At 63.0% G+C, this 57,671-nt stretch carries 47 protein-coding genes, 1 other RNA gene and 1 riboswitch (2 of these 49 cut by a window edge); of the genes, 14 read left to right on the top strand and 34 right to left on the bottom strand.

What is annotated here, in order from left to right:
* From ACIPV6_RS05200 to ACIPV6_RS05180, 5 genes are all read left to right on the top strand, one after another.
* Positions 1-395, top strand: partial view of a ribosome small subunit-dependent GTPase A gene (locus tag ACIPV6_RS05200; protein ID WP_400269834.1) — the 3' end only. 721 nt of this gene lie to the left of the window's left edge; only the last 395 of its 1,116 coding nucleotides appear in the window; its start codon lies beyond the left edge, outside the window; it ends in the stop codon at positions 393-395.
* Between the two features lie 54 nt (positions 396-449).
* The gene (gene hisN, locus ACIPV6_RS05195; RefSeq protein ID WP_397322351.1) at positions 450-1,262 is read left to right on the top strand and encodes a histidinol-phosphatase; all 813 of its coding nucleotides are present in this window, start codon (positions 450-452) and stop codon (positions 1,260-1,262) included.
* 146 nt (positions 1,263-1,408) lie between these two features.
* Positions 1,409-1,522, top strand: a riboswitch (SAM riboswitch).
* Between the two features lie 33 nt (positions 1,523-1,555).
* The gene (locus tag ACIPV6_RS05190; protein WP_400269833.1) at positions 1,556-2,950 is read left to right on the top strand and encodes an aminotransferase class V-fold PLP-dependent enzyme; all 1,395 of its coding nucleotides are present in this window, start codon (positions 1,556-1,558) and stop codon (positions 2,948-2,950) included.
* An 89-nt stretch (positions 2,951-3,039) separates the two neighbouring features.
* A complete protein-coding gene (locus ACIPV6_RS05185) occupies positions 3,040-3,828 on the top strand; it encodes a class I SAM-dependent methyltransferase (RefSeq protein ID WP_400269832.1) in 789 nt (262 codons plus the stop codon).
* Between the two features lie 27 nt (positions 3,829-3,855).
* Positions 3,856-4,569, top strand: a complete 714-nt coding sequence (locus ACIPV6_RS05180) for a metal-dependent transcriptional regulator (RefSeq protein ID WP_400269831.1) — start codon at positions 3,856-3,858, stop codon at positions 4,567-4,569.
* 18 nt (positions 4,570-4,587) lie between these two features.
* On the opposite strand, the gene ACIPV6_RS05175 is transcribed toward ACIPV6_RS05180, so the two are convergent.
* Positions 4,588-6,030: an MFS transporter gene (locus tag ACIPV6_RS05175; protein WP_400269830.1), complete on the bottom strand. Its 1,443-nt coding sequence runs from the start codon at positions 6,028-6,030 to the stop codon at positions 4,588-4,590.
* A gap of 75 nt (positions 6,031-6,105) precedes the next feature.
* Between ACIPV6_RS05175 and ACIPV6_RS05170 the strand changes: the two genes are divergently transcribed.
* On the top strand, positions 6,106-6,432 hold the full coding sequence (locus ACIPV6_RS05170) for a hypothetical protein (protein ID WP_400269868.1): 327 nt from the start codon (positions 6,106-6,108) through the stop codon (positions 6,430-6,432).
* On the opposite strand, the gene ACIPV6_RS05165 is transcribed toward ACIPV6_RS05170, so the two are convergent.
* The 14 genes from ACIPV6_RS05165 to ACIPV6_RS05100 all read right to left on the bottom strand — a co-directional run bounded on the left by ACIPV6_RS05165 (position 6,429) and on the right by ACIPV6_RS05100 (position 17,763).
* Positions 6,429-7,418: a S1C family serine protease gene (locus tag ACIPV6_RS05165; protein WP_400269829.1), complete on the bottom strand. Its 990-nt coding sequence runs from the start codon at positions 7,416-7,418 to the stop codon at positions 6,429-6,431. The two genes, ACIPV6_RS05170 and ACIPV6_RS05165, sit on opposite strands and share 4 nt — an antisense overlap.
* Before the next feature lie 156 nt (positions 7,419-7,574).
* Positions 7,575-7,943, bottom strand: a transfer-messenger RNA (tmRNA) gene (gene ssrA / locus ACIPV6_RS05160).
* Between the two features lie 99 nt (positions 7,944-8,042).
* Entirely contained in the window at positions 8,043-8,513 is a 471-nt protein-coding gene (smpB, locus tag ACIPV6_RS05155; RefSeq protein WP_364158310.1) for an SsrA-binding protein SmpB, read from the bottom strand.
* A gap of 99 nt (positions 8,514-8,612) precedes the next feature.
* Complete coding sequence (locus tag ACIPV6_RS05150; RefSeq protein ID WP_400269828.1) at positions 8,613-10,025, bottom strand: peptidoglycan DD-metalloendopeptidase family protein; 1,413 nt, start codon at positions 10,023-10,025, stop codon at positions 8,613-8,615.
* Positions 10,026-10,080: 55 nt separating this feature from the next.
* On the bottom strand, positions 10,081-10,995 hold the full coding sequence (gene ftsX, locus ACIPV6_RS05145; RefSeq protein ID WP_397322345.1) for a permease-like cell division protein FtsX: 915 nt from the start codon (positions 10,993-10,995) through the stop codon (positions 10,081-10,083).
* Positions 10,992-11,756 (bottom strand): cell division ATP-binding protein FtsE, encoded by a 765-nt coding sequence (ftsE, locus tag ACIPV6_RS05140; RefSeq protein ID WP_397322344.1) that lies wholly within the window; start codon positions 11,754-11,756, stop codon positions 10,992-10,994. Before ftsE ends, ftsX begins: the two co-directional genes overlap by 4 nt.
* Positions 11,757-11,929: 173 nt before the next feature.
* The gene (gene prfB, locus ACIPV6_RS05135) at positions 11,930-13,045 is read right to left on the bottom strand and encodes a peptide chain release factor 2 (protein WP_400269827.1); all 1,116 of its coding nucleotides are present in this window, start codon (positions 13,043-13,045) and stop codon (positions 11,930-11,932) included.
* A gap of 49 nt (positions 13,046-13,094) precedes the next feature.
* A complete protein-coding gene (locus ACIPV6_RS05130; protein ID WP_400269826.1) occupies positions 13,095-13,586 on the bottom strand; it encodes a pilus assembly protein TadG-related protein in 492 nt (163 codons plus the stop codon).
* A complete protein-coding gene (locus ACIPV6_RS05125) occupies positions 13,583-14,011 on the bottom strand; it encodes a pilus assembly protein TadG-related protein (protein ID WP_400269825.1) in 429 nt (142 codons plus the stop codon). Before ACIPV6_RS05125 ends, ACIPV6_RS05130 begins: the two co-directional genes overlap by 4 nt.
* A complete protein-coding gene (locus tag ACIPV6_RS05120; protein WP_400269867.1) occupies positions 13,995-14,309 on the bottom strand; it encodes a TadE/TadG family type IV pilus assembly protein in 315 nt (104 codons plus the stop codon). Before ACIPV6_RS05120 ends, ACIPV6_RS05125 begins: the two co-directional genes overlap by 17 nt.
* A 128-nt stretch (positions 14,310-14,437) precedes the next feature.
* Positions 14,438-14,677, bottom strand: a complete 240-nt coding sequence (locus ACIPV6_RS05115) for a hypothetical protein (RefSeq protein WP_400269871.1) — start codon at positions 14,675-14,677, stop codon at positions 14,438-14,440.
* A gap of 67 nt (positions 14,678-14,744) precedes the next feature.
* On the bottom strand, positions 14,745-15,686 hold the full coding sequence (locus ACIPV6_RS05110) for a type II secretion system F family protein (protein WP_400269824.1): 942 nt from the start codon (positions 15,684-15,686) through the stop codon (positions 14,745-14,747).
* Positions 15,683-16,540, bottom strand: coding sequence for a type II secretion system F family protein (locus ACIPV6_RS05105; RefSeq protein WP_400269823.1), 858 nt, complete (start codon positions 16,538-16,540; stop codon positions 15,683-15,685). Before ACIPV6_RS05105 ends, ACIPV6_RS05110 begins: the two co-directional genes overlap by 4 nt.
* A complete protein-coding gene (locus ACIPV6_RS05100) occupies positions 16,540-17,763 on the bottom strand; it encodes a CpaF family protein (RefSeq protein ID WP_400269822.1) in 1,224 nt (407 codons plus the stop codon). Before ACIPV6_RS05100 ends, ACIPV6_RS05105 begins: the two co-directional genes overlap by 1 nt.
* A gap of 290 nt (positions 17,764-18,053) precedes the next feature.
* On the opposite strand from ACIPV6_RS05100, the gene ACIPV6_RS05095 reads away from it, so the two are divergent.
* Entirely contained in the window at positions 18,054-20,777 is a 2,724-nt protein-coding gene (locus tag ACIPV6_RS05095; protein ID WP_400269821.1) for a GH25 family lysozyme, read from the top strand.
* Positions 20,778-21,026: 249 nt separating this feature from the next.
* Positions 21,027-22,373, top strand: a complete 1,347-nt coding sequence (locus tag ACIPV6_RS05090) for a hypothetical protein (protein ID WP_400269820.1) — start codon at positions 21,027-21,029, stop codon at positions 22,371-22,373.
* A 70-nt stretch (positions 22,374-22,443) separates the two neighbouring features.
* Here ACIPV6_RS05090 and ACIPV6_RS05085 read toward each other — a convergent pair whose 3' ends face one another.
* Together ACIPV6_RS05085 and ACIPV6_RS05080 are read right to left on the bottom strand one after the other, a co-directional pair.
* Positions 22,444-22,950 carry a hypothetical protein gene (locus tag ACIPV6_RS05085; RefSeq protein ID WP_400269819.1) on the bottom strand — a complete coding sequence of 169 codons (507 nt, stop codon included), beginning with the start codon at positions 22,948-22,950 and terminating at the stop codon, positions 22,444-22,446.
* Between the two features lie 116 nt (positions 22,951-23,066).
* Positions 23,067-23,861: a hypothetical protein gene (locus tag ACIPV6_RS05080; protein WP_400269818.1), complete on the bottom strand. Its 795-nt coding sequence runs from the start codon at positions 23,859-23,861 to the stop codon at positions 23,067-23,069.
* A gap of 223 nt (positions 23,862-24,084) precedes the next feature.
* On the opposite strand from ACIPV6_RS05080, the gene ACIPV6_RS05075 reads away from it, so the two are divergent.
* The gene (locus ACIPV6_RS05075; protein ID WP_400269817.1) at positions 24,085-27,528 is read left to right on the top strand and encodes a chitobiase/beta-hexosaminidase C-terminal domain-containing protein; all 3,444 of its coding nucleotides are present in this window, start codon (positions 24,085-24,087) and stop codon (positions 27,526-27,528) included.
* A 98-nt stretch (positions 27,529-27,626) separates the two neighbouring features.
* On the opposite strand, the gene ACIPV6_RS05070 is transcribed toward ACIPV6_RS05075, so the two are convergent.
* The 10 genes from ACIPV6_RS05070 to ACIPV6_RS05025 form a co-directional block, all read right to left on the bottom strand.
* Positions 27,627-28,583, bottom strand: coding sequence for a glycosyltransferase family 2 protein (locus tag ACIPV6_RS05070; protein ID WP_400269816.1), 957 nt, complete (start codon positions 28,581-28,583; stop codon positions 27,627-27,629).
* 3 nt (positions 28,584-28,586) lie between these two features.
* Positions 28,587-29,072, bottom strand: a complete 486-nt coding sequence (locus ACIPV6_RS05065) for a GtrA family protein (RefSeq protein ID WP_400269815.1) — start codon at positions 29,070-29,072, stop codon at positions 28,587-28,589.
* Between the two features lie 2 nt (positions 29,073-29,074).
* Entirely contained in the window at positions 29,075-31,189 is a 2,115-nt protein-coding gene (locus tag ACIPV6_RS05060) for a DUF6541 family protein (protein WP_400269814.1), read from the bottom strand.
* Positions 31,190-31,262: 73 nt separating this feature from the next.
* Positions 31,263-31,994 carry an ABC transporter ATP-binding protein gene (locus ACIPV6_RS05055; protein ID WP_400269813.1) on the bottom strand — a complete coding sequence of 244 codons (732 nt, stop codon included), beginning with the start codon at positions 31,992-31,994 and terminating at the stop codon, positions 31,263-31,265.
* Positions 31,995-32,852, bottom strand: coding sequence for an ABC transporter permease (locus tag ACIPV6_RS05050; protein ID WP_400269812.1), 858 nt, complete (start codon positions 32,850-32,852; stop codon positions 31,995-31,997). It lies immediately after the preceding gene.
* A 2-nt stretch (positions 32,853-32,854) separates the two neighbouring features.
* Complete coding sequence (locus tag ACIPV6_RS05045) at positions 32,855-34,855, bottom strand: glycosyltransferase (RefSeq protein WP_400269811.1); 2,001 nt, start codon at positions 34,853-34,855, stop codon at positions 32,855-32,857.
* On the bottom strand, positions 34,852-36,036 hold the full coding sequence (glf, locus tag ACIPV6_RS05040; RefSeq protein ID WP_400269810.1) for a UDP-galactopyranose mutase: 1,185 nt from the start codon (positions 36,034-36,036) through the stop codon (positions 34,852-34,854). Before glf ends, ACIPV6_RS05045 begins: the two co-directional genes overlap by 4 nt.
* Positions 36,037-36,220: 184 nt before the next feature.
* Positions 36,221-37,207 carry a Gfo/Idh/MocA family oxidoreductase gene (locus ACIPV6_RS05035; protein ID WP_400269809.1) on the bottom strand — a complete coding sequence of 329 codons (987 nt, stop codon included), beginning with the start codon at positions 37,205-37,207 and terminating at the stop codon, positions 36,221-36,223.
* On the bottom strand, positions 37,207-38,298 hold the full coding sequence (locus ACIPV6_RS05030) for a DegT/DnrJ/EryC1/StrS family aminotransferase (protein WP_400269808.1): 1,092 nt from the start codon (positions 38,296-38,298) through the stop codon (positions 37,207-37,209). Before ACIPV6_RS05030 ends, ACIPV6_RS05035 begins: the two co-directional genes overlap by 1 nt.
* Complete coding sequence (locus ACIPV6_RS05025) at positions 38,295-38,912, bottom strand: acyltransferase (protein ID WP_400269866.1); 618 nt, start codon at positions 38,910-38,912, stop codon at positions 38,295-38,297. The genes ACIPV6_RS05030 and ACIPV6_RS05025 overlap by 4 nt, the downstream gene beginning before the upstream one ends.
* Positions 38,913-39,095: 183 nt before the next feature.
* On the opposite strand from ACIPV6_RS05025, the gene ACIPV6_RS05020 reads away from it, so the two are divergent.
* Entirely contained in the window at positions 39,096-43,199 is a 4,104-nt protein-coding gene (locus ACIPV6_RS05020) for an FtsK/SpoIIIE domain-containing protein (protein ID WP_400269807.1), read from the top strand.
* On the opposite strand, the gene ACIPV6_RS05015 is transcribed toward ACIPV6_RS05020, so the two are convergent.
* On the bottom strand, positions 43,196-43,705 hold the full coding sequence (locus ACIPV6_RS05015) for a hypothetical protein (RefSeq protein ID WP_400269806.1): 510 nt from the start codon (positions 43,703-43,705) through the stop codon (positions 43,196-43,198). The genes ACIPV6_RS05020 and ACIPV6_RS05015 overlap by 4 nt on opposite strands.
* A gap of 242 nt (positions 43,706-43,947) precedes the next feature.
* Between ACIPV6_RS05015 and ACIPV6_RS05010 the strand changes: the two genes are divergently transcribed.
* Complete coding sequence (locus ACIPV6_RS05010; protein WP_003804966.1) at positions 43,948-44,196, top strand: WhiB family transcriptional regulator; 249 nt, start codon at positions 43,948-43,950, stop codon at positions 44,194-44,196.
* Positions 44,197-44,270: 74 nt separating this feature from the next.
* Here the strand turns inward: ACIPV6_RS05010 and ACIPV6_RS05005 are convergent, their stop codons facing one another.
* Genes ACIPV6_RS05005 through ACIPV6_RS04990 form a run of 4 tightly spaced genes read right to left on the bottom strand, consistent with a single transcriptional unit; the run spans position 44,271 to position 52,633 of the window.
* Positions 44,271-45,740, bottom strand: coding sequence for a sensor histidine kinase (locus tag ACIPV6_RS05005; RefSeq protein WP_400269805.1), 1,470 nt, complete (start codon positions 45,738-45,740; stop codon positions 44,271-44,273).
* Positions 45,741-45,770: 30 nt separating this feature from the next.
* Positions 45,771-50,627, bottom strand: a complete 4,857-nt coding sequence (locus ACIPV6_RS05000; protein ID WP_400269804.1) for an NAD-glutamate dehydrogenase — start codon at positions 50,625-50,627, stop codon at positions 45,771-45,773.
* Between the two features lie 57 nt (positions 50,628-50,684).
* Entirely contained in the window at positions 50,685-51,992 is a 1,308-nt protein-coding gene (locus ACIPV6_RS04995) for a CpaE family protein (RefSeq protein ID WP_400269803.1), read from the bottom strand.
* Positions 51,989-52,633: an SAF domain-containing protein gene (locus tag ACIPV6_RS04990; protein ID WP_400269802.1), complete on the bottom strand. Its 645-nt coding sequence runs from the start codon at positions 52,631-52,633 to the stop codon at positions 51,989-51,991. The genes ACIPV6_RS04995 and ACIPV6_RS04990 overlap by 4 nt, the downstream gene beginning before the upstream one ends.
* A 150-nt stretch (positions 52,634-52,783) precedes the next feature.
* On the opposite strand from ACIPV6_RS04990, the gene ACIPV6_RS04985 reads away from it, so the two are divergent.
* Positions 52,784-52,999, top strand: coding sequence for a helix-turn-helix domain-containing protein (locus ACIPV6_RS04985; protein ID WP_397322307.1), 216 nt, complete (start codon positions 52,784-52,786; stop codon positions 52,997-52,999).
* A gap of 41 nt (positions 53,000-53,040) precedes the next feature.
* Here ACIPV6_RS04985 and ACIPV6_RS04980 read toward each other — a convergent pair whose 3' ends face one another.
* Positions 53,041-53,583 carry a hypothetical protein gene (locus ACIPV6_RS04980; protein WP_400269801.1) on the bottom strand — a complete coding sequence of 181 codons (543 nt, stop codon included), beginning with the start codon at positions 53,581-53,583 and terminating at the stop codon, positions 53,041-53,043.
* A 171-nt stretch (positions 53,584-53,754) separates the two neighbouring features.
* On the opposite strand from ACIPV6_RS04980, the gene ACIPV6_RS04975 reads away from it, so the two are divergent.
* Together ACIPV6_RS04975 and ACIPV6_RS04970 are read left to right on the top strand one after the other, a co-directional pair.
* The gene (locus ACIPV6_RS04975) at positions 53,755-54,480 is read left to right on the top strand and encodes a LysM peptidoglycan-binding domain-containing protein (protein WP_400269800.1); all 726 of its coding nucleotides are present in this window, start codon (positions 53,755-53,757) and stop codon (positions 54,478-54,480) included.
* Between the two features lie 131 nt (positions 54,481-54,611).
* Entirely contained in the window at positions 54,612-55,034 is a 423-nt protein-coding gene (locus ACIPV6_RS04970; protein WP_400269799.1) for an Rv3235 family protein, read from the top strand.
* 89 nt (positions 55,035-55,123) lie between these two features.
* Here ACIPV6_RS04970 and secA read toward each other — a convergent pair whose 3' ends face one another.
* Positions 55,124-57,671 carry the 3' portion of a preprotein translocase subunit SecA gene (secA, locus tag ACIPV6_RS04965; RefSeq protein ID WP_400269798.1) on the bottom strand. It continues 194 nt past the right edge of the window, so only the last 2,548 of its 2,742 coding nucleotides appear in the window; its start codon lies off the right edge, out of view — the gene reads right to left on this strand; its stop codon occupies positions 55,124-55,126.

Genomic DNA, 57,671 nt, shown 5'->3' with positions numbered 1-57,671 from the left:
ATGCCCTCACAGGTGCCGAACGGGCAACCGGCGGGGTTAATGCCGTCACCGGGCGCGGACGCCACACCTCGTCCTCTGCCTTGGCCCTCAAACTGGCGGACGCTCCTTCCGGTAGTTGGATCATCGACACCCCGGGCATCCGTTCGTTCGGCCTTGCCCACGTGGATGCGGACCGCATCCTGCATTCCTTCCCCGACCTGGAGCCCGGCACGGAAGCCTGCGACCGCGGCTGCAAGCATGACGCAAGTGCAGTGAACTGTGGGCTGGACGAGTGGGTCAAGCAAGGCAACGCCGGCCCGTCCGGTGTTGCCCGGCTGGCTTCGCTCAGGCGACTGCTCGGTGCCGACCCCCGCCTGGAAGCCAAGGAAACCAAGGAATTGGGCACCGTCAACTGAGGGTCGGAGCCTCACCTCCCCCGGCGCGTGAACGATCCACGATAGTTTGGTGGCATGACCCAACCCGTTTCCAGCTACAACGATGACTTGCGATTGGCCCACGTCCTGGCCGATTCCGTGGACGCCCAGACCATGGACCGGTTCAAGGCCCTGGACCTGCAGATCGAAACCAAACCCGACCTGACGCCGGTCACGGATGCGGACAAGGCCGCAGAGGAAGCCATCCGCGGACAGTTGTCGCGTTCACGCCCCCGCGATGCCGTCCTCGGCGAGGAATTCGGGAGCAGCGGCCACGGTTCACGGCGCTGGGTCATCGACCCCATCGATGGCACCAAGAATTTTGTCAGGGGCGTCCCGGTGTGGGCAACCCTCATCGCCCTGATCGACGAAGGCGAACCCGTGGTTGGCGTGGTCAGCGCACCAGCCTTGGGCAAGCGCTGGTGGGCGGCCAAAAGCATGGGCGCCTACATGGGTCGCTCGTTGGCCTCGGCCACCCGACTGAAGGTTTCCAACGTTTCCACGCTCGCGGACGCGTCGATGTCCTACTCAAGCCTGTCCGGATGGAAGGAACGCGGCAACCTTGACGAGTTCCTCGGCCTCACCGAGGACATTTGGCGTACGCGCGCCTACGGGGACTTCTGGTCCTACTGCCTGGTGGCCGAAGGCGCCGTGGACATCGCCTGCGAACCCGAACTGAACCTCTATGACATGGCGGCGCTCGTGCCTATCGTCACGGAGGCCGGCGGCCGGTTCACCTCCCTGGAAGGCGAAGATGGCCCGTTCGGCGGCAACGCGCTGGCAACGAATTCGATCCTGCACTCCGAGGTCCTGAAACGCCTCAACCCGGGAATCGACGACCTCCTCTGAATTATCGACGGCGGAAGCCTCCCCTGGGAGGCGTCCGCCGCACTTTATTCGCCAAATCTGCCATTTCCGCATCCTGCGTAACAATGCGCTTAACAAAGTGGACGGCTTTGTGTCCGGCATGCAGGGTGCCTTAATGTCTTCTTACAGGTCACGAGTGCCAGCGCTAAACCCCGGTTTGCTGGCCGGCAACCCTCCATTCGCGGTGGGGTGCCCCGGGTGACGACCAGGCCGGTCCGGAACGGATACGGCAAGCGCGGATCCCCCGCAAGGGGGTCCCTCTTGAGTGAGGTCCCATGAGCACTGTTGCGTTCGATTCCACCGTCCTTCCCACAGTCACGCAGGAAGCCGCGGCCGGCAGGCCCCTTGCTGCCGTCACCGGCGCGGAACTGCAGGCACCACTGATCCAGGGCGGTCACGTCCGCTACGCCAACCTGGACTACGGCGCTTCCGCGCCGGCGTTGACCATCGTGTCCGCGTACCTGAATGAGGTCCTGCCGTACTACGCGAGCGTGCACCGCGGCGCCGGATTCGCTTCCCAAATCAGCACGTCGGTCTATGAAAACTCCCGCGACATCGTGCGCGACTTCGTAGGCGGCCGCCCGGATGACTCCGTCATCTTTACCCGTAACACCACCGACTCCCTGAACCTGCTGGCCGGCTGCCTTCCGCAGATCGACGGTACGCCAACCGGCGAAGTCCTGTACCTGGACATCGAACACCACGCCAACCTGCTGCCGTGGCAAGGCGTGCCCCACCGCAGCGTCGTCGCTGCCTCCACATTGGCGGCCACCGTCGCCAACCTGCGCCATGAGCTGAGCCAGGGCGGAGTTTCCCTGCTCGCCGTCACGGGGGCGTCCAACGTCACCGGTGAAATCCTTCCCATTGCGGAATTGGCTGCACTGGCCCACGAATTCGGTGCCCGCATCGTGGTGGACGCTGCCCAGCTCGCTCCGCACCGCCGGATCAACATCGCCGAAGCGGACGTGGACTACGTGGTCTTCTCCGGCCACAAGCTGTACGCTCCCTTTGGTGCCGGCGTAGTGGTAGGCCGCCCCGATTGGCTCGACGCCGGAACGCCGCACCTTGCCGGCGGTGGCGCAGTCCGTGAAGCCCGTCTGGACTCCGTCAGCTGGGCTACGGGTCCGGCCCGCCATGAAGGTGGATCCCCCAACGTCCTCGGTGCCGCCACCCTGGCCCGGGCCACGCAGGTCCTGGCCGGCCTTGACCAGCAGGCCTGGCACGACCACGAGGCCGCCATCCGCTCCTACCTTGTGGAGGGCCTGCAGTCCATCGACGGGGTCACCGTCCACCAGATCTTCAGCGATTCCACGGACACCATCGGCGTGGTCAACTTCTCGGTGGAGGGATTCGACGCCGGCCTCGTGGCCGCCTACCTGTCTGCGGAACACGGAGTGGGCCTTCGTGATGGCCGGTTCTGCGCACACCCGCTCCTCAAGCGCCTCGGACTGCCGTCCGGATCCCTGCGTGCCAGCTTCGGTGTGGGCTCCCGCCTGGAGGACGCTGCCCGGCTGCTCAAGGGCATCCAGGAGCTGAAGGGCACCGGGCTGGGCTGGGACTACGTGGTGGACGAGGGCCGCTGGGTTCCCGCGAACGACCACCGCAGCTATCCCGAATGGGCCCCCAACACTCCCGGTACCGCGGGCGCTGCTCCCTGCATCGTGGACTGACCGCACTTTGCCTGAACCGGCCAGCCCTGCCTTGCTGTAAATTCGTAGGGTATTTCCGGCGTTCGCGGTAAAGGAGTCTGTACAGAGCCATGCGGTCCCAAGGCCCTTCAAGCGGTTCGCATCCACCAGGCGGGCCCAAGCTGCACGCGGTCCGGCGCAATGAACTGGGGCAGAGCTTCCAGGATGGCGGCGAGCACTACCATTCGGTGCGTCCCGGCTACCCCGCAGACTCCGTGGATTGGCTTCTCCCTGCAGGCGCGCAGTCCGCAGCCGACATCGGCGCTGGTACGGGGAAATTCACGGCGCTGCTCGTAGACCGCGGCCTTGAGGTTGCCGCCGTCGATCCTTCCACGGACATGCTGGCGCAGCTGCGCCTGTCGTGCCCCCAAGTCCATGCGTTGGAGGGTACCGCCGAGGCGAGCGGACTGGCGGACTCAGCTTTCGACGTCGTCAGTGTTGCCCAAGCCTGGCATTGGTGCGATCCCGTCAAAGCCAGCACGGAACTCGCCCGGGTGCTCCGTCCGCATGGCGTCCTGGGCCTGATCTGGAACCAATTGGATACTTCCCTCCCATGGGTGCACCGCCTTTCACGCATCATGCATGCCGGCGACGTACACAAACCGGGTTTCCGGCCGGCCATCGGTGCGGAGTTCACCGGCTTGGAATGCCATGTCACCCGTTGGGAGGACCCCGTGTCCCCCGAGGACATCATGGAATTGACCAAGTCGCGCAGCTATTACCTTCGAGCCAACGAGGCTACCCGTGCCAAGGTCATGGGAAACCTGGAGTGGTACCTCTACGAACACCTCGGCCACGCCCCTGGCCAGACCCTGGCCCTGCCGTACGTGACGCAGACGTGGCGGGCCCGCAAGGCCTGAGGCGCCCACCCACGGTAGGCTTGGAGCGTGAAGACCAGTACGCCCTCCTCCTCGATCGAGGACTACGTCAAGGTCATCTACTCCTTCACTGAGTGGCAGGACAAGCCCATCACGTCCTCCCAGTTGGCCCAACGGCTGGGCGTAGCCAATTCCTCGGTGTCCGAAATGGTGCGCAAGCTCAAGGACCAGGGCTTGGTGGACCACCAGCCCTACAGCGCCATCCGCTTGACGCCCGACGGCATGCGCCTCGCCTTGGCCATGGTGCGGAGGCACCGGCTCATCGAGACGTACCTTGTGGAGGAACTCGGCTACCGTTGGGACGAAGTCCACGACGAAGCGGAAATGTTGGAGCACGCAGTCTCGGACACCTTCATTGAACGCATGTCCGCCAAGCTGGGCCACCCCGTCCGGGACCCGCACGGAGACCCCATTCCTTCATCCGATGGCTCCGTGGAGCTCCCGCACGCCTACCGCATGATTGAACTGGACCAGGGACACGCAGGCCGCATCACGCGCATCAGCGACGAAAACCCGGACCTGCTCCGCTACCTGGCCGCAGAGGACATTGCCCTGGACGCCCGGATCGAAGTCGTAGGCCGCAAGCCCTTCGGTGGTGCCTTGGTGGTACGGATCGGCAGCGGTGCCCAGCGCCGGGAGTACGACTTGGCGGACGAAATCACCTCGGCCCTGTGGGTGCAGAGCACCGACGTGCACGAAGGCTGCGTCCTCGCTGACCACTGAGCCGGCCACCGCCCAAGGTCAGGACGCCGCCCCCAGCGGACCGCCGTCGTCGGATGCTTGATCCGGAACCGCGGCAGCAGCGTCATTACGCACCGGGTTGCGTATCCCGACGACGGAAGCCACCGCCCCCAGCAGGAACAGGCCCGCGGTGACCAGCAAGGCGTTGTACAGGCCCTCCCGGGTGAAGGCCGGACCCACGATCAAGCCTGCGAAGGCGATGCAGATCAGGCCGGCAATACGGGCCACGGCGTTGTTGACCGCGGAACCGATCCCCGCCTCTTCAGGTGGAACGGCGCCCAGGATGGCAGCTGTCAGCGGGGCCACGAGCGTCGCCAGCCCCAGTCCAAACACCACTTGGCCGGGAAACACCTGCGTCCAGTAGTTGAGTGGCTCCTGGACGGACAACGACATCAGGAACCCTGTCCCACACAGCAGGGGCCCCGCGGTCATGAACCAGCGCGGACCGTACTTTCCGGCAAGACCGCCAAAGTAGGAAGCGGCGAGCATCAGGATCACAGTCCCGGGCAGCAGCGCGACTCCCGCCGCCGTAGCACCCATGCCGCCCACCTGCTGGAGATAGATCCCCAGGATAAAGAAGCCCAGGGAAATGCCTCCGTAGATGGCCAACGTGGCGAGATTGCCCCAACCAAAGTTCCGGATCGCGAAGAGCCGCAACGGAAGCATCGGCTCGGAGGTCCTGCCCTCGTGGAACAGGAAGAACCCCAAAGCCACGCCGCCCAGCAGCAACGGAACCCACACGAAGGGGCTGGTCCACCCCAGCCTGCCCTGTTCGATGAACGCAAAGACCGGACCGCCCAGGCCGATCATGGCCAGCAAGGCGCCCGGGTAGTCGATCCTCTTGCTCTTGTCCCGGGCCGCATCCGTTGCCCGCAGGCCAGCCAACATAGGCCAGATTGCGGCTGCCGGAATAACGTTGATGAAGAAGATCACCCGCCAGGACAAGAGGTCCACGGACACTCCGCCGATCAACGGTGCCACGATCGCCGCTGCGCTGGTCCACCCGGACCACTGGCCGATTGCCTTGGACTGTGCCGGACCGGAAAAGGACGTGACGATCATCGCCAGCGAGCTGGGCACCAGCAGCGCCCCGGCAATACCCTGCAAAGCCCGGGAAACCACCAGCACCTCGCCGTTCCAAGCCAGTCCACACATCACCGAGGTCAGCGCAAAACCAGCCAGGCCCCATTGGAGGATCCGGGCGCGGCCAAAATGGTCGGACAGGGAACCGGCCACCAGGATGAGGGCACCGAGGGTGAGGAGGTATGCATCCACCACCCACTGCTGGATCACCAGTCCGCCGCCCAGTTCGCGCCCGATGGCCGGCAAGGCGAGATTGACCACGAAACCGTCGAGGATGGCGATGAAGGAAGCCACGATAGCCACCAGCAGCACCTTCTTCTGCAAGGGCGTGCTCGGCTGTATGGCCTCCGGTTCAGTCATGAGCACAGCCTACGCTTGCCGTATCGTTGAGTGGTGATCAGCAGACGTGATGTGGCCGTGGCCCTCGATATCTCCATGGAAATGGCCCAGCGCCACGGCATCCCGTCTCGCTTGCCCGAGGCAGACCTCCGCGACCTCCAGGACAACCCGCCGCCGTGGCTGGTGCAGTCGCGTGCCAACCGAACCGGGAAGCGTCCTGTCTGGGTACAGCTCACGTGCGCTGTCTGCGGCTTTTCCGAGGCAGCCCGGCCCAAGAAGTGGTGGCCCGACTTCTCCTTCGTTTACTGCGGGCACCACAGGAACTCCGAACTTCCGGAACTGTTCCTGGGTGATGTCCGGAGCGAATACGAGGGCATCGGCACCCGCTTTGTAGGCGTCGTGGACGTCCGCGAGGACCGTTAGCCCAACTCCCCCATCTCGGACGGGATCGCGAGGAGCTGGACTACCCTGCCGTCGCGAAGCACCGTCAACGGGAAGGGCTGGCCGATCGCGTCGGCGAAGAGCAGTTTCTGGAGGCTCTCGGCGCTCGATACCGCCCGGCCTTGCGCTTGAAGCACCAGGTCACCCGGTTCCAGTCCGGACTGCTCGGCCGGAGAGCCTGCCATGACCTCCACCACGCGGAGGCCTTCCTTCTGGCCCGTGCGGACCACTGCGCTGGCATCGAGCGGAATCGGCGTACTGACCAATCCGAGGTAGGCGCGCCGCACGCGCCCGTCCTTTCGCAACGAGGCGACGATGCGTCGCGTCGTCGCATTGATGGGTACTGCGAGCCCCAGCCCCAATCCAGCAACCGCGGTGTTGATCCCCACGATCCGCCCCCGCGTGTCCGCCAAGGCACCTCCGGAATTGCCTGGGTTCAGGGCAGCGTCCGTCTGGATCACATCCTCGATCACCCGCCGGTGCTCTCCCGCACGGACAGGGATTGAACGCCCAAGGCCGCTCACTACGCCCGCAGTCACCGAGCCCGCCAGGCCCAGGGGGTTGCCAACCGCAACCACCAACTGGCCCACCCTCAGGGAGTCTGCGTTGCCCAGCACCGCTGGCGGCGGCGTTGCCTTCAGCCCACGCACCACGGCCAGGTCAGACAACGGGTCGGCACCCACCAGTTCGACTTCGCTGTGCTTCCCGTTGGCAAACACGGCCCTGCCGGATTGGATACCGGCCACCACGTGGGCGTTCGTCAGCATGTAGCCATCGTCAGTGAAAACCACGGCCGAGCCACTGCCCATCCGCACACGGCCCGTGCGGCTCTTGCTGGTCATCTCAATGGCGGCAACATGGGGCGTGACGGTATCCGCTACACGGATCACAGTCTCCGAGTAGGCGTCAAGGGCCCGGTCCTCGTCCTGCTGCCCATCTGGGAAGAGTTCTTCCGGCTCGGTGCTCATCACATGCCTCCTGCCACCCACCGTGCTTATCCACTACAACCAGAAGGAAGGGGCGGGTAGTCCACGTTTGGATACGCCGTCGGTGAACGGGCTGCGCGACTCACTGGCACGGGCATTAAAGCAAAAAGCCCCCGGACCATGTCCGAGGGCTTTCGCAGGTGGAGATGGGGGGAATTGAACCCCCGTCCGATGTCGTGTTGTCAGGGCTTCTCCGGGCGCAGTTTGCGTCGGATTTTCTCGGCCCCAGCCATCCTGCAAACAGGTGGCTGATCCGGGCCCAGTCATCTAAAAGTCCCGTTTACCCCAATGACGAAGGCAAACAGCAGTGGCTATCTAAATGACGCCAGGAACCGGGGCGATAGCAACCCCGGGCTGACGGACTGTCTTACTGCTTAGGCAGCGAGAGCGAAGTCAGTGCGCTTAGATTCGGCACTTATTGGTTTGCAGACAGCGTTTACGAGATAATTCTGCATCCTCGGCCCGCTTCACCTGTCGCGACTAACATCGTCGAAACCGATCATCCCCGTATTTTGTTACCAAACCGGCGGCCTCACCAAGCTCCGCCGGACTATCCATCATAACGCATCTTCGGGAACGTTCATTCCCTGGACACGCCGTCAACGGTCAGCGCCTGTTGCGCTCCCGAAGTTCCCGCAACGACTCGCGTTTGTCCTGCTGCTCACGCAGCGTCTGGCGCTTGTCGTAATCCTTCTTACCGCGCGCTATGGCGATCTCCACCTTCGCGCGGCCGTCCAGGAAGTACAGCTGCAAAGGCACCACGGTGAATCCGGACTCACGGATTTTGTGCGAGATTTTGTCCAGTTCCTCGCGGTGCAGCAAGAGCTTACGACGGCGGCGGGCGGCGTGGTTGGTCCAGCTCCCCTGGTTGTACTCGGGAATGTGGATGCCTTCCATCCACAACTCGTCGTTGTAGAAGGTGCAGAACCCATCAACCATTGATGCATGCCCCTCCCGGAGGGACTTCACCTCGGTACCCATCAGGGCAATTCCTGCCTCGTAGGTATCCAGGACATGGTAGTTATGCCGGGCCTTCCGATTGGTGGCCACTACCTTACGGCCACTTTCCTTGGGCACGGTAGAACTCCTTGTTTGATGCGGATTCCACTTAGTGTACGCCAGTGCCGGGACGGCCCCGCGCCATGGTGGAAGCAGTTTCGCTGACGGGGAAAGCCTCTAAAGAAGCGTCATGGGATCAACGGCAACTCCATTGAGCCACGTCTCGAAGTGCGCGTGGCAACCAGTGGAGTTGCCCGTGCTTCCCGAGTAGGCAATGAGCTGGCCCTGCGAGACCCGTTGTCCATTCGCCACCACGATGCTGCTGTTGTGGTAGTAGATGGTGGTCAGTGAGTTGCCTTGCACCACACCGTGGGACAGCTTGACCCGCCAACCACCGCCGTCAGCCGAATTCCACCCGGAGTTGAAAACTTCACCGGCCGCTGCAGCGTAGACCGGAGTTCCACAAGGCGCTCCGAAGTCGATACCCGTGTGCATGTAGCCGCCGGTGCCGTAGAAATCGATGGTTCCGGGCGGCGTCGCACGCCATCCGAATCCTGAAGTGATGGGAACGTAACTGGCGAAGGGGTGCCGCAGGCCAAAGGACGACGGCGAGCCCACCGGCGGGACGAACGGGGTTTCCGGGGGTGCCGGCTTGCCTTGGGCAGCTGCGGCAGCGGCCGCGGCGGCTGCCGCCTCGGCCGCGAGCCTGCGCTGTTCCGCTTCCCATGCTTCGCGGAGTTTGCGGTCGCGTTCAGCGATCTCCGCCGCGACCGAATCCTGTTCCGACTTCACGCGGGCGAGGTCTGCTTCAATTCCGGGCTTGGCGGCTTGAAGCTGCCCGTTCAGTCGGGTGGTGTCCTCGATGAGTTTGTCCACCTCGGCCTTTTTGCTTGCGGCTTCATCGCGGGCCGCCTTCTCCCGGTTCAACGCCTCGTCCGCTTTCGCCTTGAGGTCCTGGATCTCGGCCTCGACAGCCGCAAGGCGCGCCTGGGAGTTCACGTTGGTGGCGTTCTGCTGCGTCAACTTGGTCATGGCGGCGTTCTGGCTCCGCATGGCTTGGTCGGCCAGGTCCATGGACTCAGTGAGGCTGCCGGACTCGTTCGAGCCGAACAACAGCGCGATGTTGGTGGGGACCCCGCCCGACTTGTACGCCTGCGACGCGATCTGGCCGATCAATTTCTTGGTATCGGTGATCTTCTGCTTGTCGCTTTCCAGCTGCTCGGTGATCTTCGCCTTGTTCTGCTGGGCCAGTTCCACCCTTGCAGCCAGTGCCTCAACTTCCTTGACCGCGCTCGCTACCCGGCCCTGTGCCTCCAGCAGCGCCTGCTGGGCACCGGGAAGCCGTCCTTGGTAGACCACCAGGTCAGCAGCTGCTTTGGCAATGTTTGCGTCCACGAACTCCAGGGATGCCTGGACCCGTGCAGCCTCCGCCTCGAGCGCCGCCTGCTGGTCGTCCAGGTTGTCGGCCTTGGCCGCGGGAGCACCTGAAAGGATGCTGGCAGCCAGGCCAACGGCCAGGACTGCACCGAGAATCCGGGCTTGCCCGCCTGCCAGGCGCCGGCGAAGGGAAATCCGGTCCAACGTGGTCATCATGAGTCCTTTACATTCACCGGCATCGTCTGTGCTGTTCCGTCCGTTGGCCATGCTAAACCTTCAAGTAGCGGCGGAGGGTTAACAACGAGGATATCCCGGCCAGGCCACCGCCCAGGGCGATAAGCACAGGAGCGATCACCAGGACCTGGGTGGAAGAGATGAAAGGCGTGTTGAGGAACTGCCTGGAAAGATCTCCGTTGAGCCAGAAGTGGGCCATGAGCCACAACGTCACAGAAGCCAACAGCGCACCGACCACAGCGGCAATCACGCCTTCGAGGATGAACGGCAGCTGGATGACCGCCTTCGACGCCCCGACCAACCGCATGATGCCCGTCTCGCGACGACGGCTGAAGGCGGAGAGCCGGATGGTGGTGGTTATCAGGAGCACCGCGCAGAAGATCATCACGGCGGCGATACCCACGGCCACCACGGAAGCGCCGTTCATCCAGGAGAAGATTCTTTCGAGGACCTGGCGCTGGTCGCTGACCGTTTCCACGCCCGGCTGCGAGGAGAACGTTTCGCTGATGATCTGGTACTTCTCCGGGTTCTTCATGTTGATCCGGAAGGAGGCAGGCAACTGGTCCTCGGATACCGAGTCAACGATCGGCGAATTGGAGAACTGCTCTTTGAAGTGTTTGTAGGCCTCAGCCTGGGACTCGAATTGGAAGTCGTTGATGTACTGCTTGACGGCCGGCGATTCCAGCATGGCCTGGATGTTGGCCTGCTGTTCCTTCGTAGCCGGACCCGATGCGCAGCCCACGGTGGTTGAGCCATCGTTGCACAGGAAGACAGCCACCTGGACCTTGTCGTACCAGTAGCCCTTCATCTGGTTGATCTGCATCTGGAGCATGCCGGCGGCGCCCACGAACGTCAGCGACACGAAGGTCACCAGCACCACGGAGATCACCATGGACAGGTTCCGGCGCAGGCCGCTGCCGATTTCCCCCAGGATAAAAAGGAACCTCACAGCTGTGCCCCCTGAGCGCGGGTGATTTCCTCGTCGCTGGCATCGCGCAGGCGTCGCGATTCACCCACCACGGGAATCATGGAGGTATACAGCGCCTTGGCTTCGTCGCGGATCACTTTGCCGTCCTTGAGTTCCACAACGCGACGACGCATCTCATTGACGATGTCGTCGTCGTGGGTTGCCATGACCACGGTGGTCCCATTCTGGTTGATCTTGTCCAGGACACCCATGATGCCCATGGAGGTGATCGGGTCCAGGTTTCCCGTCGGTTCGTCCGCCAGGAGGATCCCCGGACGGTTCACCACTGCCCGGGCGATCGCCACGCGCTGCTGTTCACCGCCTGACAGTTCATGGGGCATCCGGCGTTCCTTGCCTTCCAGGCCCACCGTCTTCAGGACCTCGGGGACGGTTTCCCTGATGATCGACCGGCTCTTGCCGATCACCTGCATGGCGAACGCCACGTTGGCGAAGACATTCTTCTGGGGCAGCAGGCGGAAGTCCTGGAAAACCACACCAATGCCGCGCCGCAGTTTGGGCACCCGCCAACTGGAAATATTGGCCACGTTCTGGCCGGCCACATAGACGGAACCCGAGGAGGCCTTGTCCTCCTTAAGGATCAGGCGAAGGAAAGTGGATTTGCCGGATCCCGACGCCCCCACCAGGAAGGTGAATTCGCCGCGGTTTATCTCAAGGCTTACAGCGTCGAGCGCCGGTCGGGCATTCTGCTCATAGACCTTGGTGACATTCTCAAATCTGATCATGGCCCTTTTGACCCCGCCGGACATGACTGATTGGCCCAGTCCAACAGCCGGAGCGCGGGCTTTCGGTGGGGGAAGTGAGAGCACCGGCCTTCCGACTATACGCACGACCCCACGGTGATTTCGGGGCTTTCGGGGGCGTGTCGCCAAAACGGGCCCAAGCCCCGAACCTGTGCTTAGTCGGCGGCGTTGCGGTTGCTGGTCCGCCAGCGGATTCCGGCGTCGATGAAGTCGTCGATGTCACCGTCGAGCACTGCGGAGGTGTTGCCTACTTCGTGCTCGGTCCGCAGATCCTTGACCATCTGGTAGGGATTGAGCACGTACGAACGCATCTGGTCGCCCCATGATGCCTTGACGTCTCCCGCAAGCGCCTTCTTTTCGGCGTCTTCCTGCTCCTTCTTCAGCAGCAGGAGCCTGGACTGAAGGACGCGGAGAGCGGCCGCCCTGTTCTGCAGCTGCGACTTTTCGTTCTGCATGGACACCACGATCCCCGTGGGAATGTGCGTCAGCCGGACGGCAGAGTCGGTGGTGTTAACGGATTGCCCGCCCGGCCCCGAGGACCTGAAGACATCCACACGGATCTCGTTGTCCGGGATCTCGATGGAGTCGGTCTGCTCGATCAGCGGAATGACTTCCACCGCCGCAAACGACGTCTGGCGCCGCCCTTGGTTGTCGAACGGACTGATCCTGACCAAGCGGTGTGTTCCTGCCTCCACGCTGAGCGTACCGAAGGCATACGGAGCCTTGACTTCAAAAGTGGCGGACTTCAGCCCGGCCTCTTCGGCATAGGACGTATCCATCACCGTGGTGGGATACCCGTGGCGTTCGGCCCACCGAAGGTACATGCGGAGGAGCATCTCCGCGAAGTCTGCGGCATCGACGCCACCCGCGCCGGCCCGGATGGTCACTACGGCTTCGCGTTCGTCGTACTCACCGGAGAGCAGGGTGACCACTTCAAGGTCCGCCAGGGCCTTGCCGATCGAGGCCAGTTCCTTTTCGGCTTCCGCCAAGGAGGCCTCGTCGCCTTCGTCCTGGCCGAGTTCAACCAGCACTTCCACGTCATCAATCCGTGCAGAGAGCTTGGTGAGGCGTTCCAGTTCCGACTGCCGGTGCGACAACCGGGACGTGACCACCTGCGCGGAAGCGGGGTCGTCCCACAGGTCAGGCGCTCCGGCCTGTTCGCTCAACTCGGCGATCTCGGCCTTCAAGGCCTCGACATCACTGACGTTCTCGATGGAACTGTAGGTAGCGCGAAGCGCGCGGATTTCTGCGGGAAAGTCGATCTCAGCCATGATCTTTCCAGCGTACGCTATCGGCGCCGCTCCCCCCGGCTGGGCGTCGCTATTGCGTCAGGCGGGACCTCGACGTGGACCGGGCCTCAACGCGTATTCCCTCCGGCAGGAGGAAACTGACCACCGGAGGATGCGCGACGGCGGTGAGAACCACCACCGCGGTACCGCCGGCAAAGCTGCCCGTTCCCGGCCCAATGGACAGCCGATCATGGCTGGAGTAGGCGTCAATGTCGATCAGGTACGACCCTGCAGCGGCCACCACGCGTTCGTCCACCAGGAATGCGCCCGGCACCTCATGGGCGCCGATGTCTTCGGGCCTGAACGTGTCTGCCGCGGCGAGCGCGGCACCATCGGCCAACGAGAGCAGCCTTTGATGTTCCACGTAAACGGCGGACACGGCCATGACGACGCTTGCCAGGACTAGGGTCAGCAGGAGGAATCCGACCGTCAGGACGGTGATTTGTCCTGCTTCGCGTTCTCTACGGAGGGAGAGACTTCGGCGGGCAGGGGCCGCGGCCTTCGCTGGCGGTACCGTCCTCAACGGAAACGCCCGACTTTTTGGGTCGCCGAAGCATGAAGCCGGGCGGCATCCAGGTGCAGCGCATCCCCAAAGGGCGCCATGGGCAGGGGAACAGTGAGTTGGATGGAGACCGTGACAGCGGTACCAGCGGACAGGCAGTTTTGACGATCGCATGAAACATCCAAGGCAACGGCGTCCGGCCTGAATCCGTAATCCGTCGCGGCAACCAGGGCGGCCTCCTCCGCAGCAGCGCGCGCCGCAGCCGGTTCGGTCTGTTGCACGTAGGCCTTCGCGGCTTGGTCGGCGGCACCAACAACGGCAAACATTCCCCCTTGGATCTGGCCGACGGTCACCACGAAGTAGATGAGCGGAACCATGAGCAACAGTCCAAGCAGAACGAATTCAACGGAGGCGTTCCCCCGCTGGCTCTCAATGGAGCACGGCATGGCCGGTCACTTTCAGCAAGCCTCCGGCACCCAGTAGGCCCACCACGGGCATCGGCGCAGTGACTGTCACCTCAAGGGTGCGAATGCCCCCTGCTTCGACCACCGCCGTCGTGATGTCCTCCGCAAACCCTTTGTTGAGGGCACCAGTGATCAGTTCGGTGGTCCTGTCCTCGGCATCAGCTGCCGTACGGTCCGCCATGGCCCCGTAGCGTGCGCCGGAAGCAGCCGCGTCAATGAGTGTGTTGCGAACATGGAGAACCAGCATCAGTTGGACCACGGCAACGAACAGGAGCGTCATCACCGAACCCACCAGGACGAAGTCCAGCACCGCAGCCCCGCGCTCGTCGGCTGCGGTATGGTCGGCGGGTCCCCGCGCGACCTTCTTTCTGCGGGCTCCCGTTCCGGCCTTCGCACAGCTATCCGGCACTAGTTGCCCACCTTGGACATCGCCTGGTTGAAGAGGTTTTCCAAGGCCGGCGATGCGATGGCAAGGAGACCCGCCACCAGGATCGCGGACATTAGTGTGATCATCACCCACCCGGGCACGTCGCCCCGCTCGGTTTCGTCGTCCAAAGGGGTGGCCCGCAGCACAAGTGCCATGGCCCAGGCGGAAAGCTTCCGCGTGCCGGAGGTTCCTGCGGCACGGGTAGAGAAGTGGTTGGTCAAGGGATCCCCGATTCTTCGTTGTTGTGGGTGGAAACTGTCCTGCTCGCCTGTTGTGGCCGATGCTCCCTTAAAAGCTCAAGTCCAAAGCCGTGACCGCCGGGAAAGCAGCAAAGATGACTGTCAGGGGCAGAATGCCGAAGACGAGAGGGACCATCATTCCGATTTCCTTGCGGCCCGCCGATTCCATGAATTCGCGTTTTGCGGCGTCCCGGACGTCGGCTGCCTGCGCCCTAAGCACGTCAGCCAAGGGCGTACCGCGCTCTACTGCCACCACCAATCCATCCACGAACCTGACCAACGGAGGAAGGTCCGTCCTGGCAGAAAGTGCCTGGAATGCCTCGGCCAGTGGTTTGCCCGCACGGGTATCGGCCAGCACAGCGGCAAACTCCTCTGCCAGGGCGCCCCGCGCGGTGCGGCAAATCCGGTCCAACGCCCCCGCGGCGCTCTCCCCCGCGGCCACCGCGAGTGCCATGAGTTCTGCAAGACCGGGAAACTGGGACAACAGGGCTGCATCGCGCCGCTTGATCGCCCGGCCCAACATGTGGTCCCGGAGCAAATAGCCACCCAGCGCGGCTCCCCAGATCAAGGCGACGCCACCCACGGGATTGAATCGGCCGGCGGCAGCGCCCACAGCAACACCGATCAGGGCGAGTATGAATCCGGCCGCCGCCCACACAAGCTGTTCGGCCCTGAAATCCAGAACCGACTTTGCGGAACCAGCCCGGGCCAACCGCTTGGCCAAGGCAGCCCCACCAGGGTTGAAACGGCTGACGAACGCCCATCCATCGCCAATCACAGGGCGAACAATCCGCTCCAGCGCCCCAAAGGCGGTACCCGCGGTGGCCGGACGTCGCAGTAACCGTGACTCAAGGTTGAGGGTCCTAAGCTGCGGTTCCACCCTGTCCGAAAACGTCATCGGGCGCATGAATGGCAGTCGGGCAACCACCAACCATGCTCCGGTTCCCAACAGCAGGCCCAGGAGGACAGCGGTGGTTGTGGAAGCGTTCATCCGAGCACCCTTTCGTCCTCGGGAAGGGCACCAATACGCAGCATGGCGGTATAGCAGACTGCGGACACAACAAGGCCACCCAAGAGGACCATGACCCCGGTCGGCGTGTTGTACGCGAGCATGGCTTCAGGCCTTCCGGCCATGACCACCAGGACGATCCATGGCGCAGCCACCGCAACCCTCGCCCCGTTGACGGTCCAGGACTGCCGCGCCTCCAATTCATTGCGGGTGCGCGCACTTTCCCTGAGGAAGGCGGCGAGGGTTCCCAGCATGCGGCCGAGGTCGGATCCGCCAACCTCGCGTGTCATCCGCAGGGCTTCGATGATGCGGTCAGCAACGGGATCCGCCAGTCTCGCCTTCACATTGGTCAAGGCGGCATCGAACCGTCCTCCGGACCTGTAGTCGGAGCCGAAATCCGTGAACACGTGGCGCAGTTCTTCCGGGCCCTTGGTGCCAAGCTGGATCAAGGCATCGGGAAGGGAAAGCCCGGCACGGATCGCCGAACGAAGATGGTCCACAACGTCCGGCCACAGCTGCCGCAGCATGGCGCGTCGTCTCCGTGCCCGCCTGCGGACAACGGCCAAAGGCAGCCAGGCACCAAAGATACTGAAGCAGGCGGACACGGGCAGCGATCCCGTGACCAGGAGGAAGACCAGGAACGCCACCAGGCCAACCCCCGCGCAACAAAGCAGCAGGCCGGCACCGGAAACCTTTTCGATTCCCGCGGAGAGCAGCAGGAGTTCCAGCTTGCGCGGAACATGGTTTCGACGCGGCTCCGTGTGGGGCTTCTTCCAGGCAGACCACCACACCAGGAACATCCCTACGCCACCCACAGCGCCCAGCAAGGGAGCCATCAGTTCAATTCCAACAGGGCTGCGACGTCGAATCCCGAGCGCGCAAACTTGTCGATGGCGGGCAACGAGGTGCCGTTGGGCACAAGCCGGCCCTCGGCCATCTGGAACACCGGCGACGATTCGATCACGCCGTTCTCCACCCGGCGGCCAAGGGCCAGGATTTCAGTAACCTGCCTTCTCCCGGTGGAATGCCGGCTGCAATGCACCACGAGGTCGAGGCACGAAGCGACAGTGGGCACTACAAATGCGTTGGAGATGTTTGCCCCCGCCAGGAGTGGCAGCGTACAAATTTTTGTCACGGCATCATGGGCGGAGTTGGCGTGCACTGTACACATACCGGGGAGTCCTGAGTTCAAAGCAATGAGCATGTCCAGACTTTCGGCTTCCCGGACTTCCCCCACCACCAGGCGGTCCGGCCGCATGCGCAAGGCCTCCTTGACCAGCCGCCTCATGGGTATTTCACCCTCCCCTTCGAGGTTCGGCTGCCGGCATTGCAACCCCACCACATCCCTGAGCGGCAACTGCAGCTCGAAGATCTCTTCCACGGTGATGACCCGTTCCCGTGAACCAATGGCTGCTGCCAAGCAGTTCAATAGCGTCGTCTTCCCTGCTTGTGTTGCCCCGGAGACAAGGATGTTCAGCCCACTGGCCACAGCCGCGGAAAGGAACCTCGCCGATTGTGGCGTCAGGCTTCCCATATCCACCAGATGGTCCAACTTGCTGGCCCGTGCAATGAACTTCCGGATGTTGACAGCCCAGTGCTCTCTCGTGACATCAGGAATGGCCACGTGCAGGCGGGAGCCGTCGGGCAAGGAGGCGTCGACAAAAGGGGTGGACAAATCCAGCCTGCGCCCGGAGCTCTTGAGCATGCGCTCCACGAGATCGCTGATCTGTTGACCGTTCAAGGTGATGGCTGTGAGCTCGGACTCACCGTTGCGGGCCACGAATATCTGGCTGGGAGCATTGATCCAGATTTCCTCGATGCCGGGATCGTCAAGCAATGGCTGCAACGGACCGAATCCAGCGATGGCATCGAAAATGTGCCGGCGGGCCTCTTCCAACGGGCCAAGCGGAGGCAACGATCCCAGGAGGGCCCTGTCGTCGTAGTCGCGAACGGCCGCATCCACCAGTTGCCGTATATCCGTCCGCTTTTCCAAAGGATCCAGACCGCTTCGCCTGATGAGCTCACGGACCTCTCCCTCGACGATCCGCAGTGCTTCCATCAGACCCCCAATAACCCAGTGACTTGTAAACGAGAGGCGCATCTCGAGTCATTTACGCTAGGCGAGCCGTGCCGCCCTTCCAAGCAGCTTGGGGGGAAGCTGTGGATAAGTCAGAACCATTTACCCCTTTGGTAGCTCCAGCACCACTAGTCACTCCAGTTTCGAAGATGTTAGGGTAATGCCCGTTAGGAGCTGGCCTTTGGTCTCATGCGCAGGCGCCCGCCCCGGAGCTTGTCCGCAAGCCATCACCATGCGCCGCTGAGCCGCGGCACAGGGCCGGAAATAGGGATATGACAAGCAACCCAGTACGGTCCATCCGTCGCATTCCCCTGGCCAAGGCGGGGTTTGCCCTTTCACTCGCCCTCGCGTCCGGTACCTTCCTGGTGACTCCGGCCTGGGCTGACGACTCCGGCCCGCGCCCGGTGCCGCCGTCGGTGAGCGGGCAACCGGCAGCTCCGAAGGCGGAATATCCGCCTATCGGTTCGTCTCCGAGCAAGGAGGTCCCGCAGTCTGCGAAGACGCCGGTGGGTAACACGCCGGCGGCGAATACCGCCGTCGAACCTTCAACGGCCGGGAGTCCGGCAGCTGCGCCACCTTCTTCCGATGCCGTGCCCACTCCCTTGGCCGAGCGCGCGAAGCCGGGCACAGCTCCGGATGCGGAGGCCCTGAATGCCGCCATGAGGGCGGCCATTCCGGCGGGCGGTGCCGAAATGGGCCAACGTTCGCCACGCGTTGCTTCCTCGAAGCAGGAAGCCGGAACCGCCGGCCCCGCAGGATCGCGCAGCGTTGGCAGCGTGGTGCCCATGGCTCCCGATCCCGGCCACTGGCAGCCGACGGTGGGCGTCCAGGGGCAGGACGTCAGCGCCCACCAAGGCAACGTGGACTGGCAAAGCCAGTGGAACCAAGGTTCCCGTTGGGCGTACGTCAAGGCCTCGGAGGGCAATTACTACGTCAACGAAAACTACGCGCAGCAGTACAACGGCTCCCGCAACGTTGGCATGGTCCGCGGCGCCTACCATTTCGCCATCCCCAATTGGTCTTCCGGCGCGGACCAGGCACGGTATTTCGTTGCCAACGGTGGTGGATGGACAGCTGACGGCTACACGCTGCCTCCCGTGCTGGACATCGAATACAACCCCTACGCCGGCCGAACCATCAACGGCTTCTACTTCGGCAACACGTGCTACAGCATGTCCAAGGCCCAGCTTGGACAATGGGCTGCAGACTTCGGCAACACCGTCAAGGCCCTCACCGGACGCTTCCCCGTCATCTACAGCACCACCGACTGGTGGAACACCTGCGTCGGGAACACGACCTTCGGCAGCTACCCCCTGTGGATCGCCTCCTACTGGTCAAACCCCACCAACTCCCCCGGCACCATGCCCGTGAGCTGGGGAAACTACACCATGTGGCAATACAGCAGCACGGGCCCTTTCGAGGGCGACTCGAACATCTTCAACGGCAGCTATGACCAGCTGCGGACATTCGCCCGTGGTGTTTCCTACCCCTCAAATCCGTCCATCAAGTCAGGAGCCGACGTCCTCACCACCAGCGCAGCGGGCAGGCTCGACAATTTCCCGGCGGATGGCAGCGGCAGGATCACGGGCCCGGTCACCATAGGTTCGGGCTGGTCCGGCGCGAAGGCGGCCTACGTGGTGGACTGGAACCAGGACGGTGTCCAGGACATCCTCTCGCAATGGTCCGACGGCACGTTGAAAGTGTTCCGGGGCGCTCCCGGCGGGGGTTTCTACGCTCCCCTCCAAGTGGGCTCCGGCTGGCAGGAGATGTCCCTTACCGTCGGTTGGTGGAACTCCAGGGATCCGTATCCCGGCGTGATCGGGCAGGACTACCTTGGCAACCTCTACCGGTACCCGAATACCGGAGGCGGAGCCCTGGGCAGCGGCGTCAGGATCGGCACCGGGTTCAGCGGACACCAGCTGAACCAGATCGACTTCGACGGCGACGGCAACCAGGACATGGTCACGCGAACCTCTGACGGCACGTTGCGCCTGTACAGGTCCAATGGTGTTGGCAGCTTCATCAACGAGCCCGCGAGGACCATCGGTACCGGCTGGTCCGGCATGAGCGCGGTCAGCTCCGCCATCAACTTCAGCGGCGCAGCTTCCCAAGGCCTCCAGGCCCGGGCAGCCAACGGCGACCTCTACTACTACCCGGCAATGTCCGGTTCCTGGGGCAACCGCAGCCTGATCGGCCTCGGGTGGAACGACGCCACGCTCATCAGCGGGGCACCCCTGGATGTGGAGACCACACTGGGCATCGATGAGGAGGACATCCTGGCCGTCCGCCCGGACGCCAACCTTTACCGCTACCCCGGAACGGGAACAACTGCACTGCTGCCCCAGGACCTCATTGGAACCGGGTGGGCCGGGCTCCAAGCGGGCTTCGTCACAGACTGGAACGGCGACGGCGCGCTGGACATTGTGGCCCAGTGGTCCGACGGACGCCTGAACGTCTACCCAGGCAGGAACGGCAGCGGTTTTGGCGCTCCCATCTCCCTGGGAAGCAATTGGAAGAACTGGACGTTGACGGTGGGCACGTGGAAGAAGGCCGATGCGAATCCGGCCATCGTGGGATACGACGCCAACGGCCGCCTCTACTACTTCGCCAACCCCAGCGGCAAAACGGTTTCCACCGGAGTCTCCATCGGCGTCGGGTGGTCCGGACTGGACATCGCTCAAATGGATTTCGACAAGGATTCGAACGCCGACCTCGTGGCCAAGACGACCACGGGTGACCTCAAACTGTACCGAAGCAACGGAGCCGGCAATTTCATCGCCGGAACTCCGCGGGTGGTGGGCACGGGCTGGGATGTCATTTCGAGTTTCGGTGCGATACGCAGTTTTGCCGGGGCAGGGTCCACTGGCATCATGGGCCGCACCACTGGTGGCGAGCTCCGCTATTACCCGGTTGGTTCCAACAGCACCTGGGGCACCCCCTCAAGGGTCGGGACCGGATGGAACGGCCTGACGATCCTTACCCCCGCTGCCAGGTAACCACCCGGCGGTACGGCATGAAGGGCCCGTCCACGGAAATTCTCCGCGTGGACGGGCCCTCGTGCGTTTGTCCCACGGGACGTTGGCCGCACTCGATATTAATCCGGCTTGAACCGGCCTAAATTCCTCCATCACATGTTCTAATGAAGGTGGTCTCACGTATTGGCTGTTCAGCGCATTCGGGAAACGGACTTTGTTTGGGGGCAAACGAAGAACAACCCGCAGCGCGCAATCAAGGAGTGATCTTTTATGGCGTTTAGAGTTGGAACTGCCATCGCTGACATTACGCCGTCCCTGAGCACCAATCCGTATATGGCGGGATATGGGACTACCGATGGCGGGCGCGAAGCCACCAGCAGTTCGCCTTTCGAGCCCCTCTACGCCCGGGCCATCCTCATCTGGGAAGACGCCAATCCCCACATCATCATCAGCCTGGATGTGCTGGCCTTGCCGCGGGAAATGCACCAGCGCATCAGGGATCGGATCCTGGATCTGGCGGACTGGGCCACCAGCGACATCCTCATACAGGCCACGCACACCCACAACGGCCCTGCCTTGATCGACACTTTGCATCCCTTCATGGCCTATGGGCTCTCGGACCTGGGCTTGGTCCGGTCCTACAGCGCCGACCTTGAGGACACCATCGTGAACCTCGCACAGGAAGCCCTGGACGCGGACGAGACCGCCGTGACCTTCGACTACAAGGTCTCCACCCAGAACTTCTCGGCGAACCGCGTGGGCCTGCCCTATACCGAGACGGCAGTGCCAATCCTGGTAGCAAGACGGGGTAACGGCACCCCGGCAGCCGTGATCTTCAGCTATGGCTGCCACCCCATCAGCGCCGGGCTGCGGACGCTTTTCGATGGGGACTTCGCCGCCGGCGCCTGCAACTATATCGAGAACCGCAATCCGAATTGCTTCGCGATGTTCATCCAGGGGCCCGCCGGCGACCAGGATCCCGGCGGCGTCCGCAGTTGGGAACTGCGGGACCAGCATGGCGATGCGCTGGGGGCCACGGTAAACAACAATATGCAGTCCGCGGGCCGCGCCTTGGCCGGCCCCATGGTCACCCGGTACCAAGAGGTCCAGTTGCCGCTGGACATCACCCCGACGGCGGCAAACCTCGCGGCCGTACGGGCCGCCTACGTCTCACGCCTTCCGAACCCGAACGGGCAACCCCAGTGGTACCAACGGCATGCACAAGTGATGATCGGGCGGATCGACAGCAACAGCTACGCCACATCCGTGCCGTCCCCGTTCCAGGTGTGGAAGTTCAACGGCAGTCCCCAATTGAAGATCGCCATGATCGGCGGCGAACTTGTGAGCGGCTATGCCGCATACTTCCGCAACAGGAACGGCGGGACCAACGGAATCATCGTGGGCGGGTATGCCAACGAGTCTTGCTGCTACATTCCCAGCAATGAATTCTTTCCACCATCAATGCCCTTGGGCAGCTACGAGGGTGGCTGGGAGCCGGATTATCCAGGAATTGCCGGCGGCTCCATGACCGTCTATGGCCATATTGCCCATTTCAAAGCCGGAACAAATGGCGTGGAAACCACTCTGATCAATGCCATGAATTCACTGCTGGCCTAGAATTCCGGCAGTGGCAATGGCGCGGACCCGAAAAGGATCCGCGCCATTGTTTGTGCAACAAGAATAATTGCTAGGAAACCACGGCGGTCTTCAGCCACCTCGTGAAAATGGCTGCCTGTGGCGCCAGGGGCGCCAGGGTCAGCGCCCCTTTCACCACGGGAACGCCGTAGGCGGCCAGGGAGGCTGCCAGGTTCCGCGGATCGGTGCGGGTACAGGCCCGGATGATCCTGAGGCAGAGTTCGGAGGCCTGTCCACCCGGGGCTCCCGCAGCCACCGCTGCGTTGACGGCAGCTGTCTCTTCCGATGTCAGCACGTGCGGACCCGAACCGACATAGGCCACCTGGCAGTCCGTGATGTGCATGTAGCGGGTGGAAGCCCACACCTCTTCCAGGCTCGAGAACTTGCCGATAAGGCTGCCGTCCGCGGCCAGGCACGTGAATTGGTACCTCACCAACGGCTCGGGCTTTTCCCTGGCCACATGGTCGTCTTTGGCAACGGCCGGGGCCACGTCAAGGGCGGAGGTTTGGGAAGTTTCTACTTTGGTTCCTGAGCAACCGGCCAGGGCAATTGTTGCCACACCAAGCTGAAGAACACTGCGCCTGCGCATGTCCACCGAGGGATCCCCACTTCATTCGGATGCTCCCCAGCTCCGCATGCATTGGTTATTCGCCCCAAGCCGTTTCCGGCTGCGTCTTAGTACATCTTCCCCCAAATTCCGCATTTGTCACTAGTAAACTTTTGGCCGGCCGCCAGGTCCACGGTTTTGGCGGCCTCGGGAAGGCCACCGCTGTCGACGACGCCTCCGTCCGGCGCCGCGACCGACCAGGCGCATCCTTCGGCGGAGACCCCTTGCTTGACCACTTGGTAGCTGCCAGGTTCCATCTGCTCCCCGACGGCATGCGTACCATCGCCTACGCGCGTCCCGTTGGCCCAGCCGTCGAGGATCTTGCCCTGCGGGGCGTCGGGGCAGTACTGGGCCGCAGCAAGGAGCGTTGCCCTGGCACTTCCTGCAAACCCGTCCGGCCCCGCCTCGTCGCTGATCCTGGTGCACAACCGGAGGATGTCCAGCATGACGGCCAAACCGCCGTCTCCCGCGTCCTGCTGTCCGGCGGCAGAAACCGCCTCGGCTTCACGGGGTGTCGCTACGAACGGCTGCTGGTCTTCGTAGCCGACTTCGCAGGAACCCATGCGGGTGTAGTTGGTTGCGGCCCAGACCTCCGCAAGGCTGGACAGCTGCACTTCCGGAGAAGCGTCCAGGCTGGTGCAACGGAAAGAGTAACGGCCAGGTTCGTCGTCACCGGGGCCGATGTCACCTTGGCTGGGTGGGTCACTCAACGGAACGGACGACGGCGACGGGCTGGGTGCCGCGGTCACGGTGCCGCCCGCAGAGGCTGCCGGGCTGGAGCTGGCAGAGGGCTGTGGCGCAGGGGCGGTGCATCCGCCCACGAGCATCACCAGGAACACTGCCAAAGGGATCATTCTGCGCATTGCTACCTCCACCTCAATCGTCCGTGGCACGTAATCGGCGGTCAAGACAGGGTGCGGTCAAGACAGGGGACGGGCCGGGTTCGCAGACGGTGCCGAAAAAATCCACTAGTGACAAATGTGAAAATTGGGGGAAGATGTACTAAGACGCAGCCGGAAACGGCGTGGGGCGAATAACCAATGCATGCGGAGCTGGGGAGCATCCGAATGAAGTGGGGATCCCTCGGTGGACACGCGCAATCGCAGTGTTCTTCAGCTTGGTTTGGCATGCCTTGCCCTCTCCGGTCGCTCAAGAACAGCTCATGAAACCTCCCGCCGTACTGCCTTGGGCACCAAGGGCCAACGGCTCCGGCGTCAGAAAACAACCGCAGTCATCGCGGCGGCAAGCCTTGCCACGGCTGCACTGACGGGCATGCTGGCGGCTGGTCCCGCCGCAGCCGACCAGGCCCGCCAAACCGTGGCCGTCGGCCTGACCAAGGCTGCCGGCGCAGTTGTCGACCCGAAGGGCCGGATCTGGGTATCCGATTCCCGGGCCGGCTTCTGCCGTGTCACCGAGACGGCCGGCGCAACCACGGGCGGCCTCGAAACCAGCACGTGCCTCGGCGGAACCCTTGCCGGCCATGAGACAGGACCCGCCCTCGCCGGCACCCCGGCAATCATTGATCCAACGCCGGGCAACCCGGGCAGCGGCGACGAAATCGCGTTCATTCCGGATGCCTCCGTCGGAAGTTCCGAGGTATACCGCGCCGCGTGGGATGCGGGAAGCAGCGTCTTCAACTACGAAAGCCAGCTGACCATTTTCGACGGCGACCTGCGGCCAAACGCTGCCAGCGACGGTCCCGATGGCAATATCTACTTGTCCTTTGCCAATGCCAGGTCGATCGTCAAGATCGTCGATCCAACGGCACTTCACCCCAGCATCGAGTCCATTGCCTCGGTCAATTCCAGCTCACTGGGGATAGCGGCAACACACCGCAACAGCGCCGGCAACGTCGTAGTGTATGTCGCTGAAACGTCGGGCCTGACAGTCTTCACGGCGCCCGACGACGGTGTCTTGACCAACTACGTGCCGACGGCGTTGTACAACGTCGGAAAGCCAACGGCCATCTACTACGACTGGGAAACCCCCCTGGTGCTGTACACCGGGACCAGCGGCGGCACCAGCAGTGCCGACGCAGGCAAGGACACCATTTCCCGGATCGACCTGAGCAACGACTCGGTGGACAACCAGTGGGCACTTGGGTTCAGCAAGGTCGGCGGAATCACCATGCGGGACGGCAAGGTCCTGGTCATGGACGATCCCGGCCAATTGGCCCCGGCCAAGCCAAGCGGACAGGGCAGGCTGCAGAGCCTCGGCGGCGTCGTACCGTCCATCGTCAGCGGCCCGACGGCGGCAAACGGCACCCAGGCGGCCAACCCCGCTTTCACCAACGACTCCACGCCCACCTTCGCTGTGGCGTCGACGCCGCCGGGCGGCGCCCTCGACTGCAGCCTGCAGCTGAGCACGGCTGCACCGGTTTGGACCGGCTGCACCAGCGGAACCTTTACGCCCACCACCGCCTTGGCGGCCGGTGCCTACACCTTCTCCGTCAGGGCGGCACCATCCGGTGTTCCGGTTTCCCGTTCCTTCACCATCGACCTGACGGCTCCGAAGGCGCCGGTCATCACCGCACCTGCAGACGGGTCAACGGTCAACGGCACTCCGGTTCTTGGGGTGACGTCGGATCCGGACTCGGTACTTTCCTGCTCCGTCGATTCCACGACGGCGTTCACGGCCTGCGCCAATGCACAGACACTGAACCTTGGGACGGCGGGCCAGCATGTGATCCGGGTCCGGGCGACGGACATGGCCGGAAACGTCAGCACCGTCGCCTCGGTGACAGTGACGGCAGACCTGACCGCTCCGCAGGTGAGCATCACCTCGCCGGCGCAGGGAGCAACGGTGGGCGCCTCGCCGTCGTTCGTGTTTACGTCGACGTCAAGCGACATCGCAGGCTACCGCTGCAAGCTCGGCAACAATGCCTTCACTGAGTGCACGTCGCCCAAGGCGTACACGAACTTGCCCAACGGAACGGCAACGTTCACGGTCGAGGCCAGGGACGCAGCAGGAAATACGTCCACAGCCACCCGAACGGTAACGGTGTCCGCTGCGGACACCACGGCCCCGGTGGTTTCGGTTAATCCAGCGGGCGGCACCTATGGTCCCAACAAGACCGTCACGCTGTCCGTCAACGAGGCTGCAACCATCTACTACACCACTGATGGAAGCACCCCCACTGTCGCAAGCTCCGTGTACTCGGCACCCCTGCCATTGCGGACCATGTCCCTGAAGTTCTTCGCCAAAGACACGGCCGGCAACTCCTCGGCCATCGCCACGCAGGCCTACACGGTGGATAACACCCCGCCAGTGCTGACGGTGTCCCCGGCGGCCGGTGGCTATCCCTCCGGCCAACTCGTGACCATGACATCCAGCGAGGCCGGCGGCATCTTCTACACCACCGACGGCACCACGCCTGGCACGGCAGCCACGGGAAGCACCAAGGCGTACACCGCGCCGTTCGCGCTGACGGGGAACACCACAGTCAAATCCCTCGCCGTGGACGCCTACGGCAACGCCACGGCAGTCCAGTCCACCGCCTACACAGTGCTGGATACAACGCCACCGGTGGTCACAGCCAATCCGGCGGCGGGCAGTTACCCCGCCAACCAACAGATCACGCTGACGGCCAATGAAGCCGGCTCCAGCATCTACTTCACCACCAACGGAACCAATCCGACGGCCACGGCCGCCAACAAGTACTCAACGCCGATCACGCTGACCGCAGCCATGACGCTGAAGTACTTTGCGGTGGATCCGGCCAACAACAGTTCGGCAATCGTCAGCCAGGCCTACACCGTGGCGGCGCCACCGGCCAACACCTGGAAGGACTACACCGGCGACGCAAAGAACGATGTTGTTGCACGCGATAACGGCGGCACGCTCTGGCTCTACCCAGGCAACGGGGCCGGCGGCTGGTTGACCCAGAAGTCCCTCGGAACAGGGTGGAACACGCTCACCGCGATCGTTCCCGGCAAGGACTTCAACGGCGATGGCCGCAGCGATGTCCTGGCCCGGGATGCCAACGGTGTCCTCTGGCTGTATCCCGGAAACGGTGCCGGTGGACTCCAACCGCGGATCCAGGCCGGAACAGGCTGGAACGGCATGACGCTCATCCTGGCACCGGGCGACTTCAGCGGCGACGGCAAAGCAGACATCCTCGCGCGGAACTCCGCCGGCGCCCTCTGGCTCTACCGCGGCAACGGGACGGGCGGCTTCGGCACCGTGACGCAAGTCGGCTCGGGCTGGAACGCCATGAACGCCATCCTGAGCACCGGCGACTTCAATGGCGACGGGAAGACGGACGTGCTGGCCAGGGACACCTCAGGCATCCTCTGGCTGTACCCGGGCAACGGTACCGGGGGCTGGCTCAGCCGGGTGCAAGTGGGCAGTGGCTGGTCCTCGATGACTGCCATCCTGGGACCCGGTGATTTCAACGGGGACGGAAAGAACGACGTCCTGGCCAGGGACGCCGGCGGCAACCTGTTCCTCTACCCCGGCAATGGAACGTCCGGCTGGCTGTCCCGCAGCCAGGTCGGCTGGGGATGGGGAGGCTTCACCTCGCTCCCCTGACCGGAGCCACATAGGGCAGGACGGGGCTACCTGCCCTGTGGCTCATAAGAAAACGGCCCGGACGCAGTCACTGCGTCCGGGCCGTTTTTGGTGCGTCGTCAGGCACGTTCCTTCATGGGGTGCATGGTCGGCCTGTCCGGGCTGGCCTGGATGTCCAGCTGGAGCGAGACCAGCAACATCTGGACACCCAGCACAAAGGGCACCACAGCAAGCATCACCGACCCCGCCGTCGGCGATCCGACACTGGCAGCGAGGACCCAGGCGCCAACACCGAGTCCCATGACGATCAGGGCGAGTCCGGCGATCAGGAGCAAGGCCACAGCGGAGAAGGACCACACCATGTACTTCCACCAGACCCGGCGCCAGAAGCCACCAAACAACATGGCCAAGAGTTCGGGAATGACCTTGCGCAGCTTGATGCTGGAGACTTCGTTTCCATAAACGGCCGGAATCGGAACGTCGACGATCGGCACATCCAGGATGTTCAAGTGGATCAGGAGGTCGTTCTCGAAGCTGTACCGGGCCGCCACCTTGTTCATCGGCAGGCGGCGAAGAACCTCTGTCCGGATTGCGGTGTAGCCGTTCTGGGGATCGAAGATGTGCCAGTAACCGGAGGCAAGCTTGGTCATGAAGGACAAGACGATATTGCCGAAAATCCGGTAGCCGGGCATGCCTGCGAAAGATTCACCGGAGAAGAACCGGTTGGCCTTCGCGAAACCGTAACCGTCCACTACGGGATCAAGCAACTGGGGAAGGTACTCCGGGTCCATCTGGGCGTCACCGGCCATGACCACGTTAATGTCGGCACCGAGCTCCATCGCAGCCTTGTGCGCGGTCAGGACAGCGCCTCCCACGCCCTGGTTGACCTCGTGACGGATGAGGGTGACCCTGCCGTCGTCGGCGCGCCGGGCGGCGCCGGATGTGTCGTCGGGGCTGCAGTCATCGACGATGACGATGTGATCGACAAACTCCGGCATGGTCTGGATGACCTGCGCGATATGGTTCTCTTCTTTGTAGGCCGGTACTACCGCGGCAATTCGAACGCCTCGATACATCGCTTATCCTTCGCTGCTCTTTGGTGTGAGGTTCTGTGGTGGCGCGTCGGTGTCTGTCGCGCCATCGGTCTTGTGGCTGGAGTCCGTCGCGTGCTTCTTCTGCGGAAAGACCCAGTGCTTGTAAATGAAGTAGTTCCAGGCCATGGTCGCGGCGGTCGCCACCACTTTACCGGCTACGTAGCCCGCGCCAAGGAACTGGAAGAGTTCCACGATTCCCATGACCGCGAGGGTGTTGAAAGCCAGGAGCCCCGAATAACGGAGCACGCCGCCAATGGCCGTGCCTCCGCCGCCGAAAGCGAAGTGACGCTGAAGGAAGTAGTTGAAGAAGAAGCTCCCCCAGAATCCGGCGCCCGTGGCAAGCCACAGCGGCCAGCCAAAGACCTGGAAACACAGTGCGAGCAGTCCCAGGTCAACCAGGAAACTCAGGCCGCCGATCAAAAGGAACCTGAAAAGGCTCGATGCCAGGAATTTAGCGATGAATGCCTTCATGGTCAGCAAATCCTTCCGAGCGGGGCAATGCCGTCAGGGTTCCGGTTTTCGAGGATGCCTGGTACACCGTCAAGCTGGACCCTGTCCTTGGCGTCGGCGTCAAAGGCTTCCTTGCCGCCTGGCAATTGGGACCAGTCGATCTGGTAGAGCGCGGCGTTGCCTTCGCGGGTGACCAGCTTCAGGTACGGAATGGAATCCGGCTCGGTCAGGCCGGGCTTCGGCTCATCCCAGGCGCGGATACGTCCATCAGCGATGTAAACCCACTCTATGCCGAGCTCGGAAGCCGCCGCACGCGCTTGGGCGTCACTGGCCAGTTCCGGAAGTTTTTGCAGGACCAGAAGCTGCCTGTTGGTGGGAAGGACCTCGAAGTGCCGGATCATGGGCATGCGGTTGCCCAACGCGTACATCCACACAGAACCATCACACGAATCGTTGAGTACGGTGGCATCCTGTGGGACGTACTGGTCCACCTTGCTCAGGAGGTCCACCTCCGCAGCACTCAGCGTAGCGCCATCCACTTTTGTGTTGATGTTGATCCGCTCGGCGTTCTGCTTGAAGTACGGCGTGGCCCCGATTCCCGCGGCCAGCAGCACGACGAACGCCGCCGCCACCGTCACCAGGCGACTGGGCCGCCGTCGTACGTCACTGCCGGCTTCCGACGGCGACGACCGCCGCGCACGGATTTTGCCTGCCAGCCATTCGACTGCCTCGGCGGCCTGGGCAACGCCCAAGCCCGCCAATGGCACCAGAAGCATGACGAGGATACCGAAGATCCGCCACTGGTCATCGTAGAAGGGAGCCGTCAGGTTCAGGAACCGGGGACTCTCACTGCCCATGGTGTAGACCGAAAGGAAAGCGAACGCCAGGACCGGTCCGAAATACCACCACATGCGGATGCGGAGCACCACAGCCAGGCAGCCCAGGGCCACCAGGACAGTGAGGATCGGCATCGCAATGGATCCATGGTGCAGGAAGATGATGTTCTGGATGGCCCCGTTGCGGTCGGTATCCGGCGCCCACATCATCTTGGAGACGCGCTCGGACTCCTTGAGCATCTGCTGGATGATCGGCAGGCCAAGCACGGCGGCGAGCACTCCGGCGACTGCCAGGTAGACCGTAATGCCGAGGATCCGGCCCCTTCGCCTGATCGCGGCCGAAAGGAACCAGAAGACCAGCAACGGCAGGACGACGAACGCAAGGGAGGGGTGCACGGCAATCAGGCCCACCGCACCGAAGGCGATCCCGGGGATCCAGAACTTCCTGCCTTCCAGCGCCCCCTTGATGGCAAGGAAAGCGAAGGGACCCACCAGCAGCATGCCGGCGAAGAACGGAATCAGTGGACCACGCCACAGGAGGTCGTAGGGATAGACCGTAAACCACCCGGACACGGCCCCCGCAGCGGCAACGGCAATCGGACGACGCGTTACCACCATGGTCAGGGCCATGGTGCTCAGCGGCAACTGGACCGCCATCATCACCAAAACGAAGACGTTCAGGAAAACAGGGATGCTCACCCCGGTCAGGGGCCACACCAGGGACAGCAAAGCATGGAACGCAATGGGGTAGCTGCGGATCGGCGCATCGGCAATGGACGTGTCGTAGTAGGCGAAGTTACCCGCGATGCCCGGATCCCACTCGTGGTTGACCGAGATCAAGCGGATCATGTTGGCGTGCCAGGGAATGTCCCAGTCCTGGTTAATGCCAAGGAGCCCCTCGGTACCAACAGTCCAGGACACTGCCGCCACCGCCCCGCCGGCCACCAAGCCGGCAATCAAAATCCACCAAGCTCCCGAAATGTGGTGCTTGCCGAAAATTCCGGGACCGGCCGGGACCGGCAACCCGAACCTGGCAGGGAACCGACGCTGCAGCGTCAGGCGCAAAGCCAAAAGAACTCCGGCCAGGATCACCAGCACGCCAGCGACAGGCAACAGTTGCCAGCTCATGCCAAGCCCATGGCCCATGACGCCGATGACCGTCAGGGCGCCCATTCCCAACAACGGCGCAACCACCGGCAAGATGGTCCGACGGACTCCCAGTGCCTCCCCGAGCAGCCAGCCGGGACCCCACCACAACACAACGATCAGGAGTACACACAACAGCAGAGGGCCGATAGCCATTCCTACGGTCGCCTTTCTTAGATGCTTCCACCAGCCATCCGGTGACAGACGACTTATGCAGTTGGAGGCCGGACTAGTTGCGTTCCCTCAACCAAGCCACGGCTTGGTCTGCTGGACCTTCGAATTGCACCGTACCGGATGAGAGGACTACTCCCCTGTCACAAATACGGGCGATCATGTCCAGGTCGTGGCTGACCACCACAAGGGTGCGGCCCTCATCGGACAACTGCCTGATTTTCGCCAGGCACTTGCGCTGGAATGGCTCGTCGCCCACCGCGAGGATCTCATCCACAAGGAAGATATCCGGCTGGGTGTGCACCGCCACGGCAAACGCGAGGCGCAGGAACATGCCCGAAGAGTAGAACTTCACTTCCGTATCGATGAACTGCTCGATCTCCGAGAAAGCGACGATCTCGTCGAATTTCGCGTTGATTTCTTCCTCGGTCATCCCAAGGATCGCAGCATTCAGGAAGACGTTCTCACGTCCCGAGAGGTCCGGGTGGAAGCCGGCGCCAACTTCGATCAGGCCGGCAACCCGGCCTTTGGTACGGACCGTCCCCTTGTCCGGAAGGATCACGCCGGAAATCAGCTTCAGCAACGTCGACTTGCCGGAACCGTTGAAGCCCAGCAAAGCAACCGTCTCGCCCGGCTGGATCTCGAAGCTCACGTCATGCAGGGCATCGAATTTCTTGGTCAGCTCACCCTTGCGTCCCTTGACCAGCCAGACCAGCGTCTCCTTCAAGGAGTGTGAATGGCGGAGGTTGAAGGTCTTCTTCAGGTTCTTGACGATGATTGCAGCGCCCACTCAGACCTCCTGCGCAAAGTGGCCCTCAAGCCGGCGGAACACCAGCTGGCCAATAATAAGGAACACAGCGGCCATCCCCAGCCCGGCGAAACCGGTCATGAGGAGGTGCGGCGGCAATTCAACCGGCTTGGTGACGGTCGGGTACCAAAAGGCCCAGTGGAACAATTCCACCGCGACGGTCACCGGGTTCAGCTGGTAGATCGTCAGCGCCCAATCCGGAGCGAGGCGGCGGATCATGGTCCAGTCATAGAGGACCGGGGACGTCCAGGTGACAACCATCATGAGCATGTCCACGATGTTCTCGGCGTCGCGGAAAAACACGTTGATGGCACCAGCGAGCAGACCCAGGCCGGTGGCCGTGACGGCAACGATGATGAAGCCGAGCAACGCTCCGAAAAGCTGGAGGGCGTCCGGGTGCCATCCACTGAGCAGCGCTGCCGCCAACAGGACCACCAGCTGCGGCAGGAAGTGCACCGCGGCAACCCAGACCGAAGCCACCGGGAACAGCTCCCGCGGAAGGTAGATCTTCTTCACCAAGGCGGCATTCCACACAATGGAACGCGTGGCGTTGGAGAACGCTTCGGTGAAGAAATTCACCACGATCACGCCCGAGAACATGTACAGGGCGTAGTTGGGGATCTGGTCCCCCACCCGAAGCACGATGCCAAGGGCCAGGAACAGGACCAAGTACTGAACCAGGGGTTTGACGTAGGACCAGGCCAGTCCCAGCACGGAACCCCGGTAGCGGACCCGCAGTTCCTTGCGGACGATCAGTTTGAGGAGGTACCGGCGCCGGAAGACATCCAGCAGCCCGGCACCAACCCCGGGAACAGCATATGTATCAGTCGACTCGGCCATCGCTACTGTTTGGACTCCGAAGCGTCGAAAGTTTCGCGCCATGAATCCATCGAGGTGATCTCATGCAGGGCGTCGCGGTACTCTGCGCGCAGGGCCTCCCAGTTCGAGAAGAGCTGCGCATGGAGTTGGGCACTTTCCACAAGCATGCGGCGGACGAGCTTCGGATCACGGCGGTACCACGACGCACCCGTGCCGTCAGCGTTGGACACGACGGCGCTGTCAAGGTGCGCAAGGCTCCACCATTTGCCGTCCTGGTGCGCGACGTGGGCTTCAGGGTTCGTTCCGGCCGATTCGCGGACCGGTGCGATGGTCTGCTTCAGAACAGTCTTCACTGCCCAGGGAAGAAGTCCGAGGGCACCCGGCTGCTTGTATGTCTGGGGCTTCTTCGGGGGACGCTTCCGGAACGCTTCGGGGAACGCTCCCGGATCGGTCTTTACCTGTGAGTCAACGAACTCCTCGCGCATGGCCCGGAGTTTGGGCATGGTTGTGGGCAGTTGCTCGTGGAGTTTCCCCGGTCCTTCAAGGACGTCCCTGAGGGCCATGATGCGCGCCTGCTCCGGGTAGTACTGCATGGACACCAGGTGCTTGATGTCGGTGTTCAGGCTTTCCCGGAAAATCCGGCCGCCCTTGGGGAACGGGGAATGCAGGAGCGTCGCGATGAGGCGGTTGCGCTCGTGGTAGTAGGCCTGCCAGTCCACGGAGTCGTCCTTGTCGGCCCACGAAACGTGCCAAACGGCGGCACCGGGAAGGGTGACTGTCGGGAATCCGGCGGCACGGGCACGCAGGGAGTACTCAGCGTCGTCCCACTTGATGAAGACAGGCAACGAAAGGCCGATCTTCTCAATGACCGTCTTTGGAATCAGGCACATCCACCAGCCGTTGTAGTCGGCATCCCAGCGACGGTGCAGGAGCGGCGTGGAGCGGAGTCCTTCAGCCGAGAAGTCGTGGTTGCCAAGGCCCTCGACGGGGCCCCAGAGGAAACGGTAGAAGTTCACGACTTCGGCGTAGGCGTGGAGCACCGACTTGTTGTACATGTCGAACATGTGTCCGCCAACGATCGTTGGCTTGCGGCAGAGGTCGGCGAAGGCAACTGCGCGGAGCACGCCTTCGGTTTCCAGTTCGATGTCGTCGTCGAGCAACATGACGTAGTCGCTCTTGTCGGTGGCCAGGGTCTCGTACATGTTCCGGGCGAAACCGCCGGAACCGCCGAGGTTTCCCTGGTTGATGATGCGCAGCTGGTCTCCCATGGAGGCTGCTACGGCATCAAAACCGTCCTCGTCGGCAACTTTCTTGTTGCCCTGGTCCACGATGATCAGCTCGGCCAGGATCTGGCGAAGTCCGGCGTCGGCGTCGATCGACTTGATGGTCTCGAGGCAATAGTCCGCACGGTTGAAGGTGGTGACACCAAGGGTCACCTTACCCTGCGGACGGCCCTCGGACGGAACGGCCCAGTGGGCATTCTTCAGCGTCATTCCGTCGCCGCCGGCGATCAGGTCGAACCAGTACCACCCGCCGTCGCCGAAGGGCGCAAGGGTCAGTTCAACGTCGTTGGACGCCTGGCCCTCGACCAGGATGGAGTCCACGCGCTGGGAGGCTCCCCTGGCGTTGGAGCGATAGACGATGACCGTGCCTTCGCCTTCGGTTTCGATGTGCAGCACCGTCTTGGTGGCAACGGTCCACTTGCGCCAGTAGCTGGCCGGGAAGGCATTGAAGTACGAGCCAAACGAGAGGCGCTCGCCCCTGCGGACCTGAACGGAGCCACGGTCAAGGATGTCTTCCGGGTGAAGCTTGCGGGCCATGCCGACGGCCTGGATGACCGCTGTGCCGTTCTCGTCCTGTTTGCGGACCTTGTTCGTGTCAGGGTCAACGTACAGAGGCAGGGTGTCAAGGTCCCGGTTGGCGGGGAAGACCACGCGCTGTACGATCCGAAGATCCTGGTCGCCGGCCTCGGCTTGGGCAACGGTCATGGGAGTCTCCTGGCTTTCGTTAGTCGTGGCGGTCATGCGTCCACTCCACCGCTTTCCAGCTTGGCGCCGCCTGTGAAGTGCGGCTTGATCTTGTTGTCGAACATGGACAGCGCAGAGCCGATGGCCATGTGCATGTCCAGGTACTTGTAGGTTCCGAGCCGGCCACCGAACAGCACGGACTTCTCGCCGCGTGCCAGGTCGCGGTAGGCAAGCAGTTTGCTGCGGTCATCGGAGGTGTTCACGGGGTAGTAGGGTTCGTCGCCCTTCTCCGCAAAGCGCGAGAATTCCCGCATGATGACTGTAGCGTCCTTCGTGTAATCCCGCTCGGGGTGGAAATGGCGGAACTCGTGGATGCGGGTGAAGGAGGCATCTTCGTCCGGATAATTCATGACGGCGCAGCCCTGGAAGTCCTCGATGGGAAGAACTTCTTCTTCAAGGTCAATGGTCCGCCAGGACAAATCGCCCTCCGCGTAGTCGAAGTACCGGTCCACCGGTCCCGTGTAGATGACCGGAACCTGCCCCAGGACGGAGGAGCGGCCAAATTCGCCGTCGTCGAAGAAGTCGGTGTTCAGGATGACCTCGATGTTCGGGTGGTCCGCCATCCGTTCGATCCAAGCCGTGTAACCGTCCACCGGAAGGCCTTCATAGGTGTCGTTGAAGTACCGGTTGTCGTAGTTGTAGCGGACGGGGAGCCGGGAGATGATCTCTGCGGGCAGGTCCTTGGGATCCGTTTGCCACTGTTTGCCCGTGTAGTGCTTGATGAATGCCTCGTACAGCGGGCGGCCAATGAGCTGGATGCCTTTGTCGTTGAGGTTCTGCGGATCCGTTCCGGCAAGCTCGCCGGCCTGTTCGTTGATCAGGGCGCGGGCCTCCGCCGGGCTCATCGCGGAACGGAAGAACTGGTTGATGGTGCCCAAGTTGATGGGCATGGGGTACACCTCGCCCTTATGGCTGGTGTACACCTTGTGCTGGTAGCTGGTGAACTTGGTGAAGTTGTTCACGTAGTCCCAAACACGTTCGTTGGACGTGTGGAAGAGGTGCGCGCCGTAGCGGTGGACCTCGATTCCCGTCTTCTCTTCATTCTCGCTGTAGGCGTTTCCTCCAATATGGTGGCGGCGATCAAGCACCGCGACCTTCAGCCCCAACTCGGTAGCGGCGCGTTCTGCAATGGTCAGGCCAAAGAAACCCGAGCCGACGACGACGAGATCAGCGTTCACAAACTCTCCTGTGTATTGGCGTGCGGGCACAGAAGTGCCCACGTCTACTGGTCAAGGCTACCCGACAAGACGCGGGTTCCCCGTATCCGGGGCACTGCCGGGCAGGGACCTGGGAGGTCCCTGAACAGTAAAGGGAGGCTGGCAAAAGCCAGCCTCCCCCACAACCCTCAGGCGGGTTGGCAGCTCAAAGAGCGACGACGGAACCCGACTTTGCCGAGTCCAGGACGGCCTCGGCAACCCGCAGGGTTTCCAGTCCTTCCGCCATGGTGACAATGTTTAGCGACTTGCCAAGCACGGCGTCGCGGAAAGCCTCGTGCTCCATCTTGAGGGGCTCCCGCTTGGCAAGGGCGAATCGCGTGGACGATCCCTCGGAGACACCGCGGAATGCCGCGACGGAATCCCAGTCAGTCTGGAAGGTCCCATTCTCTACAAACGTGAGGTCTGCCGAGATGGTGTCTGCGATGAAGGCTCCACGCTCGCCGAGGACCACTGTGGTGCGCTCCTTCATGGGCGACAACCAGTTCACTATGTGGTTGGTGACGACGCCGCTCTTGAGGTGGCCGATGGCGGTAACCATATCCTCGTGCTCGCGGCCACTACGCGAGGTCGTGTGGGCGACGACGTTGACGAAGTTGCTCTGGGCAAGCCAGGCGGTGAGGTCGATGTCGTGCGTGGCAAGGTCCTTGACCACGCCAACGTCCGCGATGCGTGCCGGGAACGGTCCCTGGCGACGGGTGCTGATCTGGTAGACCTCGCCGAGGTCTCCGTTCTCCAGCCTGTCGCGGAGGCTCTGCAGGGAGGGGTTGAAGCGTTCGATGTGACCGACTGCGCCAATGAGGCCCTTGGACTCGAACGCCTCGGCAATGCGCCGGCCGGACTCGGAGTCATTCGCAATGGGCTTCTCCACCAGGCAGTGGATGCCCGCGTCAGCCAACTGGAGGGCCACTTCCTCGTGCAGGATAGTGGGAACGGCGGCAACTGCCATGTCGATCCCCTGCGCGATGAGCTCCTCCACCGTGTTGTATACGGTGAGGCCATCGGCAACATTGTGCGGATCACCAAATGAATCCGCCACGGCCACGAGGTCAACGCCTTCGAGCTCACGAATAACGCGGGCGTGATGGCGGCCCATCATGCCCAGCCCGATGAGCCCCGCGCGAAGGTTCGCCACTAGCTACCTGCCTTCGCAACAGCATTGACCGCAGCGACGATGCGCTCGAGGTCATCCTGGCTCAGCGAAGGGTGGACCGGGATGGACAGCACGTGGGTGGCGGCTTCCTCGGTGACGTGAAGATCGTCCGATGTCCGGAACGGGGCGAGCTGGTGGTTGGGGATCGGGTAGTAGACGCCGCAGCCCACCTGGTACTCCTCGCGCAGCGCCTTGGCGAAGCCGTCCCGGTCGTCAGAAATGCGGATGGTGTACTGGTGGTACACGTGCTCGTAGCCTTCAGCGACCTTCGGCGTCACAACGCCTTCGATGTTGGCGTCGAAGAAGGCTGCGTTTTCCTGACGGGTCTTGGTCCAGGCTTCCACCTTGGTCAGTTGGACGCGTCCGATTGCTGCATGGATGTTGGTCATGCGGCAGTTGAAGCCAACCAGTTCGTTTTCGTACTGGCGCTCCATGCCCTGGTTCCGGAGGAGGCGGAGGCGTCGTTCGACGTCGGCCAGACCGGTGCTGACCATGCCACCTTCGCCGGAGGTCATGTTCTTGGTCGGGTAGAGGCTGAACATGGCGAAGTCACCGAAGGTACCAACCTTGCGGCCGTTGACGGCCGCACCGTGGGCCTGTGCTGCGTCTTCGAAGACCTTGACGCCGTGCTTGGCAGCCAAAGCGCCGATCGCGTCGACATCGAAGGGGTGTCCATAAAGGTGGACCGGCATGATGGCTGCGGTGCGGTCTGTGATCCTGGACTCAACTGAGGCAGGGTCGAGCGTGTAGTAATCGGGGTCGACGTCCGCGAAAACAGGTGTTGCTCCCGTGAGAGCGACGGAGTTGGCAGTGGCCGCGAAAGTGAAGGAGGGAACGATTACTTCGTCGCCCGGACCAATCCCGGCAGCAAGCAGGCCAAGGTGGAGACCCGAGGTGCCGGAGTTGACGGCAACTGCTGCCCGGCCATCCAGGAGGACCTGGGAAAACTCCTGCTCGAACGCCGCAACCTCGGTGCCCTGGGCGAGCTGCCCGGTGGCCATGACAGCCGTGACGGCTTTTGCCTCCTCGTCGCCGATGATGGGCTTGGCGGGGGGAATGAATTCGGGGCTCATGCCTCTACCTCTCGAAGAGTCTCGTTCTGTTCAACATATGTGGCGCCCGTTTCTGGACATACCCAGTGCTCACCACTGCGCTTCAACGGGAAACCTGCCTTGCCAACCCAACCATGCCGCTTCGCGGGAACGCCAACCATCAAGGCAAAGTCGGGCACGTCCTTGGCCACGACGGCTCCTGCGGCAACGGTGGCCCACCGGCCGATGGTTACCGGTGCCACGCACACAGCGCGGGCGCCGATGGACGCACCCTCCCGGATGGTCACCCCCACAGGTTCCCAATCGTGGGCACTCTTCAGGCTCCCGTCGGGGCCAACAGCCCGGGGGTAGGTATCGTTCGTCAAGACCACGGCGGGACCAATGAAGACGCCGGCTTCAAGCTCGGCGGGCTCATAGACGAGCGCGTAATTCTGGACCTTGCAGTTGTCTCCCATTTTTACGCCGGTGCCAATATAGGCACCGCGGCCAACAATGCAATTGGTGCCCAATTCGGCCTTTTCGCGGACTTGTGCGAGGTGCCAAATCCTGGATCCCTCACCAACTACGGCCTCGTCTGAAACATCGGCGCTCTCTGCAACCACTATCACCGGTGAAGGTCCTTCCTCATTGAGCACACGCGACAACGAGTTTCATCTTAGCCGAGACACCATGCACCCGCGTCAAGGCGGCTTGCGCGGCAAAACACAGCAAAGTTGTCCACATAGCCGCTCCCAGGGAAGGAAAACAAGGGCATGGCCTGCGTAGCGTCGAATGCAAAGGTCCCGCTCCCACCCCGGCGCAATCGAAAGGAACAGCCGATGCCACTTGAGTGCACTCTTGTTCGCGGCCCTGCAGCGGCGTTTCGATCGCAGCCTGAGGAGCTTTCCATCGATGTCGCCGACGGCACCCCGGGTGACCGGCTGCAGAAACTGCTGACAGTGGCGCGCCACTCCGGTGCGCTCTCCGTTGCGGGAGTGGACGTGGCGGCGTTGACAGTGGGAAAGCCCCCGTTGGTGAACGGCGCGGTATTGGTGGACGGCGCTGTATTGGTGGACGGCGCTGTCAGCAAGCGTGGGACGGATGCCCAACCGGATATGGCTCCGCCTTCTGCGTTGATGCTGCTGACGCACTCGGGGCCCGACGCCGGTGCCGTGTTCTTCCTGGAGCGCGGACGCTACGCCATCGGCCGGGGAAGGTGCGATGTCTCGATCCCGGATCCTGGTATGTCGCGGGATCATGCCCTCTTGGAAGTTTCTGCCACGGCACTGCGTCTGAAGGAGACGTCCGGCTTAGTTCAGGTAGACGGCAGGCGTGCCCGCCGCTCGGCTTTAACCTCGTCGTCGAAGGTGCGCTGCGGCAACTCGGAATTCTCGATCCACGCGTCGACCGGAGGCAGCCCGTGCCTACCGCCCGAAGCCGGCAGATCTGTGCAGGAACCGCTCGATGTCAGCCGAAAGACTCCCCCGCGAAACCGTTGGGCGACTGCCATCGGCGCCTTGCTCCCCCTGTTTGTTGGGGTGGGGCTCGCAGCAGCAACCGGAATGTGGATGTTCCTCGGCTTTACGGCCATCTCCGCTGCCAGTCTCTTGATTCCGGCTATCGCGGGCAGGAAGGGACACCAGGAATTCCGGACAGCGCTGGAGCGGGCCGTCCGCGAGGACGCGGAGCGACGACGGCGGTGCTCGCCATCTGCGGCGGAGATCAGCGTCGCTGCTGGTCACGTGCTCGAAGGGCCCGGTCGGAAAGCTGGTCCCTTACACGTTGCCGTATCCTCTTCAACGACGGAGACCGGCCCGGAAGATCCTTACCCGGGCACCCTGGAGGTCCCCGTCTGGCTCCGGCTTGGGGTGGGAATGGTGGTATCCAACGTCCGGGTGGCACCTCAGGACCCCTCTTTCAGTCCGCCCGCACTTGAAGCCGCTCCCGTGACGTTGGATCCGTCACTACCAAGCATTACCCTCCTTGGACCACGCCGACACGTAGACGGCCTGGTCCGCTTCCTGGTGGTACAGTTGGCCAGCTTCCCCCTGGCCTCGGGCATCCCGGCGATCCTGCTCGGCAAAGCCCATCGGCTGCCCTTGTCCGCCCGGTTCCTGAACGGATTTGTTCTCGCCACAGACAATTCCTCGGCGTTGGACGCCCTCCGCCGGTTTGAGGGCAGGCGTGCCGGGAAACTGATCATCCTGGACCCCTTCCCGTTGGTCGACGACTACGAGGACCTCATCTCTGCAGCAAAAGCTGCCTCATGGCAGCTCATCATCCATGCCAGCGGGGCGCACGACGAACCTGACAACGTCGTCCAACTCGATGCCTCCGGAGTGACGGCCAGGCTCAGAGCCGGAGGAGCGGCGCTGCAGTTCGTTCCGGATTTGGTTTCGGAACTCACTTTCGATCGCGCATGCCGGCATCTCGCGGGCAGGGAACCTCGGGAAACCACCGGGCACCACCCCGCAATTCCGGCACAGTGTTCACTCGAAGAACTGGCATCAATGAGGCCCCGGAGCGTGATTCGGCGCTGGACATCGGAGAGCGGGGGCAAGAACCTGGAGGCAATCCTCGGCAGGGACGCGAACCGTCCGCTGACGTTCGACTTCCACGTGGACGGACCCCATCTGTTGATCGCCGGAACCACGGGCTCCGGCAAGTCGGAATTGCTGCGGACACTCGTAGCCTCATTGGCGCTCAAATACACTCCGGAGCACGTCGTCTTTGTTTTCATCGACTTCAAAGGCGGCTCAGGGCTGGGGCCATTGTCGTCGCTGCCCCACTGCGTCGGCATCTTCACGGACCTCGCCAGTTATGAGCTTGAGCGGGCGTTGGCTTCCCTGAGGGCCGAAATCAGATACCGCGAGGAACGCCTGTCCGCGGCCGGAGCTGCGGATCTTGCCGGGTATCTGCGCTCGCAGCACGCGGACGCTTTGCCCATCCCCCACCTGATGCTCATTGTCGACGAATTCAGGATGTTGGTGGACGAGGCCCCTGCAGCACTGAGTGAACTGATGCGTATTGCCACGATCGGCCGGTCGTTGGGTATCCACCTGGTGATGGCCACACAGAGACCCCAAGGAGCTTTGACCTCCGATATCCGTGCAAATGTAACGTCCAGCATCGCCCTTCGCGTCCAGTCTGCCGGCGAGTCCATGGACATCATCAACTCCAACGTCGCGGCGACCATCCCCGTGCGTTTCCCCGGCCGTGCCTTCCTGGCCCGGGCGTCCGGGCCCCCTGAGGAATTCCAATCAGCCTGCCTGGATTCATGCGGCGGGGACTCCCCCGGTATGGCCGGCGACGCCTCATTGGTGAAGTCTGCCCTCAACGCCCTGAACACGGGAAACCCACCCGCGGCACGTCCTGATGGACCTGGTCACGAGGCACACACCGGCCTTGCCACGGTGGTGTCCGCCGTCGGGACGGCATGGCACGCTCATGGCGGGCGTACCCCGCGCCGTCCCATACACGTTCCGCTCCCGTCCGACATTCCATGGGATGCCGATTTGTCTGCATTTGCTGCACCGCCCAGTCCAGAGAGCCAGGGTGACGCATCGTTGCCCCAGGACTCCGGGCTGCTGGTCGTTCTCGGCCTGTTGGACAGGCCTGAACGCCAGTCGGTTCAGATCCTCCAGTGGGCACCGCAGTCCGATGGGCATCTGGCCATGATCGGCAGCGGAGCCAGCGGCATGCCTCAGAGCTTTCTGGCAGTAACTGCCGCCCTTGAGGCCCACCCGGCCAGTCCCCACCTGTACATCCTCGACGCCGTTGGCATGCTCGGGCCTGCCGGAGAGTCACGCCTGTGTGGTGCCACCGCAGGGCTTCACGAACTGCCGTTGGCAGTTCGGGTCCTGGAGCGGTTATCCCAAGAGATGGCCGAACGACGCACTTCCACACATCCAGGGAGGCAACATTCACCCTTGGTCCTTGTTGTGGCGGGCTGGTGCGCGTGGCAAGCCGCGTTCAGGGCCAGCCAGTGGGCCGGGGCGGAGGATCTTTTCCGCGATATCGTCAGGGATGGCACAGCGCTCGGAGTCACCGTGTTGGTCTGTGGCGAGCGCGAACTGGTCGGCTCCCGCTTCTTTGCCGCAATTCCAAGCCGTGCTTTCTTTCCCACCGCATCAACAGACGAATCACGGTTTCATTGGCCTCGGCTTCCTGAGACACAGCCGGTCCCGGGAAGGGCCGTGGTTTTCGGTACCATCGCCCATGGTGAACCCTCCACGGCCCAATTCCGCGATGCCCCGACGGGACCCACAGTGCCATTTCGACGAGGGACCAGCACATCAGAACCACCGTTCCGCGTCCTGGCCCTTCCGCGCCGGCTCGATCGGGAGCTGTTTGAGCTCAAGGTTCCCAGCGCTGCTTCCCGTGATCCGCGAAACCTCTGGATCGGACTGGGCGGAGACGAGGCAGTTCCGGTGGCATTGCCACTCAAGCCAAAGGGCATGAGCCTTGTGCTCGGCACTCCCGGTTCAGGAAAGACGTCCATCCTTAACACCCTTCAGGCCCTCAACCCGCGCGCTAAATGGATCCGCCCCGGGCCAGGCGAACAACCCGGACCATTCTGGGCCAAGGAGGCCGCGGGCTTCCTGTCCGGAAGCGGCGATCCGGACTGCCTTTTGCTGGTTGACGACGCGGACACCCTGGATCCGGAGGCACGCCAGGCACTGGCCAGCCTCGTGGGAAAGACGCGCGGCATCATCATGACCGCAACCACAAGCCCGGCTTTGCACCGAAGGTTGCCCCTCATTGATGACGTGCAAGCCAACCGTATGGGGATTGTTCTGGCGCCGGGGTCTCCCCTGGACGCCGAGATCCTCGGCCTCCGTTTGCCGGTGGAAGGTCAGGCAATCCCCGGTCGCGGACTGCGGATCAGCGGGAAGGAACTGCTGCCCTTCCAAGCAGTCTTCGACCAGACCCGGCAGGGCTAAACAGCGCCCTGCGAACCGCCGGTCCGTGACGCGTAGGAAATCACTGGACGCTGGAACAGGAACACCAGCGCGGCAAGCGCCGGAACAATCATCGCCAGGCCGGGAAGGACCAACCCGCCGGACATCGTCGGGAATCCAATAGTCAGGACGAACAACTGCGCAACCAGTGCAGCCGCCCGGGTCCATCTGTACCCGCGGAAGAGGAAGTGTCCCACCGCGAACAGCCAGGCAGAGAAAGCCAGCAGCAGCCCCAACGTGAAGACAGCCCCCCAGAAGGTAAGGACCGGCGCACCGCTCAGCAGTTCAAAGGCATACCAGGCCGCAGCTCCCAAGAGGGCCAGTGCCTCAAGCACCACGACTATGGAGATGACCACGATGCCTGTGGGCCGGCCGCCCCGGTTCGGTTCAGAGCCAGCGGATTTCGCCGTGGCCGGAGGGCGGGTCGAATCGTCGTTTCCATCGTGGTCTGAGGATGGCTGGGCAGGGTTGGCGGGAGGTCTTGACACACTGGCACACTACCCGAGATAGTCATTGAGCAGTGAGGGCGCTGGCAGCTGATGTGATGCATCGCTCACGGGTTCCGGGCATTTCAACGACCAATACCCCTTGTTTACAAGGCGTTAACATGAAACGCTTGACTCAGACGACCAAGGGGGCCCATGCGGGCCCCTTTCCTTTGGAGCCTCTCGTGAATGTTTTCACAAGAGCCGCTCACCTAGTTCTCACACGAATGGAGTGACTGATCAGCATGGATTGGCGTAATCGCGCAGCCTGCCTCGACAAGGACCCGGAACTCTTCTTCCCAGTCGGAAACACGGGGCCTGCACTTCTCCAGATAGAAGAAGCCAAGAGTGTTTGCCGCCGCTGCCCCGTCGTGGACACCTGCTTGCAGTGGGCCCTCGAGTCCGGACAGGACGCCGGCGTTTGGGGCGGCATGAGCGAAGACGAGCGCCGCGCACTCAAGCGCCGCGCAGCCCGCGCACGCCGCGCTTCCTAGGCACCGAACAAACAAGACGAAGACCGCGGACCAATCTGGTCCGCGGTCTTTCGCATTAAGGCAACGGCACCGGCTTAGCCGCGGGCCAGGTTGAGGACAATCTCGACGGCGGTACCCCCACCATCACGCGGGCTCCATTGGATGGTGCCCCCTAGTTCGCTTGTCACGAGCGTCCGCACGATCTGGAGACCCAGGCCTTCGGCGTACTGTCCATCCGGAAGTCCCACACCATCGTCGGCGATGGTTACGGTCAGGAACTCGTCGTTTCCATCGCCCGCCGTGCGGTCGGCCAAGAGCCAAACAGTCCCCGTCCTCCCTTCCAAGCCATGTTCGACGGCGTTTGTCACCAACTCGTTGATCACCAGGGCCAGGGGTGTGGCAAAGTCGCTGGGCAGCTCACCGAACATCCCGGACCTTTCGGTGCGGACGTGTTGCGATGGTGACGCGACCTCCGCCGAGAGCCTGAACTGGCGGCCAATAAGCTCGTCGAAGTCCACACTCTGCGTCAACCCCTGGGACAGCGTCTCGTGAACCAGCGCAATGGTCGCCACGCGGCGCATCGCCTGCTCCAACCCCTGTTTTGCCTCGTCGCTGACCATGCGCCGGGATTGCATCCGGAGGAGGGCAGCCACCGTCTGGAGGTTGTTCTTCACCCGGTGATGGATTTCGCGGATCGTGGCGTCCTTGGTCACCAACTCCATTTCCCGCCGCCGCAGTTCCGAAACGTCACGGCACAGGACCAAGGCGCCAAAGCGATGCTGTTCATCCCGCAAGGGAATGGCCCTCAACGAAAGGCTGACGCCGCGGGACTCAATTTCGCTGCGCCAGGGCATGCGTCCGGTGACCACCAAGGGCAACGTCTCGTCGACCATCCGGCGGTCCTTGAGCAGCCCGGCCGTGACCTCGGCCAGTGACCTGCCCTCAAGCGATTCCACTTCGCCAAGCCGGCGGAAAGCGGAAACTCCATTGGGGCTCGCGTACTGCACCACGCCATCGGCGTCGAGCCGAATCAAGCCGTCACCCACGCGCGGGGCGCCACGGCGGGAACCCGTGGGCGACGCGAAGTCCGGCCAGAGACCGAGGGTTCCCATGCGGAGGAGGTCGTACGCACATTGGCGATACGTCAGTTCGAGCCTCGACGGCATGCGGGAACTCGACAAATCCATGTGCGAGGTCACCACAGCGAGGGTCCTGCCGTTGCGGACCATCGGAACGGCCTCAACGCGCAGGGCCATTTCGCTGCTCCAGCTTGTCTCGCTGGAGCGCTCGATTGAGCGGCTGTTCCAAGCCTTATCCACCAAGGGACGCAGGTCAGAGCGGATGCCCTCGCCAACGAAGTCCGCATGGAACACCGTGTGGGATGTCGACGGACGGACGTGGGCGAGGGCTATGTAGCCGAGCTCGGGATGCGGAAACCACAATGCGAGGTCCGCGAACGCCAAGTCGGCGACCATTTGCCAGTCGCCGACCAGGAGGTGCAGCCATTCAGCATCTCCCGGCCCGAAATCAGCATGTTCCCTGATGGGGTCCGTAAAGATTGCCACTGCACCTCCAGTTACGACGCGGGCACCTTGCTAGCGTCGGACGATTGACCTCAAGAGCCTTAATGCTACCGACAGTGAGGCCATGTCGTCGGCTTCGAGGGCATTCACCTCGTCGAACATGGTCTTCGCGCGTCCGAGTTGCTCGGCGTTCTGTCCTTCCCACGCCTTGAGGCGATCCTCGGCGGCGGTTCCTGCGTCACTCGACTCAAGGACCGACGTCGTCATATCCGCCACGGTGGAGTACAGGTCGTCACGCAAGGCAGCGCGGGCCAACGCCTGCCACCGGTCGTCACGGGGCAAGGCGCTGATGCGTTCCAGCAGCGAGTCGGCGTGGAACCGGTTGAACACGGTGTAGTAGACCTGTGCCACGTCCTCGACGCTGGTGCTGCGGACCTGCGCGATCCGGGCGATGTCCAGGAGCGCGTAGCTTTCGAAGAGTTCCGCCCACCTGTGCGCCAGGTGATCCGGAAGATCCCAGCCACGGGCCTTGTCCAGCCAGCCGGAAATGCGTTCCTTGTCCTCACCGCGCAGGTAATCCAGCAATCGGCCGCGCAACGGCGCCATCATCGGTTTGAAGGAATCCACCACCTCGGCGATCGGTTGCGAAGCGATGCTCTGGCCCAGTACCCAACGGACGGCACGGTCCAGGAGGCGCCGGATGTCCAGGTGGACTTCGCTCCAGTGCTCTGTGGGGAACGAGGCCGGGAGGGCGTTCAGTTCGTCAATCATCGAGTCGAGGTCGTAGATCTCGCGCAAGGCCACGAACGCCTTGGCAACTGCCACCTCGTTTGCCGAGGTCTCCTCGATGGCCCGGAAGGCAAAGGTAATGCCGCCCAGGTTGATGATGTCGTTCGCCACCACAGTGGCGATGATTTCCCGACGCAGCGGATGGGTGTCCAGTTCGGCGTCGAATTTGTCGCGAAGCTGCTTGGGGAAGTACGAGCGGATGGTGTCCCTGAACCAAGGATCATCCGCGAGGTTGCTGTCGCGGAGCGCCGCTCCGAGTTCGATCTTGGCGTAGGCCGCCAGGACGGACAGTTCCGGCGACGTCAGTCCCTGGCCTTGTTCGAGCCGCTGCCGCAGCGTCTCGGTGGACGGCAGTGCCTCAAGGTCGCGCTTAAGGTCGGCCGACTTCTCGAGCCAGTCCATGAGCCGCTCATAGCTGGGGCTCCATTCGGCAACACGGGTCCGGTCGTTGAGCAACAGGATGTTCTGGTCGATGTTGTCCTGTAGGACCAGGCGGCCCACTTCGTCAGTCATGTCGGCCAGGAACGCAGCCCGTTCGGACGCGTCCAACTTGCCGGCCGAAACCATGCGGTCCACGAAGATCTTGATGTTGACTTCGTGGTCCGAGCAGTCCACTCCGGCCGAGTTGTCTATCGCGTCCGTGTTGAGGATGACGCCCTGCAAGGCAGCTTCGATGCGTCCGCGCTGGGTCAAGCCCAGGTTTCCGCCTTCGCCGACAACCTTGACCCGCAGGTCCTTGCCGTCCACGCGGATGGAGTCGTTGGCCTTGTCTCCCACCACAGCATTGGTTTCGGTGCTGGCCTTGACGTAGGTGCCGATCCCGCCGTTGTACAGCAGATCTGCCGGCGCCAGGAGGATCGCCCGGAGCAACTCCGGCGGGCTGAGTTGGGTGGTGCCATCGGGCAGTCCCAGCGTCTGGCGGACCTGCTCGGAGACCGGGATGGTCTTCGCCTGGCGCGCGTACACACCGCCGCCCTCGCTGATGAGCGAACGGTCGTAGTCATCCCATGACGAGCGCGGCAGCTCGAACAAGCGCTGCCTCTCAGTAAACGAGGAGGCTGCATCAGGGGCAGGGTCGAGGAAGATGTGCCGGTGGTCGAAGGCAGCCACGAGCCGGATGTGGCGCGACAACAGCATGCCATTGCCGAAGACATCGCCTGACATGTCGCCGACGCCTACCACCGTGAACTCTTCCGTCTGGGTATCGAGGTCAAGTTCACTGAAGTGTCGCTTGACGGATTCCCACGCGCCGCGGGCTGTGATGCCCATGGCCTTATGGTCGTAGCCCACCGAGCCGCCGGACGCAAAAGCGTCACCGAGCCAGAAGCCGTACTCGGCGGCCAGCCCGTTGGCTGTGTCGGAGAACGTAGCCGTGCCCTTGTCCGCGGCGACCACCAGATAGGAATCGTCGCCGTCGTGACGGACAACGTCCGACGGCGGGACGAGCCGCTCGCCGTCGGAGGAAGTCACGAGGTTGTCTGTAATGTCCAGCAGCCCACGGATGAAGGTCTTGTAGCTTTCGATGCCCTCCGCCATCCAAGCCGCACGGTCGACGGCCGGGTTCGGCAGTTTCTTGGCGAAGAACCCGCCCTTCGCTCCTGTCGGGACGATCACTGCGTTCTTGACGGTCTGCGCCTTGACGAGGCCCAGGATTTCCGTACGGAAGTCTTCCCGGCGGTCGGACCACCGCAGGCCGCCGCGGGCCACCTTGCCAAAACGAAGGTGGACGCCCTCGACGCGGGGCGAGTAGACCCAGATCTCGTACATCGGACGCGGGAAGGGCAGCCCATCGATGGTGGTGGGATCGAGCTTGAAGCTCAGGTATCCCTTGTCCTGGAAGTAGTTGGTCCGCAGCGTCGATTCAATCAGGTTGACGAAAGTGCGCAGCACACGGTCGGCGTCAAGCGTGGCGACTTCCTCGATTGCCTGGGCGAGCGCCAAGCGGGCGGCGGCCTGGCGGGCGGGGCGCTGCCCGTCTTCCACAGCCGGGTCAAACCGGGCTGCGAACAACACCATCAACCCGCGGGCGACGTCCGGATTGGCCAAGAGCGTGTCGGCGATGAACCCAAACGAGTTGGTGTTGCCCATCTGCCGCATGTACTTGGCGTAGGCACGCAGCACCGTCACCTGCCGCCAGTGCATGCCTTCGCGCAGCACCAGGCGGTCAAAGTTGTCCGATTCGACCGAGCCCGTCACGGCAGCACCGAAGGAGTCGGCAAGGAGGTCGCCGGTTGCAAGCGGATCGATCCCCGAGGGGTACTTCAGGCCGAGGTCGTAAAGGAAGAAGTCGCGGTGGTCGGCGGTTTCGATCTCAAAGGGACGCTCGTCCAGGACTTCCAGGCCAAGGTTGTGGAAGTAGGGAAGGATCTGGCTCAGGCTCTTGGGCTCCATGAGGTAGAGCTTTACCCGGGCGTCTTCCTCGAGGGACTCCCCTGCCCCCTCCGGGAGGTAGACGTGCACGCCCGGACGGATCCGGGCGTCAGCCCCGCCTGCGCGTTCGGCCTGGGCCCCATAGTTTTCGAAACGCTCAATGTCCTCAAGAGCGTCTTCCACTTCGTAGTCCACGCGGTAACCCGCCGGGAACGCCTCGGCCCACAACGTAGACAACACCTCAGCATCGTCGCCGGGACGGTTTTCCCGGAGGACCTCGGCAATGCCCTCGCTCCAGGAACGGGACGCACGCATCAGCCTGTGCTCAAGCTCCTGGACGTTGACGTCGGCGAGTTCGGCGGTACGGGGCAGCCGGATGCGGAAGAACACGCGGGCGAGCGCTGATTCCGTAATCCTGGCCTCGTAGTCGATGCTTTCCGCGTGGAAGGTCTCCCGAAGCTCCTGCTCGATCCTGAGCCGAACGCTGGTGGTGTACCTGTCACGCGGCAAATAAACGACTGCGGACATGAACCGTCCATAGATGTCGGGCCGGAGGAAGAGCTTGGTCCGGCGCCTTTCCTGAAGCCTCTGGATTCCCGTGGCTGTCGCCGCAAGGTCGGGGATCTCAATTTGGAACAACTCGTCGCGTGGATACGTTTCCAAGATGCCCAGGAGGTCCTTGCCCGAGTGCGAATCGGTGGGGAATCCGGCATTGCGAAGCACTGCGTCCACCTTGTCCCGGACAATCGGGATGCTTCGGACCGATCCGGTGTAGGCACTTGTGGCGAACAAACCAATGAACCGGCGTTCGCCGTTCACGTTGCCCGCGGCATCGAAGCTCTTGACGCCGATGTAATCAAGGTAGGCCGGGCGATGAACGGTTGACCGCGAGTTCGCTTTGGTAATGACCAGGGCGCGCTTTTCGCGTGCCCGTTTACGGCCGGCATCCGTCAGGTGCTGGATTTGACGGGTGTTGTCACCCGTGCGGAGCAGGCCGAGGCCGCTGTCTTCGCGAAGTTCCAGGACATCCTCGCCATTGTCATCAATGAGGTCATACTCCCGGTAACCGAGGAAGGTAAAGTTCCCATTGTCCAACCACCGCAGCAGGTCCTGCGCCTGCCGCAGTTCCGCGATTTGTTCCGGATGGGAGACAGTCCCCAACGCTTCAGCCAACTCACGGGCCTTGCTCCGCATCTTGGGCCAGTCCTCGACGGCGGCCCTGACGTCTCCCAGGACCCTCACCAGCCCGGCAATCAGCTCACCGCGGGCATCGTCGCTGACACGGTCAATTTCTACTGCAATCCACGACTCCATGTGGGAAGCGTTGTCGCCGTCGCCAAGCAGGTGGGCAACGCTGGGCAGGGCGGCCGTGTCACCACTGGAGATACCAATGTTGGACGGAACGCGTGAGACCTTGCTCAAAGCTCCGGACACGCGGTCGCGCGTCACCACGAAAAGGGGGTGCATCACCAGGCGGATGGCGCAGTTCTGGCGTACCAGTTCGGCGTTGACCGAGTCCACAAGGAAAGGCATGTCGTCGGTCACGATGTAAACGACACTTCGGTCGGCTTCGCTGTCCACTTCGACAATCGGGCTGCCGGGCCGACGGGACTCCCCGATCTTCTTGTGCTTGTTGGCCCGGGCAATCAGCAGTTCGGGGGAATAACCCCGGGAGTCATCTTCGGCAAGGTGCTCGTAGTAGTCACCGAAGAACCCTTCCCGGACAACTGCTGCATCGGACCGATCCTCCACGCTGGACCCTGACGACATCTACAAACGCCTCCATTACCTGTCGATTGCTGCGACTCTGCAGCCCACATGGTGAGCCTAGCGCTTAAGCAGGTGTATGGCTCTGGCAGATCGTCCAGCGGATTTTGCATTTTGCTGGTTGGATGCACAGACCAGTCCAGCGATGGCCGATCGCAGGGAAGAACCGGGAGCAGACTCCAGCAGGACGGTCCCGGAGAGCATGGCAGCATCACAAGCCGGAAAGTCGGCCGGGAGGTATGCCTCAATGCCCTGCAGCGGCCCAAAGCGCTGCCACGCCTCAGCCAATTGACGTCGGGGTGACCTCCCCACCGACGCCTGCCGAACCTTGTTCAGGACAATCCTCGGCGAGAGGTGCGGAGCGGCCACCTCCAGATCGGCGAGGCCACGGACCAGCCTGGGGACGCCAACAGCGTCGGCCGCACCAACAGCTATCACCTCGTCGGCCAATTCCAGGCACCGGAGGGTCGCTCCATTCCTGCGTGGAGCCATCGTGTCAAAGCTCAATTCCTCGTCGGATTCCAGACAGAACCCCACGTCCACCACCACCACGCCTGCCGCGTGCCTTGCCCGCTCAAGAACCACGGACAAGGCCGGGACCCTCAGTTCCGTCCAGCGATCCGAGCGGGTAATGCCGCTGAGGATCCGGAAGCTCCCGGCCGCGGTGTGGACATGCGTGGCAGCGCGATCGAAGGCGTTCATATCCAGGATTCCTTGGTCCGCCAAACGACAGGCCTGGGCAAGCCCGGCTGATTCGTCGAGGAGGCCAAGCATTGCTGCCGCGCTCGCTCCGTAGGTGTCGGCATCAATCAAGATCACGGCGTCTCCTGCCGCAGCAAGTTCGGCAGCGATGTTGACGGCGACCGTGGTACGCCCTGGCGCTCCCGCAGGCCCCCACACCGCGATAACGCGACCAGGCTCCGGAGTGTCATCCGGAACGGCCGGCTCCACCGGATCGGACGAGCGGACAGACAGTTCGGCGAATCCGGCATCCATGGCGGACTTCTGCCAGTCCCGATCCCGGTGCATCTCCACGGCTTCGGATATCTTCCCGGCCAACTCGCTTGGCCCGATACCCACGTCCACCGGAGTGACGCCAAAGGATTGCAGGCGTGCAGCCTCTGCCGGATCGTCAGTCAGCGCAACAATGGAAACCCCGACAATATCCATCCGGGCCACCAGGGAAGCACTCAGATCACCCGAGCCTTCCGACACCACGGCTGCCTGGGCCAGCCCGCTCTGGCAGGCCGCCATGAGCTCAGCCAATTCGGAACAGCGCCTGACAACCGTGACAGGTCCGTGCAGGCGTTCAAGTCCGCCCACCAGGGCTTCGGTCGCCTGACCGAAAGTGACAACGGCAATACTCATCGGCCTGCGCCCGAGGGGTTCCACACCACCGACACCTTGGCGGCGTTGGCTTGCGCCCCCAACAAAGCCGGCATCTGCTGGTCTGTCACGAGCACCAGGACAACGGTGGCCTTTGAACCGCCCAAAGTAGTAGAGCCCGGCGTTACCTGCGATATCTCGGCCCCAGGCAGCAACAGGGTTGGCTGGTCGTAGGCCCGTTTGGAACCCGGCATCGCCACCCAGACGTCCACCCGGGCCCCGGCGACCACCTGGACAGGCAGCGGGTCCTCTACGGAAATGGCTACCGGCTTACGGTTGAGGGACTCCGACTGCCCAAGGCTCCGGCGCGGGACGAGTTGGTCTTTCTCTACCCGCTGAAGCGCTACCTTGCCTTCCGTCAATCCATCCGCCGCAGCCATGTACTCCGGTTCCACCTCGTCCAGGCGCACATTGACTACCTTGAGGTCATCGCGGGTGACCTGCTGGCCCACGGCGATTGGTTCCCGGGCGGAAAACATCGGCGTGGTCTTGTCCGCCGAACCGACAACCGCAATGACGCCCGATACTGATACGAGAACCAGCAGGATTCCAATGAGGAGGCGCGGATCCTTCCACGATGGCTTCTTCAGCCTTCCGCCGGAACTCGTGTTGTTTTGGTCCATTCGTGGCGCTCCCCAGTCAGCTCATGCAGGATGTCGTCGGGCCCATCCATTCTTGCCGGACCGATCGGGAGCGCCAAAGCCAATGGGTGCAAAGTGCCCGAAACTGTGGATAACTGCACCAAATTGGCCAACCGGTGGCAAAATATACCCATGCCCCGTTTCTTGACTCTGGCGGACGTCGCCGAACAATTGCAGATCAACTCACCCCAGGCGTATGCGCTGGTGCGCAGCGGAGAATTGAAGGCCATCCAAGTGGGAGGCCGCGGCCAGTGGCGCATCGAAGAGAAGATGCTCGAGCAATACATCGAGGAGCGATACGCCGAAGCCAGCCGGATGATCGAAAGGTCCAAGACCAAAAGTGCTTAGCCATTCATGGCGCGGGGCTGCCTGACGGCCGGCAGGCAGCCCTAGTAGTCTTGTCCACCCAGGGAACAGACCGCCGCCAAAGCTGCAAAGGGCACGGTGACCACCGAGACCACAGCCCCTGCCCGCCGCGCCTCGCCCCTGGTCACGGCTACATCAAGATGGTCCGCCCCCACCCTGTCGATGACACCCTCAAAGACACGGCTGGCCCGCCCCGCCGAAGCTACGTGCACAGCGACCTCGGCCCGGTTCCTGGCCAAGCCCCTGAGGGCACTGGCCATACCCAGGCTTCCTCCGACACCCGGTGACGGCTTGCGGGCCAACCGACCCAAACCTTCGAGAAAGCTGACGGACCACCAAGGCACCAGCCATTGCCGGGTGCCCTGGGACATAATCAACCAGTCCTTGCCCACATGTCCGAGGACTCCCGCGATGCGCTCGCCACCGAAAAGTACCAGCACCAATTCGTGGCCAATGGCACCCCGCAGCCGGTCTCCGATGGCAATCTGCGCCACTTCGACGCGGGCACGTTCCGAGATTTCGGCTTCCTGCACCCGCGTGCGTTCCGCGGAAAATTGTGCTTCCAAGTCCTCAAATAGAGAGTCCCATCTCATCTGCCCAGAGTAGGCTCTACACCAGGCCTGCACCAAGGCGACGTCCCTGGCCTGAGATAACGATTGGACAAACCTAGCTAAGCATGTCAAAAATGGTCTAAACACATCAAACAACATCAAACGCTTGATACGGACAGGGACGGAATGGGCCGGGATAAAGCTCCACAACGGAACGACGTTGCTGTCGCCGGGACAGTTCTCGGCCTGGGCGTCCTCTTGGTACTTGCGGGGCGGCTCCTGACGGACCGGGGCCTTGCCGGCGGAGGGCAAGCCCTCAATGTTGAGCAGCTTCTTGGCCTCACGGCCAACATCATCGGACTGGTCACTGTGGCCTGGTGGCTCTTGTCCTTCGTGCTCGCTTTCCTGGCCGCCGCATTGCAAAAGTCGGGTCGGAGATCCAGGGCCAGGATCGTAGCGAAGTACAGCCCGGGGTTCATGCTGCGCCTGACGTCTGCTTTGCTGAGCGTCAACCTGCTGGGCGCGGCAGCAGCCCACTCCGCCACACCGCCGGAACCCGGCTGGCAGCCCGGCCCCTCACGGACAACAGCCCACGGAGCGGCCGAATGGCAACGTTCCGAAGGTCACCCCGCCCCGCAGTGGATGCCAAATCCGCCAATTGTCGAACCCGGGCTACTGAGCCGCTCGGCTTCCCGGGACAACGCCTCGGGCACTCCCAGGAAGGCCGGCATCATCGTTAAGGACGGCGATACCCTCTGGTCCATTGCGGCCCGCCGCTCCGGCCCGCTGGCCACTGACGTGGACGTCGCAAGGGAATGGCCGCGCTGGTACGCAGCCAACCGGTCCACCATCGGCGATGATCCCGCGGTCCTCCGTCCGGGCCAAGTGCTGCGGCCACCACCGATGGACTGAACCATCATCATCAGCTGAAGACTGTCCGCTCAGGGACACCGTTCACGCATCCAAAGTCAATCCCAGAAGAAGCCACTTGAGCCAGGCAATCCCCACGCCGGGCTCTGAATGCCTACTCCTGAGGATTGACCATGACTGCAACCACGGCTCGCCGTCCCACGGATGTCCTGACACCGACACGAACAACCGCCACGCAGGGCGCCGGTACGGCGAAGGTCGATGTCCGCTTGGTGGCACGCAGCATCGCACAAGCAGCGGTCGAAGTCCTGGCCGGCACCCGGCCCGTGCAACAACTCGCACGATTCCTGGATGCCGACTGCTATCTTGCACTCCAGCACAGGGCTGGCCTGACAAGGGACTTCGTGGTCCGGTCACGAGCCCCGCAACGGATTCACCTCAGTCCAATGGTCCGTTCCGTCCGTGTTTGCCGCATCTCGGACGAGATCCACGAGGCCACAATCGTGGTTGCAGAGGACCTCCGGTGCCGGGCCATAGCCATGCGGCTGGAGCTCTCCGCCGGCGCGTGGCAGGTAACGGCGCTGGAGATCGGCTGAGACACGCGCGAACGACAAAAAGGAAGGCCCGTGACCATCCAACGTGGACGGCTACGGGCCTCCTGCTTTCACGCAAAGCTGGTGAACAGCTACCGGCGCTTCTTCCTGGCAGGCTTTCGCTGCTCCTGGGCAGCTGCCTTGGCAGGATTTCCAGAACGCCCGGAGGACCTGGCTTCAATGCGCGTCTGGGTAGCCCCGTCTTCACCGGGAGCAGTGTACTGCAGCTGCGCGGGGCGTTCGGGCGCCTGCAATCCAGCCGCGCGGATCTGCGGATCGTGGTGTTCCGTGTGGGCGCCTGCAACGGTGTCGTCCGCCACCACAACGTCTTCGGCCGGGGTAACTTCCACCTCCAGGTTGTACAGGAACCCAATGCTCTCCTCGCGGATGGCTTCCATCATGGCTTGGAACATGGTGAAGCCCTCACGCTGGTACTCCACCAACGGATCACGCTGCGCCATCGCCCTCAAGCCGATGCCCTCCTTGAGGTAATCCATCTCGTAGAGGTGTTCTTGCCATTTACGGCCCAAGACGGAAAGCACCACGCGACGTTCCAGCTCGCGCATGCTCTCGGCGCCAATGGCTTCTTCGCGTCCCTGGTAGACCAGACGTGCGTCGGAAAGGATCTCTTCACGAAGGAACTCAGGTGTGACCTTTGACTTGCCACCGGCCTCGTCAATGATCTCCTGCGCAGTGACCGTTGCCGGGTACAGCGTCTTCAGGTTGGACCACAGCTGGTTGAAGTCCCAATCGTCGCCCGTTCCCTCTGCTGTAGCAGCGTCGATGAGGGAATTGATGGTGTCTTCCAGGAAGTACTGAACCTTCTCGTGGAGGTCGTCACCTTCAAGGATCCTGCGGCGGTCCCCGTAGATTGCCTCACGCTGGCGGTTCAGGACATCGTCGTATTTGAGGACGTTCTTGCGCTGTTCAGCATTGCGGGCTTCCACTTGGCCCTGGGCCGACGCAATGGCACGGGACACCAGTTTGGACTCCAACGCGACGTCGTCGGGAACCGAACTGTTCATCAGCCTCTCTGCGGCTCCGGAGTTGAACAACCGCATGAGGTCATCCGTCAGGGAGAGATAGAAGCGGGACTCGCCGGGGTCGCCTTGGCGGCCGGATCGTCCACGCAGCTGGTTGTCGATGCGCCGGGACTCGTGGCGTTCCGTACCCAGGACGTACAGGCCCCCAAGGTCCAGGACTTCTTCGTGTTCGTCCTTGACAGCCTGCTTGGCCGCAGACAGCGCCTCAGGCCAGGCGGCCTCGTAGGCTTCCGAGTTTTCCTCCGGATCGAGGCCACGTTTGGCCAGTTCGGCGATGGCGGTGAATTCCGCGTTGCCGCCCAGCATGATGTCCGTGCCGCGGCCGGCCATGTTGGTTGCCACGGTGACGGCACCCTTGCGGCCGGCTTGAGCCACAATGGAAGCTTCCCGGGCGTGGTTTTTCGCGTTGAGGACCTCGTGGCGGATGCCCTCCTTGGCCAGGAGCTTGGAGAGGTATTCACTCTTTTCGACGCTGGTGGTACCTACCAGGACCGGCTGGCCGTTTTCATGCCGCTCCGCGATGTCCTTGACGACGGCGTCGAACTTGACGATCTCGTTCTTGTAAACGAGGTCCGACTGGTCAATGCGCTGCATGTCACGGTTGGTGGGAATGGGCACCACACCCAGCTTGTAGGTGCTCATGAACTCTGCCGCCTCCGTCTCGGCCGTACCGGTCATGCCGGAAAGCTTCGAGTACATTCGGAAGTAGTTCTGCAGCGTGACCGTGGCCAACGTCTGGTTTTCGGCCTTGATCTCAACGTTTTCCTTGGCCTCTATGGCCTGGTGCATGCCCTCGTTGTAGCGGCGTCCGGCCAGGATGCGGCCTGTGTGTTCGTCCACGATCAGGACCTCGCCGTCGAGGATGACATAGTCCTTGTCCCGCTTGAAGAGTTCCTTTGCCTTGATGGCGTTGTTGAGGAACCCAATCAGCGGAGTGTTTGCGGACTCGTAGAGATTCTGGATGCCCAGGTAATCTTCCACCTTCTCGATGCCGGCTTCCAGGACACCAACGGTGCGCTTCTTTTCGTCCACCTCGTAGTCCACCTCGGGCTGGAGGCGCAGGACCACCTTGGCGAACTCGCTGTACCAGCGGTTGGTGTCCCCTTGGGCCGGACCGGAGATGATCAGCGGTGTACGGGCCTCGTCGATCAGGATCGAGTCAACTTCATCCACGATTGCGAAGTTGTGGCCACGCTGGACGAGTTCACTTGCGTCCCACGCCATGTTGTCGCGCAGGTAGTCGAAGCCGAATTCGTTGTTGGTACCGTACGTGATGTCCGCGGCGTACTGCTCGCGGCGAACAGCGGGGTCCTGGTTGGCCAGGATGCAGCCGCTGGTGAGCCCCAGGAAGCGGTAGACGCGTCCCATGAGTTCGGACTGGTATTCCGCGAGGTAGTCGTTCACGGTGACAACGTGCACACCTTTACCGGTAAGTGCGTTCAGGTAGGCCGGCGCGGTGGCCACGAGCGTTTTACCCTCACCGGTTTTCATCTCGGCGATGTTGCCCAGGTGCAACGCGGCACCACCCATGAGCTGGACATCGAAGTGCCGCATTCCCAGGGTGCGCGACGACGCCTCGCGGACGGCGGCGAACGCC

The sequence above is a fragment of the Paenarthrobacter sp. NPDC089988 genome, from assembly GCF_044748465.1.
GTDB lineage: Bacteria > Actinomycetota > Actinomycetes > Actinomycetales > Micrococcaceae > Arthrobacter.
This window is presented reverse-complemented; position numbering and strand designations above follow the sequence as displayed.

Excerpts from the sequence above, each read along its gene's own strand:
- hisN (WP_397322351.1), top strand. The coding sequence starts at position 450 with ATGACCCAACCCGTTTCCAGCTACAACGATGACTTGCGATTGGCCCAC.
- ACIPV6_RS05190 (WP_400269833.1), top strand. The coding sequence starts at position 1,556 with ATGAGCACTGTTGCGTTCGATTCCACCGTCCTTCCCACAGTCACGCAG.
- ACIPV6_RS05185 (WP_400269832.1), top strand. The coding sequence starts at position 3,040 with ATGCGGTCCCAAGGCCCTTCAAGCGGTTCGCATCCACCAGGCGGGCCC.
- ACIPV6_RS05175 (WP_400269830.1), bottom strand. The coding sequence starts at position 6,030 with ATGACTGAACCGGAGGCCATACAGCCGAGCACGCCCTTGCAGAAGAAG.
- ACIPV6_RS05170 (WP_400269868.1), top strand. The coding sequence starts at position 6,106 with ATGGAAATGGCCCAGCGCCACGGCATCCCGTCTCGCTTGCCCGAGGCA.
- ACIPV6_RS05165 (WP_400269829.1), bottom strand. The coding sequence starts at position 7,418 with ATGAGCACCGAGCCGGAAGAACTCTTCCCAGATGGGCAGCAGGACGAG.
- ACIPV6_RS05150 (WP_400269828.1), bottom strand. The coding sequence starts at position 10,025 with ATGACCACGTTGGACCGGATTTCCCTTCGCCGGCGCCTGGCAGGCGGG.
- ftsE (WP_397322344.1), bottom strand. The coding sequence starts at position 11,756 with ATGATCAGATTTGAGAATGTCACCAAGGTCTATGAGCAGAATGCCCGA.
- prfB (WP_400269827.1), bottom strand. The coding sequence starts at position 13,045 with ATGGCTGAGATCGACTTTCCCGCAGAAATCCGCGCGCTTCGCGCTACC.
- ACIPV6_RS05125 (WP_400269825.1), bottom strand. The coding sequence starts at position 14,011 with ATGCCGTGCTCCATTGAGAGCCAGCGGGGGAACGCCTCCGTTGAATTC.
- ACIPV6_RS05120 (WP_400269867.1), bottom strand. The coding sequence starts at position 14,309 with ATGACGCTCCTGTTCGTTGCCGTGGTCCAACTGATGCTGGTTCTCCAT.
- ACIPV6_RS05110 (WP_400269824.1), bottom strand. The coding sequence starts at position 15,686 with ATGAACGCTTCCACAACCACCGCTGTCCTCCTGGGCCTGCTGTTGGGA.
- ACIPV6_RS05105 (WP_400269823.1), bottom strand. The coding sequence starts at position 16,540 with ATGGCTCCCTTGCTGGGCGCTGTGGGTGGCGTAGGGATGTTCCTGGTG.
- ACIPV6_RS05100 (WP_400269822.1), bottom strand. The coding sequence starts at position 17,763 with ATGGAAGCACTGCGGATCGTCGAGGGAGAGGTCCGTGAGCTCATCAGG.
- ACIPV6_RS05095 (WP_400269821.1), top strand. The coding sequence starts at position 18,054 with ATGACAAGCAACCCAGTACGGTCCATCCGTCGCATTCCCCTGGCCAAG.
- ACIPV6_RS05090 (WP_400269820.1), top strand. The coding sequence starts at position 21,027 with ATGGCGTTTAGAGTTGGAACTGCCATCGCTGACATTACGCCGTCCCTG.
- ACIPV6_RS05080 (WP_400269818.1), bottom strand. The coding sequence starts at position 23,861 with ATGCGCAGAATGATCCCTTTGGCAGTGTTCCTGGTGATGCTCGTGGGC.
- ACIPV6_RS05070 (WP_400269816.1), bottom strand. The coding sequence starts at position 28,583 with ATGTATCGAGGCGTTCGAATTGCCGCGGTAGTACCGGCCTACAAAGAA.
- ACIPV6_RS05065 (WP_400269815.1), bottom strand. The coding sequence starts at position 29,072 with ATGAAGGCATTCATCGCTAAATTCCTGGCATCGAGCCTTTTCAGGTTC.
- ACIPV6_RS05060 (WP_400269814.1), bottom strand. The coding sequence starts at position 31,189 with ATGGCTATCGGCCCTCTGCTGTTGTGTGTACTCCTGATCGTTGTGTTG.
- ACIPV6_RS05050 (WP_400269812.1), bottom strand. The coding sequence starts at position 32,852 with ATGGCCGAGTCGACTGATACATATGCTGTTCCCGGGGTTGGTGCCGGG.
- ACIPV6_RS05045 (WP_400269811.1), bottom strand. The coding sequence starts at position 34,855 with ATGACCGCCACGACTAACGAAAGCCAGGAGACTCCCATGACCGTTGCC.
- ACIPV6_RS05030 (WP_400269808.1), bottom strand. The coding sequence starts at position 38,298 with ATGAGCCCCGAATTCATTCCCCCCGCCAAGCCCATCATCGGCGACGAG.
- ACIPV6_RS05020 (WP_400269807.1), top strand. The coding sequence starts at position 39,096 with ATGCCACTTGAGTGCACTCTTGTTCGCGGCCCTGCAGCGGCGTTTCGA.
- ACIPV6_RS05010 (WP_003804966.1), top strand. The coding sequence starts at position 43,948 with ATGGATTGGCGTAATCGCGCAGCCTGCCTCGACAAGGACCCGGAACTC.
- ACIPV6_RS05000 (WP_400269804.1), bottom strand. The coding sequence starts at position 50,627 with ATGTCGTCAGGGTCCAGCGTGGAGGATCGGTCCGATGCAGCAGTTGTC.
- ACIPV6_RS04995 (WP_400269803.1), bottom strand. The coding sequence starts at position 51,992 with ATGAGTATTGCCGTTGTCACTTTCGGTCAGGCGACCGAAGCCCTGGTG.
- ACIPV6_RS04990 (WP_400269802.1), bottom strand. The coding sequence starts at position 52,633 with ATGGACCAAAACAACACGAGTTCCGGCGGAAGGCTGAAGAAGCCATCG.
- ACIPV6_RS04985 (WP_397322307.1), top strand. The coding sequence starts at position 52,784 with ATGCCCCGTTTCTTGACTCTGGCGGACGTCGCCGAACAATTGCAGATC.
- ACIPV6_RS04975 (WP_400269800.1), top strand. The coding sequence starts at position 53,755 with ATGGGCCGGGATAAAGCTCCACAACGGAACGACGTTGCTGTCGCCGGG.
- ACIPV6_RS04970 (WP_400269799.1), top strand. The coding sequence starts at position 54,612 with ATGACTGCAACCACGGCTCGCCGTCCCACGGATGTCCTGACACCGACA.